Source organism: Mycobacterium sp. IDUB_9 (genome assembly GCF_055419505.1).
In genome coordinates, this window is the sequence record NZ_JBVAXU010000003.1 from 598,488 (window position 1) to 653,920 (window position 55,433).

At 66.5% G+C, this 55,433-nt stretch carries 58 protein-coding genes (1 of these 58 only partly in view); 20 read left to right on the forward strand and 38 right to left on the reverse strand.

The features are described from left to right. Window positions 1-104: 104 nt before the first annotated feature. The 4 genes from ACZY08_RS17295 to map all read right to left on the reverse strand — a co-directional run bounded on the left by ACZY08_RS17295 (window position 105) and on the right by map (window position 3,882). Window positions 105-668: an alpha/beta fold hydrolase gene (locus ACZY08_RS17295; protein ID WP_463745454.1), complete on the reverse strand. Its 564-nt coding sequence runs from the start codon at window positions 666-668 to the stop codon at window positions 105-107. 63 nt (window positions 669-731) lie between these two features. Then, a complete protein-coding gene (locus ACZY08_RS17300; RefSeq protein WP_463745453.1) occupies window positions 732-1,406 on the reverse strand; it encodes a hypothetical protein in 675 nt (224 codons plus the stop codon). Window positions 1,407-1,415: 9 nt separating this feature from the next. After that, window positions 1,416-2,921, reverse strand: coding sequence for a cobyric acid synthase (locus tag ACZY08_RS17305; RefSeq protein ID WP_463745452.1), 1,506 nt, complete (start codon window positions 2,919-2,921; stop codon window positions 1,416-1,418). Window positions 2,922-3,024: 103 nt separating this feature from the next. Continuing rightward, a complete protein-coding gene (gene map / locus ACZY08_RS17310; RefSeq protein ID WP_463745451.1) occupies window positions 3,025-3,882 on the reverse strand; it encodes a type I methionyl aminopeptidase in 858 nt (285 codons plus the stop codon). A 134-nt stretch (window positions 3,883-4,016) separates the two neighbouring features. Here map and ACZY08_RS17315 point away from each other — a divergent pair, with 134 nt between their 5' ends. Further along, a complete protein-coding gene (locus ACZY08_RS17315; protein WP_463745450.1) occupies window positions 4,017-4,397 on the forward strand; it encodes a PaaI family thioesterase in 381 nt (126 codons plus the stop codon). 2 nt (window positions 4,398-4,399) lie between these two features. Here ACZY08_RS17315 and ACZY08_RS17320 read toward each other — a convergent pair whose 3' ends face one another. The 3 genes from ACZY08_RS17320 to ACZY08_RS17330 all read right to left on the reverse strand — a co-directional run bounded on the left by ACZY08_RS17320 (window position 4,400) and on the right by ACZY08_RS17330 (window position 7,534). Then, window positions 4,400-4,987, reverse strand: a complete 588-nt coding sequence (locus ACZY08_RS17320; RefSeq protein ID WP_463745449.1) for a DUF1707 SHOCT-like domain-containing protein — start codon at window positions 4,985-4,987, stop codon at window positions 4,400-4,402. Between the two features lie 23 nt (window positions 4,988-5,010). Beyond that, window positions 5,011-6,834, reverse strand: coding sequence for a penicillin-binding transpeptidase domain-containing protein (locus ACZY08_RS17325; protein ID WP_463745448.1), 1,824 nt, complete (start codon window positions 6,832-6,834; stop codon window positions 5,011-5,013). A gap of 91 nt (window positions 6,835-6,925) precedes the next feature. Further along, window positions 6,926-7,534, reverse strand: a complete 609-nt coding sequence (locus ACZY08_RS17330) for a TetR/AcrR family transcriptional regulator (RefSeq protein ID WP_463745447.1) — start codon at window positions 7,532-7,534, stop codon at window positions 6,926-6,928. A 74-nt stretch (window positions 7,535-7,608) separates the two neighbouring features. Between ACZY08_RS17330 and ACZY08_RS17335 the strand changes: the two genes are divergently transcribed. Next, entirely contained in the window at window positions 7,609-8,166 is a 558-nt protein-coding gene (locus ACZY08_RS17335) for a peroxiredoxin-like family protein (RefSeq protein WP_463745446.1), read from the forward strand. Window positions 8,167-8,184: 18 nt separating this feature from the next. On the opposite strand, the gene ACZY08_RS17340 is transcribed toward ACZY08_RS17335, so the two are convergent. From ACZY08_RS17340 to sigI, 5 genes are read right to left on the reverse strand one after another with little or no spacing between them, the layout of a single operon-like run. Continuing rightward, entirely contained in the window at window positions 8,185-9,039 is an 855-nt protein-coding gene (locus ACZY08_RS17340) for a GNAT family N-acetyltransferase (RefSeq protein ID WP_463745445.1), read from the reverse strand. Window positions 9,040-9,094: 55 nt separating this feature from the next. Further along, window positions 9,095-10,237, reverse strand: coding sequence for a flavodoxin-dependent (E)-4-hydroxy-3-methylbut-2-enyl-diphosphate synthase (gene ispG, locus ACZY08_RS17345; RefSeq protein ID WP_463745964.1), 1,143 nt, complete (start codon window positions 10,235-10,237; stop codon window positions 9,095-9,097). A gap of 29 nt (window positions 10,238-10,266) precedes the next feature. Further along, window positions 10,267-11,487, reverse strand: a complete 1,221-nt coding sequence (locus ACZY08_RS17350; protein WP_463745444.1) for a M50 family metallopeptidase — start codon at window positions 11,485-11,487, stop codon at window positions 10,267-10,269. Next, window positions 11,484-12,677, reverse strand: a complete 1,194-nt coding sequence (gene dxr / locus ACZY08_RS17355; protein WP_463745443.1) for a 1-deoxy-D-xylulose-5-phosphate reductoisomerase — start codon at window positions 12,675-12,677, stop codon at window positions 11,484-11,486. Before dxr ends, ACZY08_RS17350 begins: the two co-directional genes overlap by 4 nt. A 33-nt stretch (window positions 12,678-12,710) precedes the next feature. Continuing rightward, window positions 12,711-13,556, reverse strand: a complete 846-nt coding sequence (gene sigI / locus ACZY08_RS17360; protein ID WP_463745442.1) for an RNA polymerase sigma factor SigI — start codon at window positions 13,554-13,556, stop codon at window positions 12,711-12,713. 93 nt (window positions 13,557-13,649) lie between these two features. Between sigI and ACZY08_RS17365 the strand changes: the two genes are divergently transcribed. Together ACZY08_RS17365 and ACZY08_RS17370 are read left to right on the forward strand one after the other, a co-directional pair. Continuing rightward, window positions 13,650-14,492, forward strand: a complete 843-nt coding sequence (locus tag ACZY08_RS17365) for an NmrA family NAD(P)-binding protein (RefSeq protein ID WP_463745441.1) — start codon at window positions 13,650-13,652, stop codon at window positions 14,490-14,492. Window positions 14,493-14,504: 12 nt separating this feature from the next. Further along, on the forward strand, window positions 14,505-14,957 hold the full coding sequence (locus tag ACZY08_RS17370) for a nitroreductase family deazaflavin-dependent oxidoreductase (protein WP_463745440.1): 453 nt from the start codon (window positions 14,505-14,507) through the stop codon (window positions 14,955-14,957). On the opposite strand, the gene ACZY08_RS17375 is transcribed toward ACZY08_RS17370, so the two are convergent. The 5 genes from ACZY08_RS17375 to ACZY08_RS17395 form a co-directional block, all read right to left on the reverse strand. Continuing rightward, the gene (locus ACZY08_RS17375; RefSeq protein ID WP_463745439.1) at window positions 14,954-15,763 is read right to left on the reverse strand and encodes a DUF4097 family beta strand repeat-containing protein; all 810 of its coding nucleotides are present in this window, start codon (window positions 15,761-15,763) and stop codon (window positions 14,954-14,956) included. The two genes, ACZY08_RS17370 and ACZY08_RS17375, sit on opposite strands and share 4 nt — an antisense overlap. A gap of 22 nt (window positions 15,764-15,785) precedes the next feature. Continuing rightward, on the reverse strand, window positions 15,786-16,259 hold the full coding sequence (locus tag ACZY08_RS17380) for a histidine kinase (protein WP_463745438.1): 474 nt from the start codon (window positions 16,257-16,259) through the stop codon (window positions 15,786-15,788). Window positions 16,260-16,357: 98 nt separating this feature from the next. Further along, window positions 16,358-17,710 carry an APC family permease gene (locus ACZY08_RS17385; RefSeq protein ID WP_463745437.1) on the reverse strand — a complete coding sequence of 451 codons (1,353 nt, stop codon included), beginning with the start codon at window positions 17,708-17,710 and terminating at the stop codon, window positions 16,358-16,360. Then, window positions 17,710-18,591, reverse strand: a complete 882-nt coding sequence (locus ACZY08_RS17390; RefSeq protein WP_463745436.1) for a carbon-nitrogen hydrolase family protein — start codon at window positions 18,589-18,591, stop codon at window positions 17,710-17,712. Before ACZY08_RS17390 ends, ACZY08_RS17385 begins: the two co-directional genes overlap by 1 nt. Before the next feature lie 28 nt (window positions 18,592-18,619). Beyond that, complete coding sequence (locus tag ACZY08_RS17395; RefSeq protein WP_463745435.1) at window positions 18,620-19,501, reverse strand: TIGR03619 family F420-dependent LLM class oxidoreductase; 882 nt, start codon at window positions 19,499-19,501, stop codon at window positions 18,620-18,622. Between the two features lie 49 nt (window positions 19,502-19,550). Here ACZY08_RS17395 and ACZY08_RS17400 point away from each other — a divergent pair, with 49 nt between their 5' ends. Together ACZY08_RS17400 and ACZY08_RS17405 are read left to right on the forward strand one after the other, a co-directional pair. Then, window positions 19,551-20,885 carry a cryptochrome/photolyase family protein gene (locus tag ACZY08_RS17400; protein WP_463745434.1) on the forward strand — a complete coding sequence of 445 codons (1,335 nt, stop codon included), beginning with the start codon at window positions 19,551-19,553 and terminating at the stop codon, window positions 20,883-20,885. Between the two features lie 82 nt (window positions 20,886-20,967). Further along, entirely contained in the window at window positions 20,968-21,222 is a 255-nt protein-coding gene (locus ACZY08_RS17405; protein WP_463745433.1) for a DUF2631 domain-containing protein, read from the forward strand. Between the two features lie 22 nt (window positions 21,223-21,244). Here ACZY08_RS17405 and ACZY08_RS17410 read toward each other — a convergent pair whose 3' ends face one another. Beyond that, on the reverse strand, window positions 21,245-22,111 hold the full coding sequence (locus ACZY08_RS17410) for an acyl-CoA thioesterase (protein WP_463745432.1): 867 nt from the start codon (window positions 22,109-22,111) through the stop codon (window positions 21,245-21,247). Further along, the gene (locus tag ACZY08_RS17415) at window positions 22,111-22,701 is read right to left on the reverse strand and encodes a hypothetical protein (protein WP_463745431.1); all 591 of its coding nucleotides are present in this window, start codon (window positions 22,699-22,701) and stop codon (window positions 22,111-22,113) included. Before ACZY08_RS17415 ends, ACZY08_RS17410 begins: the two co-directional genes overlap by 1 nt. A gap of 226 nt (window positions 22,702-22,927) precedes the next feature. Here ACZY08_RS17415 and ACZY08_RS17420 point away from each other — a divergent pair, with 226 nt between their 5' ends. Further along, complete coding sequence (locus tag ACZY08_RS17420) at window positions 22,928-23,635, forward strand: DUF427 domain-containing protein (protein WP_463745430.1); 708 nt, start codon at window positions 22,928-22,930, stop codon at window positions 23,633-23,635. Between the two features lie 111 nt (window positions 23,636-23,746). Here ACZY08_RS17420 and ACZY08_RS17425 read toward each other — a convergent pair whose 3' ends face one another. The 8 genes from ACZY08_RS17425 to ACZY08_RS17460 form a co-directional block, all read right to left on the reverse strand. Continuing rightward, complete coding sequence (locus ACZY08_RS17425) at window positions 23,747-24,985, reverse strand: MinD/ParA family ATP-binding protein (protein WP_463745429.1); 1,239 nt, start codon at window positions 24,983-24,985, stop codon at window positions 23,747-23,749. 176 nt (window positions 24,986-25,161) lie between these two features. Next, window positions 25,162-26,085, reverse strand: a complete 924-nt coding sequence (locus tag ACZY08_RS17430) for an alpha/beta hydrolase (protein WP_463745428.1) — start codon at window positions 26,083-26,085, stop codon at window positions 25,162-25,164. Window positions 26,086-26,088: 3 nt separating this feature from the next. Then, the gene (locus ACZY08_RS17435; protein ID WP_463745427.1) at window positions 26,089-27,621 is read right to left on the reverse strand and encodes a flavin-containing monooxygenase; all 1,533 of its coding nucleotides are present in this window, start codon (window positions 27,619-27,621) and stop codon (window positions 26,089-26,091) included. Next, entirely contained in the window at window positions 27,603-28,307 is a 705-nt protein-coding gene (locus tag ACZY08_RS17440; protein ID WP_463745426.1) for an SDR family NAD(P)-dependent oxidoreductase, read from the reverse strand. Before ACZY08_RS17440 ends, ACZY08_RS17435 begins: the two co-directional genes overlap by 19 nt. A gap of 35 nt (window positions 28,308-28,342) precedes the next feature. Beyond that, window positions 28,343-29,155 (reverse strand): HpcH/HpaI aldolase family protein, encoded by an 813-nt coding sequence (locus ACZY08_RS17445; RefSeq protein WP_463745425.1) that lies wholly within the window; start codon window positions 29,153-29,155, stop codon window positions 28,343-28,345. Next, window positions 29,152-30,120: a zinc-binding dehydrogenase gene (locus ACZY08_RS17450; RefSeq protein WP_463745424.1), complete on the reverse strand. Its 969-nt coding sequence runs from the start codon at window positions 30,118-30,120 to the stop codon at window positions 29,152-29,154. The genes ACZY08_RS17445 and ACZY08_RS17450 overlap by 4 nt, the downstream gene beginning before the upstream one ends. Window position 30,121: 1 nt before the next feature. Further along, window positions 30,122-31,351 carry a cytochrome P450 gene (locus tag ACZY08_RS17455; RefSeq protein ID WP_463745423.1) on the reverse strand — a complete coding sequence of 410 codons (1,230 nt, stop codon included), beginning with the start codon at window positions 31,349-31,351 and terminating at the stop codon, window positions 30,122-30,124. A 7-nt stretch (window positions 31,352-31,358) separates the two neighbouring features. Then, window positions 31,359-32,063, reverse strand: coding sequence for an NIPSNAP family protein (locus tag ACZY08_RS17460; RefSeq protein ID WP_463745422.1), 705 nt, complete (start codon window positions 32,061-32,063; stop codon window positions 31,359-31,361). 76 nt (window positions 32,064-32,139) lie between these two features. On the opposite strand from ACZY08_RS17460, the gene ACZY08_RS17465 reads away from it, so the two are divergent. Further along, window positions 32,140-33,006, forward strand: coding sequence for an SMP-30/gluconolactonase/LRE family protein (locus tag ACZY08_RS17465; protein WP_463745421.1), 867 nt, complete (start codon window positions 32,140-32,142; stop codon window positions 33,004-33,006). Between the two features lie 9 nt (window positions 33,007-33,015). Then, window positions 33,016-33,852 (forward strand): thioesterase family protein, encoded by an 837-nt coding sequence (locus tag ACZY08_RS17470; protein WP_463745420.1) that lies wholly within the window; start codon window positions 33,016-33,018, stop codon window positions 33,850-33,852. Window positions 33,853-33,864: 12 nt separating this feature from the next. Here ACZY08_RS17470 and ACZY08_RS17475 read toward each other — a convergent pair whose 3' ends face one another. Both ACZY08_RS17475 and ACZY08_RS17480 read right to left on the reverse strand, forming a co-directional pair. Continuing rightward, window positions 33,865-35,061 (reverse strand): alpha-hydroxy acid oxidase, encoded by a 1,197-nt coding sequence (locus ACZY08_RS17475; protein WP_463745419.1) that lies wholly within the window; start codon window positions 35,059-35,061, stop codon window positions 33,865-33,867. Then, the gene (locus ACZY08_RS17480; RefSeq protein ID WP_463745418.1) at window positions 35,058-35,966 is read right to left on the reverse strand and encodes a cyclase family protein; all 909 of its coding nucleotides are present in this window, start codon (window positions 35,964-35,966) and stop codon (window positions 35,058-35,060) included. The genes ACZY08_RS17475 and ACZY08_RS17480 overlap by 4 nt, the downstream gene beginning before the upstream one ends. A 29-nt stretch (window positions 35,967-35,995) precedes the next feature. On the opposite strand from ACZY08_RS17480, the gene ACZY08_RS17485 reads away from it, so the two are divergent. From ACZY08_RS17485 to ACZY08_RS17495, 3 genes are all read left to right on the forward strand, one after another. Beyond that, window positions 35,996-37,225, forward strand: coding sequence for a cytochrome P450 (locus tag ACZY08_RS17485; RefSeq protein ID WP_463745417.1), 1,230 nt, complete (start codon window positions 35,996-35,998; stop codon window positions 37,223-37,225). 722 nt (window positions 37,226-37,947) lie between these two features. Next, window positions 37,948-38,949, forward strand: a complete 1,002-nt coding sequence (locus ACZY08_RS17490; protein WP_463745416.1) for a hypothetical protein — start codon at window positions 37,948-37,950, stop codon at window positions 38,947-38,949. A 121-nt stretch (window positions 38,950-39,070) separates the two neighbouring features. Continuing rightward, window positions 39,071-39,643: a DUF2510 domain-containing protein gene (locus ACZY08_RS17495; RefSeq protein ID WP_463745415.1), complete on the forward strand. Its 573-nt coding sequence runs from the start codon at window positions 39,071-39,073 to the stop codon at window positions 39,641-39,643. On the opposite strand, the gene ACZY08_RS17500 is transcribed toward ACZY08_RS17495, so the two are convergent. Further along, the gene (locus ACZY08_RS17500; RefSeq protein ID WP_463745414.1) at window positions 39,640-39,831 is read right to left on the reverse strand and encodes a ferredoxin; all 192 of its coding nucleotides are present in this window, start codon (window positions 39,829-39,831) and stop codon (window positions 39,640-39,642) included. The genes ACZY08_RS17495 and ACZY08_RS17500 overlap by 4 nt on opposite strands. 11 nt (window positions 39,832-39,842) lie before the next feature. Continuing rightward, a complete protein-coding gene (locus tag ACZY08_RS17505; RefSeq protein WP_463745413.1) occupies window positions 39,843-41,099 on the reverse strand; it encodes a cytochrome P450 in 1,257 nt (418 codons plus the stop codon). 86 nt (window positions 41,100-41,185) lie between these two features. On the opposite strand from ACZY08_RS17505, the gene ACZY08_RS17510 reads away from it, so the two are divergent. Then, window positions 41,186-41,722, forward strand: a complete 537-nt coding sequence (locus ACZY08_RS17510; RefSeq protein ID WP_463745412.1) for a TetR/AcrR family transcriptional regulator — start codon at window positions 41,186-41,188, stop codon at window positions 41,720-41,722. Between the two features lie 36 nt (window positions 41,723-41,758). Then, a complete protein-coding gene (locus ACZY08_RS17515) occupies window positions 41,759-43,981 on the forward strand; it encodes a glycoside hydrolase family 3 C-terminal domain-containing protein (protein ID WP_463745411.1) in 2,223 nt (740 codons plus the stop codon). Here the strand turns inward: ACZY08_RS17515 and ACZY08_RS17520 are convergent. Beyond that, window positions 43,969-45,150 carry a CaiB/BaiF CoA transferase family protein gene (locus ACZY08_RS17520; protein ID WP_463745410.1) on the reverse strand — a complete coding sequence of 394 codons (1,182 nt, stop codon included), beginning with the start codon at window positions 45,148-45,150 and terminating at the stop codon, window positions 43,969-43,971. The two genes, ACZY08_RS17515 and ACZY08_RS17520, sit on opposite strands and share 13 nt — an antisense overlap. Before the next feature lie 56 nt (window positions 45,151-45,206). Here ACZY08_RS17520 and ACZY08_RS17525 point away from each other — a divergent pair, with 56 nt between their 5' ends. From ACZY08_RS17525 to ACZY08_RS17540, 4 genes are all read left to right on the forward strand, one after another. Beyond that, the gene (locus ACZY08_RS17525) at window positions 45,207-46,343 is read left to right on the forward strand and encodes a phosphotransferase (RefSeq protein ID WP_463745409.1); all 1,137 of its coding nucleotides are present in this window, start codon (window positions 45,207-45,209) and stop codon (window positions 46,341-46,343) included. A 43-nt stretch (window positions 46,344-46,386) separates the two neighbouring features. Then, the gene (locus tag ACZY08_RS17530; RefSeq protein WP_463745408.1) at window positions 46,387-46,944 is read left to right on the forward strand and encodes a TetR/AcrR family transcriptional regulator; all 558 of its coding nucleotides are present in this window, start codon (window positions 46,387-46,389) and stop codon (window positions 46,942-46,944) included. 139 nt (window positions 46,945-47,083) lie between these two features. Continuing rightward, complete coding sequence (locus tag ACZY08_RS17535) at window positions 47,084-48,568, forward strand: aldehyde dehydrogenase family protein (protein ID WP_463745407.1); 1,485 nt, start codon at window positions 47,084-47,086, stop codon at window positions 48,566-48,568. Between the two features lie 68 nt (window positions 48,569-48,636). Next, window positions 48,637-49,056, forward strand: coding sequence for a nuclear transport factor 2 family protein (locus ACZY08_RS17540; protein WP_463745406.1), 420 nt, complete (start codon window positions 48,637-48,639; stop codon window positions 49,054-49,056). A gap of 66 nt (window positions 49,057-49,122) precedes the next feature. On the opposite strand, the gene rlmN is transcribed toward ACZY08_RS17540, so the two are convergent. Next, window positions 49,123-50,214: a dual-specificity RNA methyltransferase RlmN gene (gene rlmN, locus ACZY08_RS17545; protein WP_463745405.1), complete on the reverse strand. Its 1,092-nt coding sequence runs from the start codon at window positions 50,212-50,214 to the stop codon at window positions 49,123-49,125. A gap of 13 nt (window positions 50,215-50,227) precedes the next feature. Continuing rightward, window positions 50,228-51,079, reverse strand: a complete 852-nt coding sequence (locus ACZY08_RS17550; RefSeq protein WP_463745404.1) for a LysR family transcriptional regulator — start codon at window positions 51,077-51,079, stop codon at window positions 50,228-50,230. A 196-nt stretch (window positions 51,080-51,275) separates the two neighbouring features. Here ACZY08_RS17550 and ACZY08_RS17555 point away from each other — a divergent pair, with 196 nt between their 5' ends. Then, entirely contained in the window at window positions 51,276-52,229 is a 954-nt protein-coding gene (locus tag ACZY08_RS17555) for a DMT family transporter (protein WP_463745403.1), read from the forward strand. Here ACZY08_RS17555 and ACZY08_RS17560 read toward each other — a convergent pair. From ACZY08_RS17560 to ACZY08_RS17575, 4 genes are all read right to left on the reverse strand, one after another. After that, complete coding sequence (locus ACZY08_RS17560) at window positions 52,137-52,982, reverse strand: phosphatidate cytidylyltransferase (protein WP_463745402.1); 846 nt, start codon at window positions 52,980-52,982, stop codon at window positions 52,137-52,139. The genes ACZY08_RS17555 and ACZY08_RS17560 overlap by 93 nt on opposite strands. A 23-nt stretch (window positions 52,983-53,005) precedes the next feature. Continuing rightward, a complete protein-coding gene (frr, locus tag ACZY08_RS17565; RefSeq protein WP_463745401.1) occupies window positions 53,006-53,563 on the reverse strand; it encodes a ribosome recycling factor in 558 nt (185 codons plus the stop codon). A gap of 42 nt (window positions 53,564-53,605) precedes the next feature. Continuing rightward, entirely contained in the window at window positions 53,606-54,358 is a 753-nt protein-coding gene (gene pyrH, locus ACZY08_RS17570) for a UMP kinase (RefSeq protein ID WP_463745400.1), read from the reverse strand. 146 nt (window positions 54,359-54,504) lie between these two features. Next, a complete protein-coding gene (locus ACZY08_RS17575; RefSeq protein WP_463745399.1) occupies window positions 54,505-55,197 on the reverse strand; it encodes a class I SAM-dependent methyltransferase in 693 nt (230 codons plus the stop codon). A gap of 45 nt (window positions 55,198-55,242) precedes the next feature. Here ACZY08_RS17575 and ACZY08_RS17580 point away from each other — a divergent pair, with 45 nt between their 5' ends. Beyond that, window positions 55,243-55,433 carry the 5' end (the start) of a MarR family winged helix-turn-helix transcriptional regulator gene (locus ACZY08_RS17580; RefSeq protein ID WP_463745398.1) on the forward strand. 241 nt of this gene lie beyond the right edge of the window, so 191 of the gene's 432 nt are visible here — the first part of the coding sequence; it begins with the start codon at window positions 55,243-55,245; its stop codon lies off the right edge, out of view.

Sequence of the window (55,433 nt, forward strand, 5' to 3'; positions counted from 1 at the left end):
AGAAGGCAGGCCGCCGACCCTAGAACACCGTGGCGGCTGACTGAGCGCTTGCGCGAAGGCAGGCCGCCGACCCTAGAACACCGTGGCGGCTGACTGAGCGCCCGTCACCAGCTACTGGTGCGGAGCACGATCTCGGCAGCCAGCTGCGCGGTCGAATCGCCGGCGTTGCGGCGGCCCGCAATCTCAACCAGCCGGAAGTCGCCGTACACATAGCGCTGGCTGGCCTTGGCCACCGCGCGAGCCGCGGGAGTGCTGACCAGCACGGTGGTGTTCATCTCCACCGGCGGGCATTCGTCGTCGCGGATGACGCCGGTGGCGTCGGCGACACGAGGGTGACCGCGATCCACCACCACCAGGCCGATGAACTTGTCCAACCGCGTCGCGGCCAATTCCCAGGCGAGTTCTCCCCCGAGTCGGTCGCCGACCAGGAGCGCCCATTTGATGTCCAAGGAATCGAGGATGCCCACCACCGACTTGGCGGTCAGGCGAGGGTCGGGGCCGATGATCACAGTGCGCAGTGACGCGGTGTGCAGGCGCCGGCAGATCGGCTCGTAGGCAGCGGGGCCGTGATGGCCGGCGCTCAGCACCACCACGGTGGAACCCTTCTCGGGTCCCGAGACGTCGACGGGTGTGGTGTATCCGTCGATCGTCGCGACGGTCGTAAGCATTCGGACAAACTACCGTCCAGTAGCGGCGAGCGGGCCGGAATCACCATTGTCTTGACGCCTGCGTCAGCGGGTGGCCAGACGGTCGGCCTGGTGGCTGAAAACGTCCAGAAACGTCTGGGGCAATACACCTTTGGCGACAATCGACGGATCCGGGGTAGGGAACGCAATGCCCAAAACCGCCCAGTTGCCGACATTTTCGAAAGCGAAGAAGATGCTCTGCTCACTCGCTCCCAGCCGCATGGTCTGCTGATATGCCAGCGCCGAAGCGTGCGGTGCGGCCAGCTTGGTGGTGGTCATCGGAATGCCGCTCTCCGACGGATCGAAGTAGGTGGAGAACTCTGCGCATCGCTGCGCGGTGGCGGCCAGCCGGTCCAACGGCAGCGGTGAGGTCAGCACGGTCAGCACGATGCGCGCTCCGTCGTAGGCCGCGATGAGCTGCGCAGCACTGCCCGGGCCCCGCTCGGCGGATTCGGCGATCACCCGGGTGAGCCCGTCACTGCATCCCTCCGGGGTGGACAACATCGGTGGCGGTCCACCCGAGCCCCCCGGACCGGCGCCGTCATCGGTGACCCGATCGACCTGCACGCCGGGCGGGAAGTCGGCGCGTGTCAGCAACACCTTCTCCAGCGTGGCGCCGGGCCAGGTGGGCGATCCGTCGACCACGGGCGCACAGCCGGCCACCATCGCCAGGGCGGCCAGCCCGACTGAAGTTGCCACCCATCGGTGGCACCGAATCATCTGCCCAGGTTACCGAGGTGGACCGAGGAGCGCAGTGCTCATGGTGGGCCGTGGCGGAGCCCCGTGCCGCACCAGGTCCATCACGGCCTCGGTGTCGAGATGGGCGGCTAGCAGGTCGGCCATCAGGTCCAGCTGCGCATCGCGCCGACCCCGTACGTCGATGTCGTCAGCAACCACGAACCCGGTGCGGCCGGCACTATGGGCGATCTCGGTGAGCCAGGCGCGGCGCAAATGATCGTTGTCGAGCAGGCCGTGCCAGTGGGTGCCGTAGACCGCGCCATCGCGCAGCCCGACGCCGAGCCAGTCCTCTGCGGCTGCGCGGGTCACCTGCCCATGATGAATCTCATAGCCCCACAAGGGTTTTTCCCAGTGCCGCAGGGTCTTCTCGGGCGCGAACTCGATGTCGGCGTCGAGTAGTCCCAACCCCTCGACGGACACGGCTCCGGCTGCGCCGGCCTCGACGGCGTCGTCGATGCGACCGCACAGCATCTGGAACCCGCCACACACCCCGAGCACGGGCCGTCCCTGCGCGGCGTGCGCCAGGATGGCTTCCGCCAGGCCGCGTTGCCGCAACCAGGCCAGGTCGCTGACGGTGGCCTTGCTGCCGGGGATCACCACGAGGTCGGCCCCGGTGAGTTCGGCGGCATCGGCGACCCAGCGCACCACGACGCCCGGTTCGCAGGCCAGGGCCTCGATATCGGTGGAGTTGGAGATGCGGGGCAGCCTGATCGCGGCGACGGTGAGTGTCTGCGCCCCACGGGGTGGTTGGGGTGTGCCCACCATGCCGCCGGGCCGGACCGACAACGAATCCTCGGTGTCGAGCCAGATTCCGTCATCGAACGGGATCACGCCGTAGGTCGGGCGACCGGTCAGCTCGCGCAGCTGATGCAGGCCAGGTTCGAGTAGGGCCGGGTCACCGCGGAACTTGTTGACGACGAATCCCGCGATGAGCGCTTGGTCCTCGGGTTCCAGGACGGCCACCGTGCCGTGCAGGTGGGCCAGCAGACCGCCGCGGTCGATGTCGCCCACCACGATGACCGGCAGGTCCGCCGCGCGGGCGAGCCCCATGTTGGCCAAGTCGGTGGCGCGCAGGTTGATCTCGGCCGGTGAGCCGGCCCCTTCACAGATCACCACGTCGAATTCGGATCTCAGTGAGGCCAATTCGTCAGCGACGACCGCGCCGAGCCGGTCCCGGTGGGTGAAGTAGTCGCCTGCGGCCACGGTTCCGGCCACCTGGCCGCGGATCACCAGCTGCGACGTACGGTCCCCGCCGGGCTTGAGCAGGATGGGGTTGAACCGGGTACTGGGTGCCAGCCCCGCAGCCCTGGCCTGCATAGCCTGAGCGCGGCCGATCTCGCCGCCGTCGACGGTGACCGCCGAGTTGTTCGACATGTTCTGTGCTTTGAACGGCGCCACCGACAGACCTTTGCGGGCCAACAGCCGGCACAGCCCCGCCACGACCATCGACTTGCCGGCATCGGAGGTGGTGCCGGCGACCAGGAGCGCGCCGCTCATCTTCCCTGCGCGAGCAGACACAAAACTGCCCTATTTCCGCCCGAATGGGGCGGTTTTATTGGGGGCCCCTCCCGCTTGCGGGGGACTGCTCGCGGAGAGAGTGTCACGGCAGGGTGAGGATCTCGGCACCGTCCTCGGTGACCACCAGAGTGTGCTCGAACTGAGCGGTCCACTTGCCGTCCTTGGTCACCACAGTCCAGTCGTCGTCCCAGATCTCGTAGTCCAACGACCCGAGGTTGATCATCGGTTCGATGGTGAAGGTCATGCCCGGTTCCAGCACGGTCTCGACGGCGGGCTGATCGTAGTGCAGCACCACCAGGCCGTTGTGGAAGGTCGTGCCGATGCCGTGGCCGGTGAAATCGCGAACAACGTTGTAGCCGAACCGGTTTGCGTAGGCCTCGATCACCCGGCCGACGATTGACAGGGCACGCCCGGGCTTGACCGCCTTGATGGCGCGCATGGTCGCCTCGTGGGTGCGCTCGACGAGCAGCCGGTGTTCCTCGGAGACGTCGCCGGCCAGGAAGGTGGCATTGGTATCGCCGTGTACGCCGTCGATATAGGCGGTCACGTCGATGTTGACGATGTCACCGTCCTCGATCACGGTCGAGTCCGGGATGCCGTGGCAGATCACCTCATTCAGCGACGTGCAGCAGGATTTGGGAAATGCCTTGTAGCCCAACGTGGATGGATAGGCGCCGTGATCGACCATGTAATCGTGGGCGATGCGGTCCAGCTCATCGGTGGTGACGCCGGGCGCCACGGCCTTGCCGGCCTCGGCCAGGGCGGCAGCCGCGATCCGTCCCGCGACGCGCATCTTCTCGATCACCTCGGGTGCCTGCACCCACGGTTCGCTGCCCTCCTGCACCGTCGACTTCCACGCGTACTCGGGCCGCGGGATCGACTTGGGAACCGGCAGGGTCGGTGACTGGACGCCGGGGCGCAGGGCGGTACGAACGGGCATGTGGACAGCTTAATCGTCGGCCCACCCGCACGGTCTCCAGTGCTGTGCGGATCGGCGGCGGTGACACCGTAGGAGAGCGGTCCTCTCGGCAACCGGTAATGGTGTTACCGTACGGGGATGATTGAGGCACGGCGATGACCGAAACCGTTCATGTGCTGCAACTACTGGACTACCGCGAGGTTGAGTCGACCGCGGACCGCCTGGTGCTGGAGATGGACAACCGGCCCGACCTCGCCAATGTCCGCGGCGCCCTGCAGGGCGGGCTGGTGGCCACCCTGATCGATATCGCCGCGGGCATGCTGGCCGGCAATGCCAGCGGTGTCGGTTATGACGTGACGACCGCCGATCTCAACATCCACTTCCTGGCCCCGATCATGGGCACGGCCCGCGCGGAGGCGAAGGTGGTGCGGGCCGGCAAACGGCTGATCGTGACGTCGGTCGATGTCACCGACGTCACCCGCGATCGGCTCGCCGCTCGGGCGACCCTGACGTTCGCGGTGCTCGAGCCGCGTTGACATCAGGTCCGGCGCAGCATCAGCTTCCAGTTCCGGCGCGGCCCACGGACATCCACCGAACCGCACACCACCTTGCCGGTGAGAATGATGTGCGGGGTGCCGTCGGCGGGTGCGTCGCGGCGGTGATCGTCGGCGCTGCCCACGATCACCTCGACATCGTCGATCGACGCGCTGGCCCCTTCGGGCAGCCGGATCTCCAGGGACCCGAATTTCATATCCAGCTCGATGACCACCATCGGCCCGGCGAACCGGGCCCGGGTCAGGTCCAGCTCGACCGAACCCATCCGGCGCACCAATGCCAGCCGGGTCGGAACCGTCCATTCACCCTGGCGTTTCAGCGAACCGAGCACACCACGCAACTCGACGCGGTCGGTGGCGGTGGTGACGATCGCTCCGGGCCCGGGCAGGTCCCCCACCAACGCATCGAGGTCCGAATGCAGCCGGGCGTGCGACACCATCGCCGAACGCTCCTCGAACTCGGCGATGTCGATCAGGCCGAGTGCGACAGCGTTGTGCAGCCGTCGCAACGTGCCGTTGCGATCGGCATCGGAGATGCGCAGCTCCACGGATTGTTCATTGATCCCGGTCATGACAGGTTCAACGGTACCGCCGTTCAGGCCAGGTAGGCCGGGGGCAGGCCATCGAACATGGTCTTGCACATCCGCACCGCGTACTCCGAACTGCCGCCGCCGACGATCAACGCCGCAAACGCCATGTCCCCGCGGTAACCGGCGAACCAGGAGTGCGAACCGCCCATGAACTCGGCCTCACCGGTCTTGCCGCGCACATCGCCGAGTCCGTTGAGGTCCTTGGCCGTCCCGTTGGTCACCACCAGCCGCATCATCGGCCGCAATCCGTCGATCATCTTCGGGCTGATCGGACTACCCGCGCGGTCGACCATGGTCTGGCGACCCTCGATGAGTTGCGGCACCGGCGTCCGGCCCGCTGCGACCGTCGCGGCCGCCAGCGCCATGCCGAACGGGCTGACCAGCACCTTGCCCTGGCCGAAACCATCCTCGGTGCGCTCGGCCAGGTCGACCGTCGGTGGCACCGAACCGGTCAGCGTGCTGATCCCGTCCACTTGATAGTCGGTGCCGATGCCGTACCGGGCGGCGGCCTGGGTGAGACCGCGCGGAGGCATCCGGCTGGCCAGTTCACCGAAGGTGGTGTTGCACGAATTGGCGAATGCCCGTGACATCGGCACCGTGCCGAGATCGAATGCGTCGTAGTTGGTGACGGTCCGGTGCCCGATGTCGAGCGTGCCAGGACACCCCAAAAGAGTGTTGGGCGTTGCCATGTCACGCTCGATGGCCGCCCCCGCGGTGATCATCTTGAACGTCGAACCGGGCGGGAACTGCCCCATGGTGGCAAGCGGTCCGACGGCGTCGGCGGCCCCGTTCTGCGCGACCGCCAGGATCTCGCCGGTGGACGGCTTGATCGCGACGATCATCGCCTGCTTGCCCGTGGTGTTGACCGCGTTCTGCGCCGCGTCCTGCACAGCGCGGTCCAGGCTGATGGTGATCGACGGTGCCGGGTCGCCCGACACCTCGTTGAGCACGTCGACGTCGACGCCGTTCTGATTGACCGTGACCACCCGCCAGCCCGGCTGCCCGTCGAGCTGGTCGGCCACCGACTTCTTGACCTCGTTGACGATCGCCGGGGCGAAAGTTTCGTCGGTGGGCAACATTTCGGGCTGCGGGGTGATGACGACGCCGGGCAGCCGGCCGATGGCGGGCGCGATCCGGTCGTTATCAGCCTGCCTCAGCGTGATCAGGCTCATCGGCTGCGCAGATGCGCTGGCCTGCTCGGCGAGCCGCTGCGGATCCCCCAGGGCGGGGTCGAATCCCCGCAGCGCGTCGGCGACCGCCCGGGACGTGGGCATCAGCGCCGCACCGGCCGCTCTGGCGTCGAGTGCATAGGAGTAGATGTAGCCGGGGACCAGCACATCGGTACCACCACGCTCGTTCACCGATGCCCGTCGTGGTGCGTCGGCCCGCAACGCGAAAGTCTGGTGCTCACCCAGCCTCGGATGCAGTCCGGTGGCGCTCCAGCGCACCTGCCACTGGCCCTCGTCGCGGATCATGTTGAGCTGTCCGTCGTAGGTCCAAGTGCGGTTCTTCGGCAGGTGCCACGTGTAGCGGTAGGCGACGCTGCCGGTGTCTCCGGCGTACTTCGAACCCAGGATCTGCGCATCGAGTCCGGTGGCCTGCAAACCGTTCCACGCTTCGCCGAGGGCAGTCTTGGCATCGTCGGGCCGGTCGGCCATCACCGCGGCGGCCGCAGTGTCACCAGTGGCCAGTGCCGCGAAGAACTGTTCGGCGGCGGGCTCGGGCCCGTCGGGCCGCGGGGTGCAGGCACTGAGCGCCGTCGCCCCGAGGACCGCGATGACCGTCAGCAGGCCCGCGGTCCGTGTGACTGATGATGTTTGAGTTGCCATTGAGGCTGATGTTAGAAACGTGCGCGCCGGTTTCGTCGGAGGCGCACCGATACCGAACCGAGACTGTGGTGAGACCGACCGGTGGCCCGCTTCATACGTCCAGTGCGCTCAACAGGATTTCGAGGCCGCGCCGGAACTCCTCGTCGGGTCGCATGCCGCAGGCCTCCGCCGCGGTTTGCGACAACAACGGATATTCGCTCGTGGGCAAACTCGCCAGTGCCTGAGTGCCTGCCCCGGTCAGGCTGCCCAGCATCTCGATCTCGAGCGCTCCGAAAATGTAGGCGAGCAGCGCCCGGAACGCATGGACCCGTCGTCTGCCGTCATATCCGGCGGCGGTGAGCACGCCGAGCACCGATTCCCCCCAGCACAACGACGCCGGCGAGCGGTGCCGGTGTGTGAGTATCAGCGGTGCCACTGCGGGATGCCGTGCGGTCGCATTGCGCACACGCTCAGCGAGTTCGGCGAGCTGGTGTCGCACCGATCCGCGAGGCAACCCGGGATCGACCCCGTCGAGCACGAGGTCCACCACCATGGCTTCGAGCGCGTCGCGATCGGCGACGTACCGGTACAGCGACATGGTGCCGATGCCCAGCCGACGAGCGACCGCACGCATCGACAACCCCGCAAGACCGTCGGCGTCGACGACCTCCAGCGCGGCGGCGGCAACCTGACCTTGGGTGAGTGAACGTGGACGAGGCATGGCATTGACAGCGTACACCGTACGCTTATAGGCTCGTAGCGTAGGCGTACATCGCACGCCAACAAGGAGGAGTCATGACCGCATCCACCTCGCCCAACACACCCAAGACCATCGATCGACAGCAATTCCTCAGTGTCACAGGCGAACACATCCCGGTACCCGATCCGCGGGGTCTGGTCCACCTGCAGTTCCGGCGCTTCGCGGGTTGCCCGATCTGCAATCTGCACCTGCAGTCCTTCGTTGCCCGGCATGCGGAGATCGACGCCGCGGGTATCCGTGAGGTGGCCTTCTTCCACTCCCCCGCCGCCGAATTGGCCGAGCACACAGCGGATCTGCCGTTCGCCACGGTCGCCGATCCAGACAGAGACGTCTATCGCCAGTTCGGCGTCGAATCCAGCCCTCGCGCCCTGCTCGACCCCCGCAGCTGGCCGGCGATCATCCGGGGCGGCGCCCTGACAGTGCGCGGCCGGTTCCGCGCCCCGGCCGCCAGGCCGGCCGGTGGACGGCTCGGGCTGCCCGCAGATTTCCTGATCGCGCCGGACGGTGTGGTGCTCGCGGCCAAACACGGCACTCATGCCGACGATCAATGGTCGGTCGATGACGTGCTGGAACTAGCCGCCGCATACCGCTGACACCAGCGCGGAACGCGCTCAGTCCAGCAAGATAGTGGCGAACGTGCCGACCTGCTCGAATCCGATGCGGGCGTATGTTGCCCTGGCCACTGTGTTGTAGCTGTTGACGTAGAGGCTCGCGACGCGGCCCGAGGCCACCACGGCGGCCGCCAGCGCCGCTGTCCCGGAGGTGCCGAGGCCGTGGCCGCGCCACTCCGGATGCACCCACACCCCCTGGATCTGGCCGACCGAGGGCGACTGCGACCCCACCTCGGCCTTGAACACCACCTCGCCGCGCTCGAATCGGGCCCACGCCCGTCCCGCGGCGATCAGGCTCGCAATGCGGCGACGGTAACCACGGCCGCCGTCCCCGAGCCGCGGGTCGACACCGACCTCGCCGATGAACATGTCGATCGCCGCCACCAGGTAGGTGTCGAGCTCCTCCATACGCACCGGGCGGACCGCCGGGTCGATCATGCAATACGGCATCGAGTTCAGCGCCATCAACGGCTGTTGCTCACGGACGTCACGGGCGGTACCCCACACCGATTCCAGCCGCCGCCACATCGGCATCACCAACTCGGCGCGGCCGACCAGGGATGAGCACCGACGAGCGCTGCTCATCGCCTTGTCCGAGAACGCCTTGAGGTCCTCGGCGTCACCGCGCAACGGGATCAGATTGGGCCCGGCGTAGCACAGCGATTCGGTGACACCGCGCCGCGTCCACAGCTCCCCGCCGATCGCGCCGTGTTCGACACCGAACTCGGCGACGCGCGCGGCAACCATGCAGGACCCCACCGGGTCCTCGTCGAACACCTGCAGGCAGGGAGTGGCGTCGCGCACCACGGAAACCCGTCGCTCATCGACGAGTCGGAACAGCGGCGGTGCCGACATTGGCGATTCCCTCTGCTCAAGCCAAGGCTGGGTGACCCCGCTCACAGGGTCGCTATCAGCTTACGGTCACCACTGGCGAACCGCTGGAAGGATCGGCTCCGGCCTCACCCATTTCGGACGCCAGGCGCATGGCCTCTTCGATCAGGGTCTCGACGATCTGCGCCTCGGGCACGGTTTTGATGACCTCACCTTTGACGAAGATCTGGCCCTTGCCGTTGCCGGAGGCAACCCCGAGATCGGCCTCGCGGGCCTCGCCCGGCCCGTTGACCACGCAGCCCATCACGGCGACCCGCAGCGGGACGTCGAGCCCGTCCAGGCCTGCACTCACCGCGTTGGCCAGCGTGTAAACGTCGACCTGCGCCCGCCCACAGGACGGGCAGGACACGATCTCCAGACCACGCGGCCGCAGGTTCAGCGACTCCAGGATCTGATTGCCGACCTTGACCTCTTCGGCCGGCGGCGCCGACAGGGACACCCGGATGGTGTCGCCGATACCCTGCGACAGCAATGCGCCGAACGCCACCGCGGACTTGATGGTGCCCTGGAACGCCGGCCCGGCTTCGGTGACACCGAGATGCAGCGGGTAGTCGCACTGGGCGGCCAGCTGGCGGTATGCCTCGACCATGATCACGGGATCGTTGTGCTTGACGCTGATCTTGATATCGCCGTAGCCGTGCTCCTCGAACAGCGACGCCTCCCACAGCGCGGATTCGACCAGCGCCTCGGGGGTGGCCTTGCCGTACTTCTGCATCAACCGTGGATCCAGCGAGCCGGCATTGACGCCGATCCGGATCGGGATGCCCGCGGCACCCGCGGCCTTGGCCACCTCTTTGACCCGGCCGTCGAACTCTTTGATGTTGCCGGGGTTGACGCGGACCGCTGCACAGCCGGCGTCGATCGCGGCGAAGATGTACTTGGGCTGGAAGTGGATGTCGGCGATCACCGGTATCTGGCTGTGGCGGGCGATCTCGGCGAGCGCATCGGCGTCTTCCTGCCGGGGGCAGGCCACCCGCACGATGTCGCAGCCGGACGCGGTGAGCTCCGCGATCTGCTGCAGCGTGGCGTTGACGTCGTGCGTCTTGGTGGTGCACATGGACTGCACCGCGATGGGGTGCTCGCTGCCGATGCCGACACCACCCACGTCGAGCTGACGGGTCTTGCGCCGCGGCGCCAGTGTCGGAGCCGGGGGCGCGGGCATTCCCAAACCGATGGACGTCACGAGTTCTCCTACTGGAAGATGCTGAGTGGGTTGACCAGGTCTGCGGTCACTGTGAGCAGCATGTAACTGACCACGACCAGCAACACCACATAGGTGGCAGGCATGAGTTTGAGGTAGTTCACCGGGCCTGCGGCGCCTTTGCCGAGGGCCGCCCGGAACATGTCGCGGATCTTCTCGTATGTGGCCACCGCCATATGGCCGCCGTCGAACGGCAGCAGCGGAACCAGGTTGACCGCGCCGAGCACGAAGTTCAACTGAGCCAGGAAGAACCAGAACGCCACCCACAGCCCGGCCTCGACCGTCTCGCCGCCGATGATGCTCGCGCCGACGACGCTGATCGGAGTTTCCTTGTCGCGCTCGCCGCCGCCGATCGCGTCGACGAGGGCGCCGATCTTGGTGGGGATCTTGGCCAGTGACTTGGCCAGCTGGACGCTCATATCGCCGGTGAACGATATGGTCGCGGGCACCGCGGTGATCGGGTTGTACTGCGTGGGCGGTTCACCCCTGGCCTCGCTGACGCCGATCGCGCCGACGGTGGTCGCCGCTTTGGCCTCCGTGCTGGTGAACCGCTGGGTCTGGGTCACATCGACGACGGTCGTCACGGTCTGACCGTCGCGCTTGAGCTCGATCGATACCGGACCGTTGAGTTTGCGGATCTCGGTGGCCATCTGCTTGAAATCCGAGACCGGGGTGTCGCCGACCTTGACGATCTCGTCGCCGGCCCGGATACCCGCCTTCGCCGCGGGGCCCGCACCCTGGCACTCACCCATCTTTTCGAGGCTCAGTTGCGGTGCGACACAACCGGTTTCACCCACGATTGCGGTGGTGGGCTGATTGATGTTGGGCAGGCCCCACATGAGGGCGACGGCGTAGAGCAGCACCAGGCCGATGATGAAGTTCATCGCCGGGCCGGCGAACAGCACCGCGACGCGTTTCCAGACTTTCTGCTTGTACATCGCATACGGCCGGTCTTCTGGTGCGATCTCGTCGACCGAGGTCATTCCCGCGATATCGCAGAATCCGCCGAGCGGAATCGCCTTGATGCCGTATTCGGTCTCACCAAGCCGGTTGGGGCGCCGGGTCGACCACAACGTCGGCCCGAAGCCCACGAAGTAGCGGCGCACCTTCATCCCGGTGGCGCGCGCCACCCACATGTGCCCGCATTCGTGCAGGGCCACCGATACCAGGATGGCCAGCGCGAACAGCGCGATGCCGACAACGAACATCATTTGGTGACGAGCCCTTTTCTCGTGGATTTCTCCTCGACCCTTTGCTCAACGGCACGCCGGGCTCGATCCCTGGCCCACCGCTGCGCGTCGAGTACTTCTTCCACGGTAGCGGGTTCGGCCGCCCACTGGTCAGCAGCGTGCAGCACGTCACCGACGGTGTCGACGATCGCGGGGAACGAGATGCGCCCCTGAAGGAAGGCTTCCGCTGACTCTTCGTTGGCCGCGTTGTACACCGCGGTCAGGCAGCCGCCGCGCGTTCCGGCCTCGCGGGCCAGATTCACCGCGGGAAACACCTGGTTGTCCAACGGGAGGAATTCCCAGGTCGAAGCGGTGGTGAAGTCGCAGGCCAGGGCTGCCCCCGCAACGCGCTCCGGCCAGCCCAGCGCCAGCGCGATCGGCAGTTTCATGTCCGGTGGGCTGGCCTGAGCCAGTGTCGAGCCGTCGGTGAAGGTGGCCATCGAGTGCACGATCGACTGCGGATGGACCACGACCTCGATGCGGTCGTAGTCGATGCCGAACAGGAGATGGGTTTCGATCAACTCCAGGCCCTTGTTGATCAGAGTCGCCGAGTTCAGTGTGTTCATGGGGCCCATCGACCAGGTCGGATGCTTGCCGGCCTGCTCCGGGGTGACCGATTCCAGGTCAGCGGCCGACCATCCCAGGAACGGCCCGCCGGACGCGGTGAGCACGATCTTGGCGACCTCGTCGGCCGTGCCGCCGCGCAGGCACTGGGCCATGGCGGAATGTTCGGAATCCACCGGGACGATCTGCCCCGGTGCGGCGGCCTTGAGCACCAGCGGACCCCCGGCGACCAGAGACTCCTTGTTGGCCAGGGCCAGGCGTGCACCGGTGGCCAAGGCAGCCAGGGTGGGCTCCAGCCCCAATGCCCCGACCAGCGCGTTGAGCACCACATCGGCCTCGGTGTTCTCGACCAGACGGGTGGCCGCGTCAGCCCCGGCATAGGTGACGTCGCCGACCTTCTCCGCGGCGGCCGCGTCGGCTACCGCGATGTTGGTGACGCCGGTCGCGGCACGCTGGGCGGCGAGCAGGTCGGGGTTGCCCCCACCGGCAGCCAGACCGACGACCTCGAACCGGTCCGGGTTGGCTGCGATGACGTCGAGTGCCTGCGTGCCGATGGATCCGGTACTTCCGAGGATCAGCACGCGCTGCCGTGCCGGGGAATCGCTCACCTGTCCATTGTGCCGCGCTGTGACCGGCGTCCCCTAATGTGTCCGGGCCGACGGGTCGGCGGTGGCCTCGATCTGGAACACCAGCCCGTCGCGGATGGTCAGCACCACGACGGCGAACAGCCGGCGTCGGTCGTACGCCAGCAGCACAGGCTCGGCCGCGCACACCACCGTCGCCCCCGGCCCGAGGTAGCGGAGCAGGTTTGTCGCGACGTCCTGGCGGCCGTGGTTGACCTGACGCAGATCCGGGTCGGTGAGCACTGTCCCGACACCCCAGACAGCCGGGTCGAGCACCGAGGCCAACGCCTCCACGTCACCGTTGGCGCACGCCGTGATGAACGCATCGGTGACGTGCCGGTGCTCGTCGGTGCTGACCTCGCCCAGTGCCGGCGCGGCGCCGGTCACCTTCGTCCGGGCCCGACGCGCCAGCTGGCGACACGTTCCGACCGGGCGTCCCACCGTGTCGGCGACGTCGTCGAACGGGATGCGGAAGATGTCGTGCAGTACGAACGCGACGCGTTCGCCGGGACTGAGCCGGGTGAGCACCGCCAGAAGCGCCGAGCCGACCTGATCGTCGAGAGTGACGCGATCCGCCGGGTCGGCGCCGACAGCCGCGGCGGTGCCCAACGCCGCCGAGCCGTCGGGGCGCTCGAATCGGGCCCGCGCGGACCGCAACACATCCAGGGACAGCCGACCGGCCACCACGGTCAGCCACGCCCGAACATCGTCGAGGTGGTCCTGGTCGGTGCGGGCCAGCCGCAGGAACGCCTCCTGTGCGATGTCCTCTGCGTCGCCGATGTCGCCCAGCATCCGGTAGGCGAGGTTGACCAGATATGGATGGTGGGCGCGCCACGCCGCCTCGAGACCGGCAGATCTGTTCATGTGTTTACGACGGATCCGGAGCCCGGAAAGTTACCGGATCTCCGATCCGGCTTCCGTTGTAACTTTTTGGACGGCCGCCCCGTCCTTGATCGCATGAACACAATTCTCGTCACAGGCGCAACCGGCAATGTCGGCCGCCCGCTTGTCACCGAACTCGTCCGTGCCGGCGCCCGCGTGCGCGCCGTCACCCGCAATCCTGAAGCCGCCGGGTTCCCGTCCGGTGTCGAACTGGTCCCGTCCGCCGCCGACGGCGTGACCGGCGCATCGGCGGTATTCCTCAATTCGCGGGCGCTGGGGCAGGAACTGGCCGCGACGGTCGAACTGGCCCGCGCCGCCGGGGTGCAACGCCTTGTCGCGTTGTCGGCGATCAACGCCGATGACGACGACTCCCGACAACCGTCACGTGTGCGCGGGGACCGCAACCGCGAAGCGGAGCAGCTGGCCGTGGCCTCCGGCCTGGAGTGGGTCAGCCTGCGCCCCACGGTGTTCGCCTCCAACTTCGCCGGCATGTGGTCGGCGCAGATCCGGGCCGGCGATGTGGTGAGCGGACCGTATGCCGGCGCATCCACTGCGGTGATTGTCGACGCCGACGTCTCCGCCGTCGCCACGGTCGCGCTGCTCACCGACGACCTTGTCGGACAACGCATCCCGCTGACCGGGCCACAGGCGCTGACCAACACCGAACTGGTGGCCACGATCGGGCGGGTGCTGGACCGGCCGCTGCAGTACCGCGAGGTACCCACCGACGTGGTGCGGCAGCGGTTCGTCAGCCTGGGCTTTCCGGCCGCGTTCGCCGATGCCTACATGGGCCTGTTGGCCGACACGGTCGACCGGCCCGCACTGGTCACCCACGAGGTGGACAAGATTCTCGGTCGGCCGGCCACGCCGTTCGCCGAGTGGGTAGGCGACCACGGCGAACTTTTCGCCAATAGCTGAGGAGGACAAGACATGTCAGAACACGCAACCGAACCGCGCCCCCCACGCTGGCTCAAGCCGATGAACAAATTCATGATGGCGGTGCAGCGCCTCGGCATCCCGACCGGGCCGGCGATGGTGCTGACCGTTCCCGGCCGCAAGACGGGCAAACCCCGTAGCACTCCGATGACGCCGTTCGACCACGACAGCGGGCTCTACACGGTGGCGGGGTACCCCGGCTCCGACTGGGCGGCCAATGCCCGTGCCGCCCGTACCGGAACCCTGACCCGGGGCCGACGGTCCCGGACGGTCAGGATTGTCGAACTCACGCCGGACCAGTCGCGTCCGGTGCTGCGAGCGTTCGCAGTCAAGGTTCCGGTCGGCGTCGGCTTCGCCAAGCGCAGCGGCCTGGTGGTCGACGGCACACCCGACGAGTTCGAGGCACTGGCAGGGCGTTTGACGGTGTTCCGGCTCGACCCGGCCTAGGAGGTGGCCGCCGACGCGACGGCACGGCGGATCGAGATGTCGCCGGAGCCGGTGCGGGCCTGCAACCTGAATGTCTCGTCGCCGTCGCCCGGGCCGTCGGAGGACTGCAATCCGTTGTCGACGGTGCCGGAGTGGGTCTTCAGTTCGAGCTGCGCCGCGGTGCCCTCCGGAATGCCGACTTCCACCTCACCGCTGCCGGTTTGGGCGCTCAGCGCACCGCTGACCGCGGTCGCGACCGTGACAGAGCCCGACGCGGTCTGATGCTTGACGTGACCTCGCATCGTCCCGACGGCGAGGCTGCCACTGGCTGCCTGGAACTTCACGTCTCCGTCGACGCGGTCGATGGTCGCGTCACCGGAGGCCGTGGCGATCCGTGCATTACCCGCGACATCGCCGATCACGATGTCTCCAGATGCGGTGTCCGCCTTGAGGTTCCCGGTGATGGTCGCCACCCGCATCGCACCGCTGGCAGAAGCGCAGCGGCAGTCCGAGTAGACGCCGTCCGCATCGATGTCGGCCGACGCCGAGGACAGGTTCAGCCGGGAACCCGCGGGCAGCGCGATGTCGACGCGAACCGCTCCCCCTCGTCCAAGGGACAAGACCTTTCTGCCTACGGTCACGACAAGGGTGCCATCGTGGAAATCGATGCGCGCCTGTTCGGCCGCGCGCACATCGGAGGCGCGTTCGGGATCCCGCGGCCTGATGTCGACGACGGTGTCGTCACGGTCGGCGGCTGCCAGGTGTACTGCACCTGCCACCACCTCGACGACGGCGGTGATCGGTTGGGGTGTGTGGAACGTGGTCATCGGTTTCTCCTATCGGTCAGGTTCAGCGGACCCAGCCGCTGAAGGTCTTGCCCGCGGACCGGGTCTGGCGACCCGCCCCACCGAGTGCCGCCGCGGCCGCACGCACGAGCCAGGCGTTCACGGACACACCGTCGCGGCGGGCGGCTCCCTCCACGCCGGGGCGAAGGTTTTCGGGAAGGCGTAGCGAGACCCGCCAGGTACCGCCGTCGCCGTCATCGGGAACGTCCACCGAGTACGGCGCGGGGACGTCGCCCTCGGCGGTCTCGACGCTGAACTCGGGGTCGCGGCCGTTGAGCCGGACATGGACGGATCCGGGGGCGAGTTCACGCGTGATCTGCTCGGCGCTCTCGGCCAATGCCTCCAGCAGAGCCAGACGCAGTGCGGATTCCAGCGGCGCGGTAAGTCGCTGGGCCAACGCCTCGGCCTCGGGCCCTCCCGCCGCCGCAGCCACACCGAGTTCGTGCCGGACACCGTCGATGTACGGTTGCAAATCCATGGTGTCATGGTGACATCATTCTGATGTCATATCAAGCGTCATGTTGACGCGATTGCTCTACGGCGCTGCGTGGTCTCAATGACGGCCGGTGAGCCGCGTCATTTTGGTTCTTGTGCCGTCGTGTCTTCTTCGGTGAGGCCAGACATCTCCGGCGGTTGCCGCGTAAACCCGCGAGTCAACACCAGGAGGTACACGACACCGATCGACAGCCACGACAACCCGAGGATCAGCGCGTGGGGGTCCAGTTTCGTCAGCAGGTAGACGTCGACGACCGCGCCGACGACGGGCAGCAGGACGTAACGCCATGGATTGAGCCGCTTTCCGCGGTGCCGCAGGAAATAGGCGATGACCGCGAGGTTCACCAGGGTGAACGCGGTGAAGGCGCCGAAATTGATGAACGAGGTCGAGGTGGAGATATCCAGGAATATCGCTGCCAGCCCGATCCCACCCGCCAGTCCAATGTTGAACACAGGGGTGTGGAACCGCTCCGACACCCAGCCGAACGCTCGCTTCGGCAACACACCGTCGCGTCCCATGGCGTAGAGCAGTCGGGAGACCGCCGCCTGGGCCGCCAGACCGGAGGTGAACTGGCCGATGATCAGCGCGGCGAGGAACACCGCGCCGAACACACTGCCGCCGATGGTTCTTGCGATATCGGATGCCAATGAATCGGCGTTCTCAAAGGATCTGCCCGGGGAAACAAGGCTGACGACATAGGACACCAGCACGTAGATGCCGCCACCGATCAGCGCCACCAGCACGATCGCCCGCGGGATATTGCGTTGAGCATCGCGGGTTTCCTCGGTCAGCGTGCTGACCGCGTCAAAGCCCAGGAAGGAATATGCCGCTATCGCCGCACCTGCGGCTATCGCCGAAAACCCGACTTCACCGGTAAAGGGCGTGACCGACACCAACGGTTGCGTGTCTCCGACCAGGTGGATGATCGTCAGCACCACGAACAACCCAAGGATCAACAGCTGAAACGACATGAGGACAAAGTTCGCTCGGTCGGCCACCTTGAGTCCGACGACGTTGAGCGCTGACGTGATGAGGATGAACCCGACGATCCAAACCCAGAACGGCACACCCGGAAACTGTCCGTTGAGGTACGCACCGCCGATCAGCCAGATCACCAACGGCAAGAACAGATAGTCGAGGAGAATCGCCCAGCCGACGAGAAATCCGAGCCGCGAGTCCAGCGCCTTGCGGACGTAGGTGTAGGCGGACCCGGCGACCGGATAGTGCCGTGCCATCGCCCCGTAGCTGAGCGCGGTGAACAACATCGCAACGGTGGCAAGGAGATACGACCCCGCGCTGCCGCCGCCGGAGGTCTCGGCGATCACTCCGAAAATCCCGAGAACGATGATCGGCGTCATGTAGGCCAAGCCGAACAACACGACCGAGCGCAGGCCGATGGTCTTCTCAAGCGTTCCGTGGTGTTCGGTCGTCATCAAATGCCTCTCTCGGTGCCCGGCGTCCAGTGCGCAGGGTCGATGCGCCCCTGATAGATCGGCAGATCGATGAGTGGGTCGTCGGGTGCCATCTGCGACCACATCCGGTTGAATCCCTCGGTGCCCACCTGCCGAACCCGGCTGACCTCGTCAAGATCCAGGTGCATGGTCAGCACGCCTGGTTCGGCACCGGGGAGGTCGGCGATCACCTCGCCCTCGGGGTCGCTGACGACCGATCCACCGGCGCCGACGGGTCCGGCCGCGTTCACACTGAGCATGAACACCTGGTTCACAATGGCATTGGCGCGCGCCAGGATTCGTTCTTGCTTGCGGTCCGGTCCGATCGTCTTGACGACGTTGACGACGAACTCCGCACCCATCCACGCCATGCTGCGGGTCGACTCGGGAAACCAGGCATCGTAGCAGATCGACAACCCGCCCCGGCCGATTCCGGGCATCTCGAACACCACGAATTCGTTTCCGCACGACCATGTTTCGTAGGGCCGCCAGGGAAAGACCTTGCGGTAGCCGGCGGCCAACTCACCGGCCGGGTTGAAAACCACCGCGGTGTTGTACACCCTGCCATCGGCACCGAGTTCGGGGACCGAGCCCGGGATCAACCAGACGTCGAGGTCGGCGGCGATCCGCGCCAGTTGCGTCACCCGGGGCCCATCCAGCGGTTCCGCTGCGGCATTCAGCCAGGCGTTGCTGTCGGCGGCGTTATCGGCGTCGCCGCACAGATGAATCTCGGGGAACACGATCATCGACGGGGCCGGCATGCCCTTGCGGATCGACGTCGCCTGGCTGCGCAACTGACCGACGGGATCGGGCCCGGTGATCGGCGGGTACTGCGCCAGCGCTACCTCGAGCGAACGTCCCACCCGTTCACGTTAATTCAGCAGCTGCGCGCTATTTCACCTTTTCCATGATCGCCTCGGCGAACTGCTCGATTGGGCCCCTGAAGTAGTCAGGCGACCGGTCGACGCCGGTGGCACCGTTGGGCATCGAGAGCCAGGGCGCACACATCACCGCGGTGATGCCGAGATCCTCGGCCCGCTTGTACAGATCCGGCGACGGCGGATCCAGCAGCGCCAATATGACATCGAACGGCTCGTGTTCGCGCCCGTATTCACGGCGAAGTTCGGCCAAGCGGACGGTGTAATGAGAAGCCTGCTCGAGTGTGTACGCGTAGCCGATCCAGCCGTCGCACGTGCGGGCCGCGCGCCGCAGCGCCGCCTCCGATTCACCGCCGCACAGGATCGGCACCGGTGCCGGCGGGTGCGGCTCGATCATCATCTCGGGAACCGAGTAGTAGCGCCCCTCGTACGACACCCAGCCGCCGCGCCACAGTTCACGCAAGGCCGGGATCATCTCGTCGAGGCGCTTTCCGCGGGTATCGAAATCCTGGCCCAGAAGCTCGAACTCCTCCCGCATCCAGCCGACGCCCACACCGAGGGATACCCGCCCACCGGAGATCACCGCGGCCGTCGCCACCTGCTTGGCAACCTCAAGCAACGGGCGCGCCGGCGCCACGTAGATGGCGTTGGAGAAGCGCAACCGGCGGGTGAGGGCGGCCATCGCACCGATCAGGACCCACGAGTCCGGCCAGCCGGTCTCCGGCGCCCACGGGGGCTTACCGGTCGGCGAGTCCGGGTAGGGCGAAGACAGTTCACGCGGGTAGATCATGTGATCGGAGCAGACCATGCCGTGGTAGCCGGCCTCATCGAGCAACGGCGCCACCGTCAGCGCGTCGGCGGTGTCCATGAATGCCGTACCGCTCCAAAACTGCATGTTCAACCTTCCGTGTGTATTCCGGTTCGCTCACGGGCAGCATGTACGCGTGCCCACGCTGCTCTGGTTCCGCCGAGATCTGCGCTGCCACGACCATCCCGCCCTGCTGGAGGCCGCACAACCGGACGGCGAGGTCCTGGCCTGCTACGTGCTCGATCCGCGGCTGGAGTCGTCGGCGGGCGCGCGTCGCCTGCGATATCTGTACCGGGCTCTGCGGGCGTTGTCCGAGACCCTCGACGGAAATCTGCTGGTGACCCGCGGCCGGCCGGAAGAACGGATTCCCGCGTTGGCCCAGGCAATCAGCGCTACCTCGGTGCACATCTCGCAGGATTACACGCCGTTCGGGCGGCGCCGCGACGACACGGTTCAGGCCGCCCTCGGCGAGATCGCTCTGTGCGCAACGGGATCGGGCTACCTCGTGTCGCCCGGCCGGGTTACCAAATCGGACGGTACGCCCTATCAGGTCTTCACACCCTTCTACCGCGCCTGGCGCCGGCACGGCTGGCGTGCCCCGGCGCAGTCCGGATCCGACTCGGCGCGCTGGATCGATCCCACGGACACGTCGGTCGGTATCGGCAATCGCATCGAGATCCCGTCTGTCACCGACGGCCTGATCTTCGATGCGGGTGAACACGCGGCTACGTCGCAGTGGCGGGAGTTCGTGGAGCAAAGATTGGCCGATTACCCGGTGCACCGTGACCGTCCCGACCTCGAAGCCACCAGTCAGATGTCGGCTCACCTCAAGTTCGGCACCATCCACCCCCGGACCATGGCCGTTGACCTCGAATCCGGCAATGACGCCTACCTGCGAGAGCTGGCCTTCCGAGATTTCTACGCGGCGGTGCTGCATCACTGGCCCGACAGTGCGTGGCGCAACTGGAACCGCGATTTCGACGCCATCGAACTCGATGACGACCAGTCGGCCCGGCAGGCGTTCGAGGCGTGGAAGGAGGGCCGGACCGGATTCCCGATCGTCGATGCCGGGATGCGCCAACTGGCCGCCACCGGGTTCATGCACAACCGGGTGCGCATGATCACGGCCTCCTTCCTGGTCAAGGACCTGCACCTGCCGTGGCAATGGGGAGCGCGCTGGTTCCTCGACCAGTTGATCGACGGCGATATGGCCAACAACCAACACGGCTGGCAATGGGCAGCCGGCTGTGGCACCGATGCCGCGCCCTACTTCCGCGTTTTCAATCCCGGCCTGCAGGGCGCGAAGTTCGACCCAGAGGGCGACTACATCCGACGCTGGGTCCCGGAGTTGGCCGATGTCGGCGACGTGCACAAATTGGGCGCGGGCCGGCCGGTGTCCTATCCGGAACCGATCGTCGACCACACGGAGGAGCGCCTCGAGGCGCTCCGGAGATACCGACGTCTGGGTTGACCCCCCAGGGCCGGCATACGACACAGCGTCGTATGCCAGAATGTGCGCAAGCCAGAAGCCAGTTCGATCCGGAGGAGCAACCGTGGCCAGCACCGAAGTGGAGCGCAACAACGGCGTCGACGTCGAGGACGTGCCGTCCGCAGCGTGGGGCTGGTCGGATCTGAACATCAAGGTGATCCACCTCGGCGGCATCCTGTCCGCAATCTTCCTGCTGGTCATGATGCACGGCAACCACATCGGACACGTCGAGAACGCGTTCCTCATCACGTTCGCGGCGCTCATCTTCCTGGCAGTCGTCCGCAACATCTGGCTGCGTCGCCGCGGCTGGATCCGCTAGCCGCACATCCCACGCGTCGGCCCTACAGCCGGGCCGACGTCTCGATGGCCGAATCCACCGCTCGCATCGGACGGATCAGCCCCTCCTGGGCGAATGACGCCAGCAGTTCACCGTCCTCGGTGTGCACCTGACCGCGGACATATGACATCCCCCGTCCGGCCGCGGTGCTCTCGTGGCTGTACAGCAGCCAGCCATCCCACTCCACAGGTTCGTGGAAGCTGACCGACGTCGACATCACCGCTGTGGACACCGTGGTGTGAGCCTGTGCGGTACCGACCCCGAGATGTGGCCGCATGGTGGTCGAGATGCCGAGTTGCCCGGTGAAGTACGCCAGCAGCGCCTTGGCGAGGTCGTCACGTTCGGGGATGGGGTCGTAACGCAGCCAGGCATAGAGTTCGGGCGGCCCCACCTCCGCGGGGCTGTTCACGTCGACCACGTCGACGAGGCGCAACTCGTGGCCGGCCATGACCGGCCCAGCCGGGTGCGCATCATCGGGCGTTTCGACATCGGGCCGCAGTGTGTGGTGACAGACGACGTCGCCCGTCGGCACATCGGTCAGGACGGTCACGGTCGCGCACAGCCGTGAATCCTGTGCGACGGCCACCACCGCTGTCGCCGTCGAACGGCCCTCGTGCACCGCGTTGACCGACAGCTCGACGGTGGAGTCGATCTCGACCGGTCTGGCGAAGACCGCATGCGCCGAACGAATCATCTTGTCCGGGAACCGCTTTGCCACCGCGACGATCGCCTGGCCCAGCGTTTGCGCGCCCTTGACCACCTGCCTGCCGTCTGTTCCGGCCGGCCCGGTGACGCCGACGAATCGATCCGGCCCGACGGGCGTCACATCGAACACCTCGAGCAGACCGGCGATCGACGCCTGTTCGGTCATCAACACACCGGCACCAGGTCGGCGTCGAGCAGATCCGCAGACCGCCCGCTCCGGAACAACGTCTCCGCCCGCCCCGCCGACCCCGGATCCGCCCCGGCCACCGCCAGCGCGTGGGCTTTGAACGCCACTGCCGCCGCGCTCGGCCGGTACTGGACGCGGCCCCCGCCCCCGCCGAGCCCATCGGGACCGGATGCCCCGAAAAAGATCACGTCGGCACCCGAGGTGTGCACGGTGAGCCCGTGGTCACCGGATTCGAAGCGATCCGTGTCGATCGCCGTCATCGCGACTGCGTCCGCCCCGGCCGAGCGCCACAGGCTGTTGAGGCCGACGGATTTCAGCCCGAGGATCCGCAGTGCACGCTCGCCCGTGGAGTCGTCGGCGGCGACACTGACGCGCCAGCCCGCCATGGCCCGGTCGAACAACCATCCGCCGATGTGCGACACCATGCCGGCGACGTCGGCCGCCACCACGTTGAGTTCGTACTGCAGGGCTTTCTCGGTATGCACCCGCGGGCGGGAGAGGAGGGCCGGGAGCGAAACCGTGCCGAGCGCATTGCCGCCGTCGCGCGCTCCGGACAACTGTGCGGACATTCCTGACTGTAGGGACATAGGGCATCCAATCCGGGTCCGAAGGGCTGATAGGCCGGCACTCTCGACGGGGTGTTGCGGTGTGGCCCGCCTCATCCAACAGCGTGACATTCTCAAGAGAATCTGTAAAGCTTCTATCTGGACGCGACGATCGGCCGCACGATCGGACACCGCTGCGTCCAGGAGACGCGCCCGCAACCAGTGGGTCAGCCAAAATGGAGGTACCGCAATGAGTCTCGTCGCAGGGCGGGGTCCGTTGAGTACACAACCGGCCGGTTGGTTCACGCCCCCGCTCGCCGATGGCACGGTCTACGTCGAACCGCATCCCCGTCGCATACAAGCTTTCCGTGGCGAAGTCGCCGTGCTCGACACCGAACACGCCCTGATGGTGCACCGCGCCGGCCACCCACTCGGTTATGCCTTCCCCGGCGACGAAGTCGGCGGCCTTCCGCACGCGCCGGTAGCCGAGGCACCGGGATACGTGGCGGTGCCCTGGGATGCTGTCGATGCGTGGTTCGAAGAGGGTCGCAAACTCGTGCACTACCCGCCGAACCCCTACCACCGGATCGACTGCCGGCCGACCCGCCGCGGGCTGCGGGTGAGCGCCGCCGATACCGTTCTGGTCGACACGGACGACACCGTGATCGTCTTCGAGACAGCCTTGGAACCGCGGCTGTATGTGGACCCCGCCCGGGTCCACACCGATCTCCTGCAACCCAGCCCGACCACGTCGTACTGCAACTACAAGGGCACGGCCACCTACTGGTCAGCGGTCGTCGGCGACACCGTCATCGCCGACGTGGCATGGAGCTACCCCGAAACCCCACCGGAGTCCCGGCCCATCCAGGGCTACCTCAGCTTCGATGCGACCCGCGTGGACGTGCTCGCCGAACTCCCGTCCTCCGGGACGTCGGCCACGTGTGGTTGCGAAGTCTGACCTGGCAACTGCACAACCGAGTAGAGCGGCGGATCAAACCACCGCGGCTGAGCCGCGAATCAAACCACCGCGGCTGAGCCGCGAATCAAACCACCGCGGCTGAGCCGCGAATCAAACTAGCGCGGCACTGCCGTCGAAATCGTCGGACAGCGCCGCCGCCAGCTGAAGCGTGCGTCGCCGGAACACTGGCCGTAGCAGGTCGAAATGGATCTCGGTACCCGCGGCGATGTGCTTGTCCCACGGCAACACGAACACGCGGCCCGGGGCCACATGCTTCTGGAACTGATGCACCAGGTCACCGGTGTTCACGTTGGGTTTGCGTGGCCCGACATGGTTGACCACCACGCAGGAGCGGTTCAGCAGATCCTGGTAGCCGTTGTGCCGCAGCCAGTCCATGGTCACCGCCGCCTGTCGGGCACCATCGATCGAGGCGCTGGCCACGATGACGGCGCTCGAAACCGTCGACAGCACACCGCGGCCCGCCGGGGCGAACATGTCGGCGGCGCAGTCGGCCAGCACCAGGTTGTAGTGCTTGGAGACCGCGGCGGTCGCTGCGTTCCAGTCCGCGTCGTTGAAGGCCCGGGCGGCGCCGCTGTACTCGTCGCTGGACAGCACTTCGAGCTTCGACTCGTTCATGCTGGTGTAGGCCCGGACATCGTTGTAACGCGACAGGTCCTTGGCGGCCAGGAGATCGCTCACCGTCGCCGCGGACTGCCGTCCGGCGCGGTCGGCCAGGTTGCCGCCGGCCGGGTCGGCGTCGACAGCCAGGATCCGATCGCCCCGAACCGCGCTGAGCACCGATCCGAGCGCCACGGTGACGGCGGTCTTACCCACGCCACCCTTGAGGCCGAAGACACCGATCTGGTGGGACTCGCGCGCCGTCCGGCGCACCCTGGCGTAGAGGTCCAGTTCGTACAGTTCGTCACGGGAAAGGCCGAGATTGAGGCGGGTGGTGACGTAGACGGCCCGCCGCCAGCCGCTTCGTGGCTGCATCTTGACCGAGGAGCGCACGCCGACACGGGAGAGATTGTCGATGGCGCGCGGCTCGCCGGGTGCGGCCGCCGGGATCGGCTGTTCCAGGATCCAGCTCCCGGCGGAGGACGACCCGCTGATCGGGCGGCCCGGAACCGGCGGGAGCTTGGTGGTGATCTCCGCTTCACGGGGAGCGGCGAAATTCGAGGTCAAAACAACAGGAGGGGTCGATACCCTGGCGTCGCCGTGCCGGGACCGTCCGTTCGGCAGCGCCGCGACCGGTCCGCCCAGCAGGGCGTCAAGTCCGCCGTACGCCAGTGGTTCTCTGGCGTGTTTGGCGTCTCCGGAGTACATGAGCCGGTCGTCGTCGGCCGACATAGTTACCTCTCAATCGCTCACTCGCTCCCGACGTACCCGGGTTGACCCGTTGGGCGTGCCGCGGCCATCGTCGCACCGGGCGCACCGACTTGTCCGTGCGAGATCCGGATAGAACAGACCTGCATTATTGCCCACAACGTCGATCACAACCACCGCCGAGCTGACCAGCTACCGGATCATCCGTGCAGGGCACGGCGCAACGCCGCGCCTTGTAATGCGAAAAGTTGCTGGCTGACGTCCCACTCCGGAAGCAACGAATCGAATCCATGGCACGTCCCGGGAAACAGATGCAGTTCGGTGGCAACGCCCTCGGTCAACAGCCTGCGCGCATAGTCGAGTGCCTCGTCGCGGAGCGGATCGAGTTCCGAACACGTGATCAGTGCCGGCACCACACCGGTCAGGGTCGCAGCCCGCGCGGGTACGGCCGCCTCCGGAACGTCCCGTCCACCGGCGTAGTGCCGCCACATCGCTACGGTCGCCGGGCCGTCGAAGCCCGGGGTGTCGGAGAACTCCTGCTTGGACCGGGTCGGACGGTCATCGAGTACCGGCTGGTGGAGTGCCTGGAACACGACCGTGGGCGCCGAGCCGGCCGCGGCGTGCTGGGCCAGCAGCGCGGCCAGCGCGCCGCCTGCGCTGCTGCCGGCCACGGCGATCCGACCCGCGTCGATGCCGAGCTCGCCGGCTAGCGTGGCCGCCCAGTTGAGCACCACCATCGCGTCGTCGAACCCGGCCGGATACGGATACTCGGGGGCCAACCGGTAGTCCATGGCTATCACCGTGCACCGCGCCCGCCGCGCCAACTCCACGCATTGGATCTGGTCGGTGTCGAGGTTGCCCAGGACAAACGCACCGGAATGGCAGTAGACCACCGCGGGTGACGGCGACGGCCCGCCCCGATAGATGCGCACCGGGATCGTGCGCCGTCCGAGTCCGACGCCGGCCCCGACGATTTCGACACCCGGGGTGTCCAGGACCTGTGCAGCATCGCGGCGACGCTGATCCAGCGAGGCACGCACCGCCCCCAGCTGATCAGTGGTCAGATCGGTCCGGGCCTCGGCAAATCCGCGCAACGCGGGGTCGAGGCGCTCCAGCCAGGCCATGGCTCAGCCGTCCGTCCGATCGGCGGCCGCGGTGACCGGGGCCGGGTAATTGGTGGGCGGTTCGAAAGTGTAGTCCGCGGACCGGAACCGGCGGGTCATCGACCAGAAGACTCGGGCGCTGCGCGGCCATTGGGTGACCACCCGGCCGCTGGGGGCGCGGAAATAACTGCTGCACCGGGTCAGCCACACCGTGCCCTGCATCCACCGGTCGATGTCGGCGAGAAACGCGGCCATCGCGCTGGGACGCACCGCCATATATGACTTGCGTTTGCGCCGAAGGTGTTTCAACGCCCGCACCACGTAGCGGGCCTGCGCCTCCAGGATGAAGATGACGCTGTTGGAGCCGACATTGGTGTTGGGCCCGTAGAGCATGAAGAAATTCGGGAAGCCGGGCACCGTCATTCCGAGGTAGGCGAATGCCCCATCACTCCACGTGTCGTGCAGCGACGCCCCACCTTCGCCGGTCACGTCGATCTGCCCGAGGTAGTCGGCGGCCGCATAGCCGGTGGCGCACACCACCACGTCGACGTCGAGTTCCCGACCGTCCTCGGTGACCAGCGACCGAGCCCGTAGCGCACGGGCGGGACTGGACACCACCTCGACGTCAGGCCTCGTCAGGGTCGCGATGAAATCGGGCGAGAACACCAGCCGCTTGCACCCCAGCGGATGGTCCGGGGTCAGTTGGGCGCGCAATTCCGGGTCGGCCACAGTCGAGTCGAGGACGCTGAGCGCCAGCGCCTTGAACTCCTGGGTCTTGTCGCTGCCGTTTTCGATGACCGCGATGTTGGACTCACTGCGCAGCCACAGCCGCGTCCGGTAGATCTTCTTTGCGAACGGCACATGGGCAAAGAGCCAGCGTTCCCGCTCGGTGTACGGACGGTCGGGTTTCGGCAGCACCCAGGTGGGCGAGCGTTGCACCGAGTACACCTTCTCGGCAACTTTCGCCATTTCCGGAACTACTTGGGACGCAGTCGATCCGGTGCCGAGCACAGCCACCTTGGCACCGTCGAGTGCGATGCTGTGATCCCAGTTCGCGGTGTGCATGACGGTGCCGGTGAACGGCTCTTCCTCTACCAGGTCCGGTTGCAGCGGTTGGGTGAACAGGCCGATCGCCGACACCACGATGTCGAAGCGGTGCTGCGCACCGGTCTCCGTGGTCAGCACCCAGCTGTTGGCGTCGGCGTCCCACCGCGCCGAGGCGATCTCGGTGTTCAGGTGTAGATGCGGACCCAACCGGTACCGCTCGGCACACCGCTCGAAGTACTCCAGGATCTCTGGTTGTCCCGCCCACAGCCGGCTCCAGTCGGCGTTGAGTTCGAACGAATACGAGTACAGGTGCGACTTCACGTCACAGGCCAGGCCCGGGTAGGTGTTGATCCGCCATGTCCCGCCGACCCCGTCTTCGCGGTCGAAGATCGTGAAATCGTCGAAACCGGCCTTTTTCAGGAAGATTCCGAGTGCCAGTCCACCCGGACCGGCCCCGATGATCCCCACCGAGGGCGCAGGCGACATTCGACCTATCCGATCTGCAGACATTGGCCGCCGTCGACGAGGAGCTCGGAACCGGTGATGAACGCCGCCTGGTCCGACAACAGGAACGCCACGGCGTCGGCCATCTCGGTCGGCTTGCCCAGCCGCCCCAACGTAGCCCGCTCTGCCAGCCTGGCCTGGGTGGACGCGTCGAGCATCGGCGTCTCGACGGGTCCGGGAAAGATCGCGTTGACCCGGATCCCGTCACGGCCCAGTTCGGCGGCCGCCAGCTGGGTGAGCCCGCGCAGCGCCCACTTGGACGAACCGTAGGCCGCGTGGTGCGGAAACGGTCGGATCGCGCCGGTGCTGCAGGTGTTGACCACAGCGGCGCCTTCTGCGTGGCGCAGCGGTTCAAGAGCTGCCTGCAATCCGAGGAACGGTCCCAGACAGTTGACGCGCCACAAACTTTCGAACCCGGCCGGCGTTTCCTCTGCGATCGGGGCGCGGTGCAATACGCCGGCGTTGTTGACGAGTGCGTTGAGCCCGCCGAATCGGGCCACAGTGGCTGCCACCGCGGCCTGCCAGTGCTCTGGCGATGTCACGTCCAGTTCGACCGCCAACACATTGTCGCCGAACTCTGTTGTGGTGGGGGTCAGTTCGTCGATCAGATGATCCCCGGCGGTAACCCGGTAGCCGTCGGACACCAGTCTGCGCACGATGGCCGCGCCCTGGCCACGGGCGGCACCGGTCACCAGTGCGACACGGCTCCCCGACCCAGTTCCTGCGTTCAGTTGTAGCCTCCTCGTTCGGTGCCGGTCGCGGCCACTCCTGTTGCGGACGGGCCGCCGGCGTTTCCTGTTGCTTCGTTGAGGTGCTCGGTGGCACCGCGGCGCAGTGCCTGAGATTCCGAGGCCAGGGTGATCATCTGAAAGCCCAGCTCTGCCGCGGTCTTTCCCAGTTTGCCCGCCCCGGCATGGATTCCGGCGACGAGGCCGGCCGCGTGGGCGGCGGTTCGAATCGCGGCCATCGCCGTGCGCACCTCGGGATTTGTCCAGGCCTCAGGCAGCCGGTATCCCATCGAGATTGCCAGGTCCGCCGGGCCGACGTAGATCCCGGTAAGTCCCGGCACCGCGCAGATCTCCTCGGCCGCGGCCAGGCCCCGTGCCGTCTCGATCATCGCGAACACACTCACCCGGGCCTCCAGTTCGGCGGTGTCGTGTCCCAGGGCGGCCCGCAACGGCCCGAAGCTGCGCACCCCGGCCGGCGCATATCGGGTAGCCGCCACCGCTGAGGCAGCCTGGTCAGCCGATTCCACCATGGCGATGATCACCGCGTCGGCACCCGCGTCGAGCACCCGGCCGATCGGTGCCGGATCGGCCGAGGGCAACCGCACCGCGGTGGCGATCGGCACATGCTCGAGCCGACGCAACAGCAGGGCCACGTCGGCGTCGTCGAGATATCCGTGCTGCACGTCGAATCCGACGTAGTGGTAACCGGCCGCGGCGAACTCCTCGGGACCCAGCATCGTGGGCCCGACCACCCAGCCGCCCCAGACCTGGGCATGAGCAGCCAGCGCGTCCTGCAGTCGGCGGGGGCTCATCGGGTGATCGCGATCTTGACGCGTTCGGGCACCGGGCGGCACGCGAAGTCGAATGCCGCCTGGACGTTGTCGGCGCCGAAGGTGTGGGTCACATAGCGTTCCAAAAGGTCGGGATGCTCGCGCGCGAACTCGTCGGCCCGGCGTAGCACGCGCTGACGGTCCAGGGTGACACCGGATTTCAGTGTGAGGTTGTTACGGAGCATGGTGCGCATGCTGATCGGGTAGCTGTCGTCATCGGGTACGCCGAAGTAGAACACCGTGCCTCCGAACGCGGCGGCTTCCAAAGCGTGGTTGAGCGTGGCGACCTGATGCCCCACGGTCTCGATGACGATCTCAGGCTTGCCGGTGCCCGCCAGATGCCTGACCCACCGATCGCTCGTGGCCCGGACCGGGGTGTCGACGCCGAACCGTGCGCTCACCGAGGAGCGGTCCACCGGATCGACACCGGTCACCCGTGCAGCGCCGAAAGCCTTTGCCACATAGGAAAAAAGCAACCCGATAGAACCCTGCCCGATGACCGCGACGTGACGGCCCGCGACGTCGGGTAACTGTTCCATGGCGTAGAGCACACAGGCCAGCGGTTGCAGGCCGACGGCCAGCTGCGGGGACAGCGCAGGGTTGTAGGACACCAGCCCGGCACCGTCGGCGACGACGCGTCCCATCAGACCGTCGAAGCCCGACGCCCAACCGACCACCCGGTCCCCCGTTCCGTGATCTGGATGACGACTGGCCAGTACCTCACCGACGATCTCGTGGATCGGGAAGCCGGTCATCTCCGCGGCGCAGGGACCGGTATCACCGGGCAACTTGCCCTGGGTGCCCCGGAATCCGGGAAGATCACTTCCGCAGATCCCGGCGGCCAGGAAGTCCAGCAGTACCTGCCCGTCGGCCAGCGATTCTGCCGATGACTCTGAGATCTCTTGCCGCTCAAACGTATACGGAGCGACGAGCCGGTATGACCACACGTCACACCTCCACGGGAATATTGTTCCAGCCCCACTGGAAGCTCGACGGTGGCCGGGAGGCCGCAGCCTCGTCGATGCGGTAGTCGGGCACGCGTTTGAGGAACTCCTGGATCATGATGGTGATCTCCAGCCGGGCGACGTGGACGCCGAGGCAGAAATGCTGGCCGTGGCCGAACGACAACAGCCGGTCGATGGGCCGGTTCCACACGAAGTCGTCCGGATTGTCGTACTCCCGTTCGTCGCGGGCAGCCGAGGCCAGCAGGGTGATGATGCGCTGGCCGGGATTGATCGTGGTGCCGTGAACGGTGTAGGCCCGCCGCACCGTTCGGGCGAACCACTGCGCGGGTGCGCTGTGCCGGATGATCTCTTCCCGGGCCACCGGCACGTTCCCGTCGAGATCGGAACGGACCGCGGACAATTGGTCGGGATGCCGCAGCAGCTGCCACAGCCCGGTCGCCGTGATCTTCGGGACGGTCTCGGTACCGCCGATGAACACGCCGAGCATCTGCACGGCGGCCTCCATGTCCCCGAGGGCCGATCCGTCGGGCAGCCGGAAGTCGATCAGGGCATCGGCGATCGGGACGCTGCCGTCATGACCGTCGGTGCGCCGGCGCTCGATGATCGGGGTGAGGTAGGACAGGTAGCCGGGGCGGGCGTTGCCGACCTCGACGCCTTCCCCGGGTTGCGCGAGGCTGCCCGCATTGACCGTCGCCAGCACTTCCGGCGCGAGATCCACCGACAGTCCGACGAATTCGCACACCATCGCGGCGGCCACGATGCCACCGTAATCCTGCGTCAAGTCGAAGGTGCCGAGCGGCAGCAACTCGTCGAGTCGCTCGTTGGCCAGCGTTCGGATCCGATCGGCCAGCCTGGCCGCCGACCGCGGCCGGAACTGCGCCGAGGTGCAGCGCCGCACGTTCTCGTACAGCGGCGAATCGAAGTTCGCATGAAAAGGCATGGGGTGCAGCGCCGGGTCGGGCACGGGACCGTCGTTGCGGTGCGCCAGCACGGTCGCTGCGGGCAGCGTCCCCTCGGAGGCGACGAAGGTTCCGTCGTTGACCCCCAGCATGTTCCAGATATCGTCGAACCGGGACAGCGCATACGTGTCCCACTTGTCGATGTAGTACACCGGATACTCGTCGCGCAGGATCCGGTAGTACGGCAGCGGGTCGGCCATCACGTCCGGATCGAACGGGTCGTAGGTGAAATCCTGCAGCACAGTCTGGTCCATGACAGACCTACTTGAGCGGCGACGGGGGCAAGGCCGAAAGGATGGAATCCTCCCAGCCGTCACGGAGCGCGGGGGCCACGCTCATCCAGGTGACGATCTCCGCGGGCGGAGCTCCCTTCCATGACGGGTAGTGGTTCTCGAAGCAGTCCCAGCCGCCATCGAGCGCCCAGTAGTGGATCACCTCGTTGAACCGGAAGGTGGTGATGAACGAGCCCAGCCAGCGCTTGCCGGTGCTCTCCGACCACGGTACGTACAGCCGCTCCAGTTCCCGGATGTAATCGTCCTGACGTCCGGGCTTGGTCTCCATGATCTCCTGGATCACCAACCCCGCACCGAAGTTCGCCTCTCGAAGCTGTGCAAGCGTCCGGTTGTACTTGCCGGCGTACATAATTCGACCCTCACCGCGGGCCCCGAGCTCGGACAGGTATGCCGCCCACTGCAGTGCGGGCTTCTCATGACTGCCGCCGACCGCCTGTGCCTTGCCGATGCGGGCATAGTCGGCGAATGCGTCGATCTCCCAGATGATCGTCACCTGGGGCCAGTGCCCGTTATAGGGCGTGGTTTCCCAGATCGCGAACAGCCGGGCACCCAGCTCCTCCATCATCGGTCGGTAGACCTCGCCGAAAGTCTCCGTGAACTGGTCCGTCCGACCCGACCCGAGATCGATGGTCTCGTGCAGATATAGCAGCGTGTGGCCGTAGAACTTCTTCATCTACCGCACTCCGGTGGTTGACAGTGACACCCTGCGAGCGTGACACTTGGGGCGTGTTTTGTAAAGGCGCGAGGACATGACAGCGGGAACCGAACAAACCGGGACAACTGAACTGGCGCATGGTTTCTGTTTCGGCGAGGGCCCACGCTGGTTCGAAGGCCTGCTGTGGTTTTCCGACATGCTGGGCGAGGCGGTGCACACGGTCACGTTGTCAGGCGCCATGACCACCCTGCCCCTCCCCGGCCATGCCCCGTCCGGTCTGGGTTTTCGGCCCGACGGCACCCTGCTGATCGCGTCCACCGAGCGCCGCCAGGTACTGCGTTACGACGGTGACACGGTCGAACTGCTGGCCGATCTCAGCGACCTGGTCCCCGCCGCCCTGGGCGACATGGTGATCGACGCGCACGGCCGGGCCTATGTCGGATCGCAAGCCCGCGCCAACGGGGTGATCGTGTGCATCGATCCCGATCCCACAGAGCCCGTCAGGGTCGTGGCCGATGATCTCGACTTCCCCAACGGCATGGTGATCACCCCGGACGGCACCACCTTGATCGTCGCGGAGTCCACCGCGCGGCGACTGAGCGCCTTCACGATCCGCAACGACGGCAGCCTCACCGACCGGCGGGTGTTCGCCGACGGTCTCGACGGCCCACCGGACGGTCTCGCCATCGACGCCGAGGGCAGCGTGTGGGCGGCACTGACATTGGCGCAGGAGTTCCAGCGCATCGCGCCCGACGGCTCCGCGGTTACCGATCGGATCGACGCCGACGGACGCACCGCCATCGCATGCGCCCTCGGCGGGGTCGAGGGGCGCACTCTGTTTCTGGTCACCACCACCGACGCCTATCCGGAGCGTCTCGTCGGCACCAAACTGTCGCGGGTCGACGCGCTGCTGGTCGAAACACCCGCACCGGGCGATCACGACACCCATCATCACCACTGAACGGTAGATATGTCTGACTCTTACTACGAGCCGATCGACGAGAGTGATCCGATCGGCGAGAAGTTTCGCGCCACCGACATGGCGCGCGGTACCTGGTCGGCGGCCATCCAGCACGGCGCACCGGTGTCGGCGTTGCTGGTGCGTGCACTGGAACGCTGCGAGCACCGCGCCGACACCCGACTGAGCCGGGTCGCCATCGATCTGATGGGCGGAGTGCCGTCGGAGGGCGATCTGTGGGTGCGTGCACAGTTGGAACGGCCGGGCAAGCAGATCGAACTGGTCAGCGCCGAGATGCTCGCGACGGGGCCCGATGGCGCGCCCCGCGTCGTGGCGCGGGCCAGCGGTTGGCGGATGCTGCAGATGGACACCACGGCGATCGCGCACACGGGCGCCGAACCGCTGGCTTTACTGGAGCAGGCGCGCAGCCGAGACATGGCCAAGAACTGGGAACCGAACTACGTGCACAGCGTGGACTGGCGCTGGCTGACCGTGCCGCAGGCCCCGGGTCCCGGTGAGTCCTGGCTGAAGCCGACGGTCGACGTGGTCAAGGGTGAGACGATGACGCCGTTGCAGCGGTTGTTCGCGGTGGCCGACGACGCCAACGGCATCGGCTCCAAGATCGACATCCGCAAGTGGACGTTCCTCAACACCGACTTGGTGGTTCACATTCACCGGGTGCCCGATGGGGAGTGGATCGGTATCCGTGCCGACACCAACTACGGGCCCGACGGTATCGGCGCCACCGTCGGGACATTGTTCGACCAGAGCGGCGCGGTCGGCGCGATCCAGCAGTCGGTGCTGGTGCGGCCGCGTCCGCCCAAGACTTCCCAGCGCGAACAGACATAAAACTGCTCTTTTTCAAGGGTTTTCGGGCAGTTTTGTGTCTGCTCGGCGGAGATGCGCGGGGCTCAGGTCGGCCACACTCGCCACTCCCATCAGGGTGAGGGTCGAGCGGATCTCGACGGCCAGTATGTCGAGCACGGCTTGGACACCGGCGCCGCCGGCCACGGCCAACCCGTAGATGTAGGGCCGGCCGATCATCACCGCGTCGGCGCCCAGCGCCAGTGCCGTGACGACGTCGCTGCCGGTCCGCACGCCGCTGTCGAGAAGGACGGTGGCACGGTCGCCGATCGCATCGGCGATATCGGGCAGTGCATCGAGCGACGCGATGACGCCATTGAGTTGGCGCCCACCGTGATTGGACACCACTACGCCGGTGGCCCCCACCTCGTCGACCGCTCGCACCGCATCCTCGGGCTCCAGCACGCCCTTGACCACGAACGGCCCGTCCCAGCGCTCACGCAGTGCCGCCACGTCACGCCAGCTCAGGTCGGGGCGGATCCGGCGGTTCTGGATACCGACGGATTCCACCGCTCCCTTGGCGCCGGCAATGTGGGTCAGGCTGCGCATCGTCATTCGCTGGTGCCGCAGCAGCCCGTACCACCAGTGCGGGCGGATCGCGGCGTCGGCGACGCGCCGCGGCGTCAGGATCGGCGGGTGCCCCATGCCGGTTCGCCGCTCCCCGGTTCTGTTGCCCTGCAGCGGAACATCAACGGTCACCACCAGGGTGCGGTATCCCGCGTCGGACGCCCGGCTCAGCATGGAATCCGAGAACGTGCCGTCGCCCCAGGGATACAGCTGGAACCAGTGGGCTTCCGAGGTCCCTGCCGCGACCTCTTCGATGGAGTATGACGACGCCGTCGACAGCGTGAGCCGCGTACCGGCACGTTCGGCGGCTCTCGCGGCAGCCAGCTCACCTGACCAGTGGGCAAGCCCAGTCAGCCCGGTCGGCGCCAGCAGTACGGGTAGTTCGAGCTGTTGGCCGTCGATCGTCACGCCGATTTCGGCGCCGGGATTTCCGGCCAGAACACGTTGGCGCAGATTCCAATTCGCGAATGCACTGCGGTTGGTCCGCATGGTGCGCTCGTCGTCGGCGCCGCCGTCCAGATAAGCCCACACCATGGTGGGCAGGGCCCGGCGCGCACTCCGACGATAGTCGTCGACGGTGACCAACGCGGCGGGGGTGCGCAACCGATACTGGAAGGCCGGGCTCATTTGATCGCGATGGGCGTGACCGGCGACCCGACGGCATTGCTGATGTGCAGCGGCGGTGCGACGAACAGGAAACTCCACACACCGTCACCGGCGCAGTCGGCGGCCAGCGCGTCAAGGTCGAGAATCTCGGCCAACGGCATACCCATGTCGCGGATCAGAATGCAGTGCAGCGGCAGGGTCTCCCCCGTTTCACTGGGGATCACCTCGATGGCCCAGTTGTCACTGCCCACTGCCGCGACACCGCGGTCATGCAGCCAGCGGGCGCAATCGATGCCGAGCCCCGGTTCCGTGGACATCCAGCCGTCACGGCCCTGCGCGAGGAGTCGACCACGCCAGCCGGTGCGTACCAGCAGAAAATCCGCCTCCCCGACGCTGACACTCTGCGCTGCTTCGGCGGCCTCAAGGTCGGCCGGGGTGATCGGGGTACCCCCGTCGAGCCAGTCCACCCCGTGCAATCGGGCGATATCGAGCAGCACCCCTCGCCCGGCGATCCGGTCGGTGAAGGCGTCGACGGCCAGCGTGCGGGCTCCGGCCCGAGCCCCTACCTCGTCGGCCGAGTGTCCGTTGTAGAGCTTGCCGTCGTAACCGACGTGGGACAACGCATCCCACTGCGTGCCCGATTGCAGCGGCATGATGATCCAGTCGTCGGCGACCTGCAGGCCGTGCTGCTCGAAATCGCTGTGCTGCATCGACATCAGGTGCACCGGGTTGTTCCGGCCGCCCACACCGCTCTGCGGACCGTCCTTGCCCACCGGAATGCTCAGCTGGAACACTTTGCCCGAGCGGACTTCACCGGCAGCGGCCTGCACGTGCCGCGGCTCGACGAGATTGAGGGTGCCGATCTGGTCTTCGGGCCCCCACCGGCCCCAGTTGGACAGTTCGCGGCCGAGGTCTTTGAAACTCATGCTTTACAGAATTGCATAAAATTGTCAACATGACAGCCATGGTGTCGCCCCATTTCCCGCTGATGTCCTTCGACACCACCGACCCGGCGTTCGTGGCCGATCCGTGGGCCCGCTACCGCGAGATCCAGAAACTCGGCGGAGTGGTCTTCAACGAGCGCATCAACCGTTGGATGGTCGCCGATTTCGATCTGATCAAACAGATCCTCAGCACACCTGCGCGGTTCGGCTCCGAACGCGGCCAGGTCGAACATGCGGCGGTGTTCGGCGGGCCGACGATGGAGTTCTACGACGGCCCTCATCACGATCGGATCCGGTCGATCTGGTCGGTTGATTTCCGGCCGAGGACGCTGGCACGGTTGCGCCCCGTCATCACGGACATCGTGCGAGCGCGCCTGGAACCCGTCGCAGCCCGGCTGCGCGACGGCGATACCGTTGAGGTGGTCTCCGAACTCACCCGAGGCATCCCGACCGAGGTGATCGCGCACATGCTCGGCGTACCGCCGGAGATGGTCGACCAGTTCACCGCATGGAGCGATGCAATGGGCGCCTCCGCGGAGGGCTACAGCATGCCGGGAGAGCACGGTGCCGAGCTGATCGCAGCCGGCAAACAGGCTACGGCACAACTGAATTCCTACATTCGCGAACAACTCCCCCGCCGGAGCTGCCCGGCTGACGGCGACTGGGATCTGATCGGGACCATGGTCGGCCACGACTATGCCCGTGAGCACATGACCGAACAGGAGATCGTCGCCGGCAACACCCAATTGGTGTTCGCCGGCAATGAGACCACCGCCAAGCTGCTCGCGCAGATCGTCGCGACGCTGGCGACGCATCCGGATCAGCGCCGCACCCTGCAGGCCGATCGCACCTTGGCGCTCGACGCTGCCGAGGAGGTACACCGCCTGGAAACGGTGTCGCACTCCATCTTCCGCGACGTGGTGGGCGATGGCGCCGCCGTCGGCCAGGTGGCGGTCGCCGACGGCGAGCGAATCACTCTGCTGCTGGGAGCGGCCAACCGCGATCCGCGGCGCTGGGAGCGGCCCGACGACTTCGACATCACCCGCCGCAAGCTGTCACACCTGGGCTTCGCCTTCGGCCTGCACTCTTGCCTGGGCATGAATCTGGCCCGCCTGGAGGCCCAGATCTTCCTCGAGGAGATGATCGATACCGTGGGTGACTGGCAGCTGGTCGGCCCCCTGGAGTACGGCACCAACTACACCGTGCGCGGGCCGAGTAGGGTGCTGGTGGCCGCCGCCTGATCCGGCGCCAAAACGAGTAGCGCACTACTCACGACACCGGCACCGAGCGGCGCGATGCTACTGAGGTGACACCAGACGGCCGACGAGTCGAGCACCGCCGGATGTGGCATGCCGGGGCAATTGCGTTCGCGTCGATATGCGGGCTGTTGCCGGCAACGATGTGGGGTAACCCCGCACTCGCCGATCCGAGCCCATCGTCCTCGACGTCTGCACCAACGACTTCGACGAGCCCAACCGAGTCGACGACGAGTACCCCCGAGTCCACGACGAGCGTCAGCCCCACCACAACCGAACCGTCGAGGGAACCCGATAGAACGGGACGGGTCGGCTTCTGGCTCAGCTCCGAACAAGGTTACCCAGCAACACATTTCACAGGAACTTTGACGGGCATCAGGGCATGCGTCGACACAGGCGACGAGCAGCTGACCGCACCGTCGTCACAGCCAGACCTTTTCCGGTGGGATGAGGGAGGCGATGGTCGCCTGGAAGGGCAGATCGTCGGGCACTCGGGCGAGGATAGAAACAGTGCCACGATCGATTTCACCGTACCCGCGACAGCTGGCCCCGGTCCGCACACGGTGACGGTGTTGTGCCCGAGCGGGCCGGTCAGTGCGAGCTTTACCGTCTTGGCGCCCACCCTCGCAGTCCAACCCGAACAGGGTTACGCGGGATCGCCATTCGACGCGACGGTGAGCGGATTCGACAGGTGTACCCCCGCCGACATGTCATTTCGATGGGACGACCAGCAGCTGACCCCAACAGATCGAGGCACCGACGGTAGGTTCGCGTTCACGGTGCCGGAGGATGCAACGGCCACCTCATACTCCGTCACCGCATCCTGCGGGAGTACGGCGGCGCCACCGGCCACCTTCACGGTGCTCGCAGCCTCGAAACCCACGCTGACCCTCACACCGGGATACGGACAACCCGGCGTCGGGGTGACTGCTGAGGGCACTGGATTCGCCTGCGATGGAGATGTCGAACTGTACTGGGACGACACACTATTGGCCGAGCGCCTCCCAGGCACGTTCGCGTCGTCGTTCCAGGTTCCGTCGGCGGAACCCTCACTCGTCCACACTGTGACGGCATCGTGTCGCCTGGACTCGAGCATCGCGGACACTCAGACCTTCACGGTGACGAGCCAGCTCAAGCCGATACCTGAACAGCCCGATCCGACATTCACGCTTCAACCTACGAGCGGACACACCGACGACGAGATCGTGGCCACCGGCGACCGCTTCCCGTGCGCAGACCGCTCCGGGTCCGTCAGTTTGGTCTGGGACGACGGTACGACACTGACGGGGGCATCGCTCGATCAATCAGGCCATTTCACCACGTCCCTCCTGGCCCCGGCAAAGACCGACGGTGGCCGTGTGACGTTGCGCGCCACATGTTCGGACGGAGTCGTACTGGCCGCCGACTTCACGGTCTTGAGCAGCCCACTACCGCCGCCCAAACACGATTACTGGTGGGTGCTGTGGCTGTTCGTCGGCGTCACCGCCATCGCGGCCCTCGTCCATGCCCTTCGTCAGCATCGGCCGGTCAAGCCGCCGCCTCCCCCGCACATACATGCCGTCGGACGTGCCGATGGCGCCCCGACCGTCATCGCACGGGAAACACCCGATGCCGGGGAAACGACGCACACCCTCCGAATGGAAACGCACTCAGACCTAGGAAGCCAAACCCTCAGAGAGGTGGACGATGACTACTCCAACACGCGTTGAGACACCCATCGGGAACGCGACCGTGCGCGACCTCCTTTTCGGAGATGCGGCCCAGTCATCCACCGATGTGCTAGAGGCATCACTACACGACCACGGCACGGTCCGAGCCCTGGTCCCTCCCATGCACGCCGCAGAGGCAGAGCGTCAAATAGCAGACGCCACAGACGGACTGCTCTCACTGAATCTCGCCGACGTGGCCGCCGAGGGTTGGAAGAAGTACGCCGCGCTCCGTAAAGCGGCACGCAGCACTCGCGGCAGCCCGTCGGCCACCGAGGTCGTCACGTTGGTGACACACAAAATCGAGTCGAGTCACCACCCCACCGTCGACGTGACCCTGGACGGCACGCCGCTCGCCACCATCAACATCGATCTCCAACTCTGCTTCACCATGGCCGGAGTGAGCGCTGTGATTCAACGTGGCCGGCTGATGGAAATTCGAACGGGTACGTGCACGGTCACCGGTTCACTGACAGTGCAGCAGATCTCGGTAGCGAAGAAGGAGCGCAAATTCGCCCTTCCCGGTGCGATCCGATTGCCCGAAGGCATCCCACTGCTCGACCTCGGCGCGTCCTCATCAGAACCGACGGCACAGGCCTGGTACTCCGATCCCACCGGGCGATACGAATTCCGGTGGTGGGACGGAGAGCAATGGACCCGGCGCGTCTGGCAACACGGACAGGCCATGTCGGATTAGCCCTGCAGCCTCAAAGCCCCGGCCGGGCACTGAGTTACCGCCATCTGCACCTTTTCTCGATTAGTCTCCGGCTGATCGTCGCCGTGGATGTGCACCATGCCCTCGTCGGAAACCTCGAACACGTCCTCGGCGATCGATTCGCAGATGCCATGCCCGGTGCACTTGCCCAGGTCGACTTCGACGCGCATCGTGTCCCGGCCTATGCGATGTGCGCGGGAACGCGCTTGATGCCGTGCACGAAGCTGCTGTACAGCAATTCCGGCTCACCGAACTCGATGGTCTTGAGCCGGGTCAGCAACTCGCGGAACAGATGTCGCAACTCAGTCTTGGCCAGCTGATTACCCAGGCAGAAGTGCGGACCGCCACCGCCGAACCCCACCTGCGGGTTGGGTGAACGGCTCAGGTCGAAGCGGCCGGGCTCGGTGAACACCGATTCGTCACGGTTACCCGAACAGTAGAACAGGCCCACCTTGTCGCCGGCCCTGATCTGCTGGCCGGCCAGCTCGACGTCCTCGGTGGCATGCCGAGCGAACTGGATCACCGGAGTCGCCCACCGCACGAATTCCTCGGTGGCCAGGCCGATCCGGTTGTCGAAATCCTCCAGCAGCCAATCTTTTTGGCCAGGATTGGCGGCCAGGGCCATCATCGCGTGGGTGGTGGTCTGCTTGGTGGTGTCATTGCCGGCCGAGGCCAGCAGGATCAGGAATGCCCCGATCTCCTCGTCGGTGAGCCGGTGGCCGTCGACCTCGGCATTGACGATGCTGGTCATCAGGTCATCACCGGGATTGGCTCGACGGAACTTGGCCAGCTCCACGCCCGTGTTCGAGATCAGCATGATCTCGTTGATGGTGGCCATGGCGCGTTCTTCAAGCGACGAGTACTCGTCATCGCTCATGCTGAAAAGCTTCTCGGCGGCCTTGGCCAGGGCGGGCTGATCGGCAGTGGGCACGCCGAGCATGTCGGAGATCGTCCGCATCGGCAGCTGTGCCGAGCACGCCGCGACGAAGTCGACATCGCCGGCACCGATCAGGTCGTCGACGACGGCGACGGCGTTGCGGTGGATCTGCTCTTCGATCTTGCGCACGTTGCGCGGGGTGAACGCCGAGCTGATCAGGCGGCGGTACGTGGTGTGCTCCGGCGGATCCATCATCAGGAAGAAGGTGGCGAACTTCTGCACGTCTGACGGCATCGGGTCCAGCGCGACACCCTGGGTCGAGGTGAACAGCTCCGGATGCTGGCTGACGAACTGGATGTCGGCACGGCGGGTGATGGCCCAGAAGCCTGGCTCTTCCACGTCGAACAGTGACGACAGCGGCTGATGCCAGCTCAGCCCGTCAGCGGCACGCAACTGCGCGAACGTCTCGTCACGTTCGGCAAAGGGCCGGCTCCAGAAATCGTGTGACGTGATGTCGAATGGGCTGTATTCGCGTGCCTGCGGTGAGCTGGCAACTGTCACGGTATCCCCTCCTGCGCGTCGCCCGACGCCAGTGTCGCGGCACGAATTAGCGTGACAGTTCGACGATAGTTTGTAAAGCTGTGGGTATGGCGGAAACATCGTCCACCGATGACGACAGCAGCACCCGAGGACGGATCCTGGCTGCCACCGCCGAGGTTCTCGGGGCCAACGGGATGACGAAACTCAGCCTGTCCGAGGTGGCCCTGCAGGCCGGGGTGTCCCGGCCCACGCTCTACCGCTGGTTCGCCTCCAAACAGGAGTTGCTCGACGCGTTCGTGGTGTGGGAGCGAAAGACCTACGAACGGTCCGTGGCGCAGGCCTCTGCCGATCTGCCGGAGGACGAGCACCTGGATGCCGCTCTGCGAACGGTCGTCGAATACCAGCAGTCCTATCCGGGCCTGCGGATGGTCGACATCGAACCCGAACACGTCATCAAACGACTCACCCAGGTGATCCCGCTGATGCGGGAACGCCTGCAACGCCTGACCACCGGGCCGGATGCCGACGTCGCCGCGGCCACCGCGGTACGGGTGGCGGTATGTCACTACCTGGTACGCAGCGATGACGCGGACGATTTCCTCGCGCAGTTGCGCCATGCTGCCGGGGTGAAGCCGCAGCGTTGACCAGGCAAAAGCGCACCCGGCGCTACGCTGGCGGCGGTGACGCACTTTCCTGACCTCATCGCCGGGCTCGACCTGACCGACCAGGCCGCGCTGGGCAGCGGCGCGAGCTTCTGGACCACCAAGCCGATCGGCCCGGTGCCGGCCATCATGCTGACCGACGGGCCACACGGGGTGCGTCGTCAATCCGGCAGTGCGACAGATCATCTGGGCATTTCAGACAGCGAACCGGCGACCTGCTTTCCTCCCGCGGTCGGGCTCAGCCAGACCTGGGATCCCGAGCTGGTGGAACGGGTCGGTCAGGCGCTCGGCGACGAAAGCCGAGCACTGGGCGTACACGTGCTCCTCGGCCCCGGAGTCAACATCAAGCGCGACCCTCGCTGCGGGCGAAACTTCGAGTACTACTCGGAAGATCCGCTCTTGTCCGGTGCGCTCGGGGCGGCATGGGTACGCGGCGTGCAGAGCCGCGGCGTCGGCGCGTCGCTGAAACATTTCGCGGCCAACAACGCCGAACACGATCGGATGCGCGCCAGTTCCGACGTCGACCTACGAACGTTGCGTGAGATCTATCTGCGTAGTTTCGAGATCGTGGTGCGCCAAGGCCGCCCGTGGACGGTGATGTGCTCCTACAACCGGATCAACGGGATCTACGCGGCCGAGAACGCCTGGCTGCTGACCACGGTGCTGCGTGACGAATGGGGTTTCGACGGCGTGGTGGTCAGCGACTGGGGCGCGGTGGCCGACCGACCGGCGGCCATAGCGGCGGGCCTGGATCTCGAGATGCCGACGACCGGCGGGATCTCCGACGCCGAGGTGGTGGGCGCGGTGGACGCCGGAACGCTGGAGGCGGCTGCCGTCGCGCGATCCGCTGGACGGGTGGCCGCTCTGGCACAGCGGGTCACCCAAACAGACTACGCCGGAGCATCATTCAGTGCCGTTGAAATCAATGGCCATCACGAGCTGGCCCGCGAGGCAGCCCACCGAGCCATCGTGCTGTTGAAGAATGACCAGGATCTGCTGCCGTTGGCGCCGTCACCGCTGGCGGTCATCGGCGGGTTCGCCCGAGAGCCCCGATACCAGGGCGGCGGCAGTTCCCATGTGAACCCGACCCGCGTCGACATTCCGCTGGACGAGATCCGTAGGCTCGCCGGCGATCACCCGGTCAGCTATTGCCCCGGAACCGACAGTGCGGCTGCGGCAGCGGCAGCTGAATCTGCGGAAACCGCAATCGTATTCCTCGGCCTCACCGCCGAAGAGGAATCCGAGGGGTACGACCGCGAGCACATCGACCTGCCTGCCGCCCAGCTCGACCTGCTGCGTGCCGTGGTCGAAGTCCAGCCGCGCACCGTGGTGGTGCTGGCCCACGGCGGCGTGGTGCGGCTCGACACCGTCGCCGGTCTGGCCCAGGCGGTCGTGGACGGGGCGCTGCTCGGCCAGGCCGGGGGCGGGGCGCTCGCCGATGTGCTGTTCGGCGTGGTGAACCCCTCGGGCCGGCTGGCCGAGACGGTGCCGCTGCGGCTGCAGGATTCCCCGGCCTATCTGAATTTTCCGTCCGATTCGGGCCATACCGTCTACGGCGAGCGGATGTTCATCGGCTACCGCTGGTATGACTCCCGCGATATGCCGGTGACGTTCCCGTTCGGCCACGGCCTGTCCTACACCCGGTTCGACTACTCGGACCTCGAGCTCACCACCACCGGTGCAGGTGTGGCCGTGCGCGTGACGGTCACCAACACCGGCGGTCGCGCGGGCCGGGAAGTGGTGCAGGCCTACGCCGGGCTACCCGGCTCCGGCGTCAGCCGACCGACGCGAGGGTTGGCCGGATTCAGTGCCGTCATGCTCGAGCCAGGCCAGGGCCAGAGTGTCGAAATCCTCATCGACCGAACCGATCTCGCCTACTGGAGCACGGACGCCGAGCGCTGGGTCGTGGAGGCCGGCGACTATCGGGTTTCGGTCGGCGCCTCGAGCCGCGACCTTCGGCTGTCTGCGACGGTGACGGTGGCGGGCGACGAACCGACGTGCCCATTTACCCGTGAGTCGACGCTGGGCGAGCTGCTCGCCGACCCGCAGGCGGCTCAGACCATTCTGGGGGTGCTGGGCAGCGCTTCCCCGTTCGGCGCCGCCGATTCCGCGCTCGGTAGCAACCTGCTGCGGATGCTGGAATCGGTGCCGATCGGGCGGATGGCCGCATTCTCGGCAGGCAAGGTCACCCGCGAGCAGCTCGATGAACTGCTCGCCGGCATCAACGCTCAGCGGTCCTGAACGCCACGCAGCTCGGCCAGGATCTCGTCGGTGTGCGCGCCGAGCGCCGGGGCCACCATCCGCGGCTGCCATGGGGTGGCCGAGAAATCAGCCGGGCTGGCCACCATCGGCACCGTCGAAATTCCGTCGGGCACTTCGACAATTCCTCCGGCGGCGTGAAACTGCTCATCGGCGATGACGTCGTCGAGGCTGTTGATCGGTGACCAGAAGAAGTCGGGCTCGCTGTCGAACAACGGGGCCCAGTGGTCCAACGGATGCCCGGCGAATATCACATCCAACGCGGCGATCAGTTCGCGCGCATTGACGTATCGGTCACGGGCAGTGGCGAACCGCTTGTCGCTCAGCCAATCCTCACGGGCCACCACCCGGCACAGTGCGGGCCAGTGCCGGTCTCCTTGCAGCCCGACGATCCAGAAGCGTTTGCCGTCGCCGGCGGTGTAGTTGTTCATACACGGGTTGGCCATCGCCTCACGCCGGCCGATTGCGATCTGCTCACCGCTCATCAGCACGGTGTTGAGATCGAAGCTGACGGTGTAAGCACCCTGCCGGTACAGCGAGGTGCTGACCAACTGTCCTGTCCCCGTGCGATTTCGGGCCAGCAGGGCGGCACACACCGCGGCCGCCAGCGTCATTCCCGCGGAGTGGTCCCCCATTCCGCCGCGCTGAAACGGCGGGGTGTCCCCCGGGCGGGTGAGCAGGTCAGCCAGTCCGGCACGGGCCCAGAACGCGGCAACATCGTAGGCCGCTCGATCTGCATCCGGTCCGGTCAGGCCGTATCCGGTGACCAACCCATACACCAAGCGTGGATTCCTGGTCGCGACGGTGTCGAAGTCGAGTTCCAGCCGACGCAGCGCGGCAGGACGCACATTCGTGAGGAAAACGTCTGCGGTGGAAAGCAATTCCATGGCGGTGTCCCGTCCCTCAGGCGCGCCGAGGTCGAGGACGATGCTGCGTTTGGATCGGTTGTCCATCTCGAAGGGCGGGTTGGCCGCCACTCCCAGATCCGGATCCAGGCCGAGCATCCGACCGAAGGTTCTCGCCGGGTCACCCGTCGGCGGTTCGATCTTGATGACGTCCGCGCCCCAGTCAGCCAGGAGCGCGCCCGCTGCCGGCGCGGCAACCCAAACACCCAACTCGACGACCCGAAACCCCTCCAACGGACCCGCCATCGCCGTTCCTTTCTGAAACCGCTTTACAATCTGCCGCACATTTGTAAACTTGGCGAATGCTCACACCGGCCCGCCGCCTCGTCCCTGTCGCCGGCCTGGCCGGACATATCGGCCACGGCGTGCAACGTATCGCAACCGATGCGGTCATCGGGCGCCTGCGGGCACTGCCCCGCCGGATCGCAGACCTCGATCCGGCGTACCTGTCCCGTCTCACCGGCCGCGCGGTCGAATCGGTGGCGGTGATCGGCGGCGATGCGGGTACGTCGTCACGCGCTCGGCTCGCCCTGTCGGGGCCCAGCGTGCCTGAGTCAGTCTTCGTCAAGATGCCGGCCGAAACCGCGGCCACCCGGATGATGGGCGAGTTGGGCCGGCTAGGACACACCGAGGTGCGCTTCTACCAACAGCTGGCCGACGGCCTGCCCGGGGTTCCCCGCTCCTACGGCGCTGCGTTCGATCCACTGACCGGGCGGTATGTGCTGGTACTGGAAGACCTCACGCTCAGCCCCTGCGAGTTCACCGACACCCTGCACCCGCTGGGCCGGGACCGGGCCGCCGCGACAGTGGAGCTGCTCGCCCGCGTCCACGCCGCGTTCTGGGGGCGGTTACCGGCACACAGCGGTGGACCGCTGGGCTGGCTGTACTCGGCATCGGGCGACCACACCTCACTGATGACCGGCTCACTTCTCAAGCTGTCGACCAGACGACTGGCCGAAACCACCGACATTCCGGTGGCCGACGGACGGTTCATCGACGAGAACTACCGAGCGGCAGCGCAGCTACTCGATCGGCCACCACACACCGTGATGCACGGTGACGCCCACCCGGGCAACCTGTTCTTCCGCAACGGCGAGGCGGGCCTCCTCGACTGGCAGGCCGTCCGCCGGGGCCATCCCGGCCGGGAGCTGGCGTACACCCTGGTGACCTGCATGACCACGGCCGACCGACAGGCCGCCGAACGTGAACTGCTCGACGAATACCGGCGCGCACTGGCCGCGGCCGGCGGCCCGGCGCTGGATCACGACGAGTTGTGGGAGCGTTACCGCCTGGGCGCGATCTATGCCTACGCGGCGCCTGTCATCACCGCCGGACTCGGCGGTATGCAGGACGAAGGCATCGCGCTGGAGGGCGCCAGACGGGGCGTGGCAGCCTTGGCGGACCTGGAGACTGTGGCAATACTCAAGAAGTTGCTCTGATGGTCCTACCATTTGGTGAACCACGAACAACCAAAGGCTGGACGTGAACGAACCTGTATCCGCGCAGCGGGACATATCCGTCGAAGACACCTCGACGCGCCACCGAATCCTGGTCGCGACCGCCGAGGTGCTGGCCCGCAGCGGTCAGACCAAGTTGAGCCTCTCCGAGGTGGCACTGCAGGCCGGCGTGTCCCGGCCCACGCTGTACCGCTGGTTCGCCGACAAGCAGGAGCTTCTCGACGGCTTCGGCACCTATGAGCGCGAGATGTTCGACCACGGCATCAGCCGAGCGACCGTGGGCTTGCGTGGCAACGAGAAGCTCGACGCCGCATTGCGTTTCATCGTGCAATACCAGCAGTCGTACTCGGGGGTGCGGCTGGTCGACATCGAGCCCGAAGTCGTGATCGCACAACTGGCCAACGTCATACCCCTCATGCGGGCGCGATTGCTCAAACTGCTCTCGGGCTCCAACGCGCCAGTCAAGGCGGCCACCGCGATCCGGGTGGCGGTCTCGCACTACATCGTGCGCAGTGATGACGGCGATCAGTTTCTGGCGCAGCTGCGCCATGCCGTCGGCATCAAACAGCCCGACTCGAACTGACCTGCCCTGTTCCGGCTTTTACCCGTCCGCACCTCCTGCCCACTCGCGATTGACACTCTACGATTGCAGAGACTTGCCAATCGGTCAATCCTTCTCGCAAAGGGGTGACACGACCGGCAATTTTTGTAAAGCTGTGCATATGACTCAGGTGCAGAGCGACACCGGCGTGCTCGCCGGTGACGAGCGGATGCTCATCGACGGGGAACTCCAATACACCGGCAGCGGTGCGAAATTCGACGTCATCCACCCCGCCAGCGAACACGTGGCCGGCCAGGCCACCGATGGCACGGTGGCCGACATCGAGCGTGCCGTCGGCGCCGCGAGGCGCGCCTTCGACGAAACGGACTGGAGCCGCGACGTCGACTTCCGCCACCACTGCCTGATGCAGCTGCACGACGCGCTGGACGCCGAGAAGGAACGGCTGCGCCGGGTGCTGGTCACCGAAGTCGGCTGTCCGGTGACCGTCACGGGCTCACAGATCGAGGACCCGATCGGCGAGGTCAAGCACTGGGCCGAGCACGGCAGGAATTTCGAGTACGTCGTCGACAACGGCGTCCACCAGACCCAGCTCGGCCCGGCGCGGCGCAAGATCGCCTACGAGCCGGTCGGCGTCGTCGGCGCCATCACTCCGTGGAACGTCCCGTTCTATCTGAACATCGCCGAGACGGTTCCGGCCCTGATGGCAGGCAACACCGTGGTGCTCAAGCCCGCGCAGCTGACCCCCTGGTCGGGCACTGAGCTGGGCCGCATCGTCGCCGAGCACACCGACATTCCGGCCGGCGTCTTCAATGTCGTGGTATCCAACGCCAACGAGGTGGGCGCCGCGCTGTCGGCGGACCCACGGGTCGACATGATCACCTTCACCGGATCGACCGCCACCGGGCGCGCCATCCTGGCGGCCGGAGCCTCGACGGTCAAGAGGACGATGCTCGAACTTGGCGGCAAGTCCGCACACATCGTGCTCGACGACGCCGACTTCAACTCGGCGCTGCCGATCGCGGCGATGATGGCCTGTGTCATGAGTGGCCAGTCCTGCATCCTGCCCAGCCGGATCCTGCTCCCCCGCAGCCGCTACGACGAGGGCATCGAGCTGCTCAAGGGTGCGATGGAGAACTTCCCGGTGGGCGATCCCTGGACCCCGGGCATCATGCAGGGCCCGCAGATCAGCGCCACTCAGCGCGAGAAGGTGCTCGGGCTCATCAAATCCGGGATCGATTCGGGTGCAAGGCTGGTCACCGGTGGCGGCATTCCGGAGAACCTGCCCACGGGTTACTACACACAGCCCACCCTGCTTGCCGACGTCGATCCCGACTCACAGGTGGCCCAGGAGGAGATCTTCGGGCCGGTGCTGACAGTGACCCCCTATGACTCCGACGACGAAGCTGTCGCCATCGCCAACAACTCCATTTACGGCCTCTCCGGGGAGGTTTCGTCCGGCGACGTGGACCGCGCGTTCGCGATCGCGCGGCGGATCCGGACCGGCAACGTCACCATCAACAGCCGCAGCCACTTCGGCATCAACAGCCCGTTCGGCGGTTCCAAGCAGAGCGGTCTGGGCCGGCGCAACGGTGAAGAAGGCTTCAAGGAGTACTTCGAGTCCAAGACCATCGGCATGCCCGAGTAACAGCGCCGACGGTGCGCGCAGATCGCGATTCCGCGTCGGAACGCGATCTGTGTGCACGCTCGGGAAGGATGACTATGGACGAATTGCAGATCCAGGCCTTGCTGTACCGGTACGCCCGGGCAGTCGATAGCAAGGACTGGGAGCTGTACCGATCGGTGTTCACCGAGGACGCGGTGATCGACTACTCGTCGGCGGGCGCGGTGGTGGGCAGCCGCGATGACGTCGTCGACTGGTTCGCCGCGAACTTCGGGGTGATCCCGTGGAGCATGCACTACATCACCAACGTCGAGGTCCTCGAAAGTGACGGCGATACCGCGACCGTGCGCGCGATGTTCTACAACCCCATGCAGTTGCCGGGGACGGCGGAGCAGAGTGCGTGCGGCGGGTATTACCACCACGAGCTGGTGCGAACGCCTGACGGCTGGCGCAGCCGCAGCCTGCGCGAGGAGAACCTCTGGTTCACCAACCCTCCGGCACAACCCAATTGACCCTGCAGCTATGGCGACAAAACGCGAGTAGATAGCGCCGTACCCGCAGAGTCAACGCAGGGAAAACTAGCCCTCGGCGGCCAACTGGCCGCAGGCGGCGGCAATCTCACGCCCGCGGGTATCACGCACCGTGCACGACACTCCCTTGGCCTGAACACGTTTGACGAATTCCCGTTCGACGGGCTTGGGACTGGCGTCCCATTTACTGCCCGGAGTCGGGTTGAGCGGGATCAGGTTGACATGGACGAGTGCGCCCAGCTTGCTGTGGAGCTTCTTGCCGAGAAGGTCTGCGCGCCAAGGCTGGTCGTTGACATCGCGGATCAACGCGTACTCGATGGACACCCGACGACCGGTGACGTCGGCGTAGTAGCGGGCGGCGTCGAGAACCTCGTCGACGCTCCACCGGTTGTTCACCGGCACCAGCGTGTCGCGTAGTTCGTCGTCGGGGGTGTGCAGCGACATCGCGAGCGTGACACCGAGGCGCTCGTCGGCAAGCTTCCGGATCGCCGGCGCCAGTCCCACTGTCGACACCGTCACCGATCGCGCACTGATCCCGAAACCGTTCGGCGGCGGCGCGATGATGCGCTTCACGGCGGCCAGCACCCGGTTGTAGTTGGCCAGCGGCTCGCCCATGCCCATGAACACGATGTTCGACAGCCGCCCGTCATGTTCCAAACGCATGGCCGACGACGCCGCCCGGACCTGCTCGAGGATCTCGGCGGTGGACAGGTTGCGTTGCAGGCCGCCCTGGCCGGTCGCGCAGAACGGGCAGGCCATGCCGCAGCCGGCCTGCGACGAGATGCACACCGTGTTGCGCTGCGGATAGCGCATCAGCACGGACTCGAAGGTCGTGCCGTCGCCCGCGCGCCACAGCGTCTTGCGGGTCTCCCCCGCGTCGCACTGGATCTGCTTCACCGGATCGATCAGTGTCGGGAACAGGGCCCCGGCCACTTGGTCGCGCACCGCGGCGGGCAGATCGGTCATCTGCTGCGGGTCGGCGATCAGGCGGCCGTAATACTGGTTAGCCAGCTGTTTGGCGCGAAATTTCGGCAGACCCAGCTCGGTGACGGCAGCGATACGGCCGTCCTCGTCGAGGTCGGCAAGGTGCTGCGGCGGCATACCGCGTCGGGGGGCTTCGAAGACCAATTCCTGCTTCATGTCTTTTCCAGTATCAGGCTTGTTCGGCGAGAACGTCGTGAACGGTCCGTTCAACGGTGTCCAGGACGGCGGCGTCCACCCCGGCGCGGCCGCGGACGAACACCGATGCACGGCTGGCAGGCGGCAGCCCCTCGGCCAGACACAGCCCGTCGGGCAGCCGGCCGATCATCGGCAGCAGCGCCACGCCCAGACCAGAGCGCACGGCTGCGAACAGGCCCGCCAGGTTCGCCGATTCGGCGGCGATGCGGTAGTCCGTCGCGCACCGGTCCAGGGTGGCAAAGGTGGGTTCGCGCAATGTGCACGGCTCGGAGAACATCACCACCGGCAACGGCTGATTCGCCGCTGTGGTGAAGCTGCGGCCCGAGATCCACTTGAGCGCAAGCGTTCCGGAGGCATGGGCGGGATCCATTCCGGAACCGTCGAGCATTACGGCGAGGTCTACCAGACCGTGTTCGAGGGCGTCGGCGAGCGTGACGTTGCGGTCGAGACGAAACCGCAGCCGCCAGTTGGGCAACCGCTCGCCCAGCGCCGCCGTGAGGGCGGGCAACATGACGTCGGCGCCGTGCTCGGTGGCACCGATCAGCAGTACCTGTTCCTCGGCCGCACCGAGATCGATCAGCGCCGCATCGTGCGCGGCGAGAATGCCACGGGCGTGACCGAGGACGCGATGTCCCAGTTCGGTGAAGGCGACACCACGGCCGGACCGTTCGACCACGGGACCGCCCACGACGGCTTCGATACGACGCACGTGCTGGCTGACGGCGGACTGCGTCATGTGCAACACCGCGGCGGCGCGGTGAAACCCGCCACAGTCCGCCACCGCAGCCAGGCTGCGCAGCGGTGCGATGTCCAGCACCTGTCCCATGCGATCAAGGTACTCCGATCAGTACTTACGATCAAAGAGCAGGCATTTCCTTCCATTCGCTGAGTTATTCCGCCTTACTGATTAGCATCAACGATCGATCGCGATTGCCGATAATCGTTGGACCGCGCGTACGGGCGTCGCTCACGATGGGACCATGCCGCCCACTCCACTGCGCACGCGAGGAGCAATCCAGCCGATGCCGACGCGCACGGCCGCGACCGTGACGTTCTTCTACGCCCTGGGGTATCCGATCGGGAACCTGGCCGTGCACGCCCTCTCCCCGATGGCGGTGCTGGCTGTTCGTTTCGGGCTGGCGGGGCTGGTCCTCGGCGCCTGGGCAGGGCTGGCCCGGGTCCGCTTCCCCACCGGCCGCAAGCTGTTCCACGTCGCAGTGGCGGGCCTGCTGATGCAGGCTGTGCAGTTCTGCGCGCTCTACGTCGCGATTCAGCATGGTGCGCCGGCGGTGCTGTGCGCGGTGGTCATTGCGATGAACCCGGTGGCGACTGCATTGCTCGCCGCGATGTTCTTGGGTGACCGGTTGACGCCGCGCCGGGTAGCCGCGTTGGTGCTCGGTATCGCCGCAGTGCTGGCCGCATGCGCGACCCGACTGGTCACCTCAGGTGGGATCGACCCGGCAGTGGGGTTGCTGCTGGTGGCGCTGCTCGGCCTGGCCGCAGGCGGGGTCTATCAACAGCGGTTCTGCTCGGATGTCGACTTCCGGGCCTCAACCTCGGTACAGAACGCCGTCGCGTTCATCCCCGCATCGGCGCTCGCGCTCAGCACGCCGATCGAGGTGCACGACGCCACCAAAGCCGCGTTGGCGGTGGCCGGCGTGGTGCTGCTCAACGCCATACTCGGGGTGTCGCTGTACGTGCGGGCCATCAACCTGCACGGCGCCTCAGCGGTCGCGATGCTGTTCTGCGTGATTCCCGCAGTCGCAGGGGTGTTGTCCTGGCTCATGCTCGGCGAGCGGGTGAACATCGGTATCGCCGCGGGACTCGTCCTCGGTGCGATCGCCTGCTGGCTGAACGCATCTGGCGCGCGCAACGAGCGCGGGCTACGCCAGCAGGGTCAGCACGATCCAGCCGACGACGGCGGACGGCAGCATCGCGTCGATCCGGTCCATGATGCCGCCGTGGCCGGGCAGTAGCGTGCCCATGTCCTTGATGCCCAGGTCGCGTTTGACCTGCGATTCCACCAGATCACCGAGCACACCGGTGATCACCAGCAACAGGCCCAGCGGCACGCCCACCCAGGCCGGCTTGTCCAGCAGGAATGCGACCGATAGAACGGCCGCGGCGATGCCGAACACCAGCGAACCGCCGAGACCCTCCCAGGACTTCTTGGGGCTGATCGCCGGGGCCAGCAGATGCTTGCCGAACAGGACCCCTGCGACATAACCGCCGATGTCGGCGAAGACGACCGTCACGATGATGGTGAAAACGCGGGCACCGCCGTGGTCGGCGAAGATGAGCAGCGCGGTGAAGGCCGCGAACATCGGCACCCACGTGGCCAGCAGCACCGTGGCGGCGATATCGCGCAGATAGTTGACCGGTTGCTGATCCAGCCCCTGGCCGACCAGGCGCCACACCATGCAGACGACGATGGTGCCGCCGTAGGCGCCCAGTAGGCCCGCGGCCCCGAACGGCCAGGTCAGCCAGATCATGGCCTGCCCGCCGAGCAACAGCGGCACAGTGGGCAGCGCATAGCCGTGTTCGCGCATTCGCCGGATCACCTCGTGGGTGGCGATGGCGATGGCGACTGCCAGCAGCGGCAGCCACCAGATGGGCGCGAAGAGCAGGGTGCCTATCGCAAGGGCACCGAGCACCACGCCGACGGCGATAGCGGCCGGCAGGTCGCGGCCGGCGCGCGAGGTCTTCTGTGGTGGCTCAGTCTGTGCCACGGGACTTGGGTGCTGAAGGTCGCCTAGACCTCCAGCAACTCGCCTTCCTTGTGCTTGACCAACTCGTCGATCTGGGCGGTGTAGGTGTGGGTGGATTTGTCGAGGTCCTTTTCCGCGCGCCCGACTTCATCCTCGCCGGCCTCGCCGTCCTTCTTGATCCGGCTGAGCTCCTCCATCGCCTTGCGACGGATGTTGCGCACGGACACCTTGGCGTCCTCGCCCTTGGATTTCGCCTGTTTGACCAGGTCGCGGCGGCGCTCCTCGGTGAGCTGCGGGATGGAGATCCGGATGATGTTGCCGTCGTTCGTCGGGTTGACCCCGAGGTCGGAGTTGCGGATGGCATCCTCGATCGGCCTCAGCTGGGATGCCTCGTAAGGCTTGATGACGACGAGGCGCGCTTCGGGAACGTTGATGCTCGCCATCTGCGTGATCGGCGTCATGGACCCGTAGTACTCGATGTTGATCCGGGAGAACATGCCCGGATTGGCGCGGCCGGTCCGAATTGTGGACAGGTCGTCGCGGGCCACACTCACGGCCTTTTCCATCTTCTCTTCGGCGTCGAAGAGAGTTTCGTCGATCACTTCGGGTTCTCCATCGATCTTGCTCCTCGCTTGCGCGGCGGGTCAGGTGGTGGTGACCAGTGTTCCGATCTTCTCACCCGCCACTGCACGGGCGATATTGCCTTCGGTGAGGAGGTTGAACACCAGCATCGGCATCCGGTTGTCCATGCACAAACTGAAGGCGGTGGCATCGGCTACCCGCAGGCCGCGGTCGATGGCCTCGCGATGGCTGACTTCGGTGAGCAGCTCGGCGTTCGGGTCCTCCCGTGGGTCGGCGGTGTAGACGCCGTCGACAGCCTTGGCCATGAGCACCACATCGGCCCCGATTTCCAGGGCGCGCTGCGCAGCCGTGGTGTCGGTGGAGAAGTACGGAAGGCCCATGCCTGCGCCGAAGATTACGACGCGCCCCTTCTCCAGGTGCCGCACGGCCCGCAACGGGATGTACGGCTCGGCGACCTGACCCATGGTGATGGCAGTCTGCACGCGGGTGTCGATGCCTTCCTTCTCCAGGAAGTCCTGCAGCGCAAGGCTGTTCATCACGGTGCCGAGCATGCCCATGTAGTCACTGCGGGTGCGTTCCATGCCACGCTGTTGCAGTTGGGCTCCGCGGAAGAAGTTGCCGCCGCCGATGACGACCGCGACCTGGACTCCGCTTCGCACCACGGCGGCGATCTGGCGGGCCACCTGATGCACGACGTCGGGGTCGAGGCCGACCTGGCCACCGCCGAACATCTCTCCGCCGAGCTTCAGCAGAACCCTTGTATAGAAGGGACGAATGGGTGCTGCGCCCTCGCCGGCGACATTCGGATCCGCCATCGGTCTCCTCGGCACTCCTCGCATGTAGAGAGCCACCCGGGTTACCCCTGGACGGCCTCTCCATCCTGCCCTATGGCGGACGGCACACCTAGTTTGGGTGAACTCCGGAGGACCGAGTGTCGCCGGCGGCACAGGTCAGCCGGTGACTATCCCAGGTGCGCCTGAAGCAACCAGGCCGCCATGGACTTGCGGTCGGCACCTTCGTCGCGGAGGTCCATCCGGGCGAAATCGGCGAAGTTGGCGAATTCCGCTGGCACATGCGCATGGATGCGGGCCGGTCGCACGTCGTCGATCACCCAGTACTTGCCGACGACCTCGCGCAATTCCTCCTCGCTGACCGGATTGGCCGGTCCGGAATCGCCCATCGTCCCCTTGTCGAACACCAGCACGAAGTAGGAGGCGCCGGGTGCGGCCGCCTGCACGATCGACTGCTGGTAGCCCTCGCGAAGTTCGACCGGCATCGAGTGGAACAGAGTCGAATCGACGATCGTCCCGAATCGACCGTCGTAGCCGGTGAACGCGCTGATGTCGGCGACCTCGAAGCTGGCGTTGGTCAGCCCGCGTTTGGCGGCCTCGGCCCGGGCCAATTCGATGGCGGTCGCCGACTGGTCCAATCCGACCGTGGTGAAGCCCCGCTCGGCCAGGTCGAGCGCGGTCGCGGCCTCGCCGCAGCCGGCGTCGAGCACCTCCCCGTGGAACTTTCCCTCGGCGATCAGTGCCGCGATCTCGGGTTGCGGTTCGCCGATGCTCCACGGCGGACGGACCCCGGCAAATTCCGGAGCCTCACCGCGGTAAGCGGATTCGAACATTGCGTCTGACATTTCGCTTGGCGTGGTCATACGTCCGGTATATCAACCTGCTTGATATGTGTCAATATGCTTGATATGAACTCCGATGTGGGCGGCATCCTGGAGGACCAGCCGCTCGGATATTTGATGTATCGCGTGGTCGCGGTGCTGCAGCCACGGGTCGCCGCACAGCTGCAACCGCTGGGCCTCAAACTGCCCGAGTTCGTCTGCCTCCGCATCCTGTCGATGTCCCCAGGCCAGTCCAACGCCGAACTCGCCCGCCACAC

Coding starts and splice junctions, on each gene's coding strand:
- ACZY08_RS17315 (WP_463745450.1), top strand. CDS start 4,017: ATGACCGAAACCGTTCATGTGCTGCAACTACTGGACTACCGCGAGGTT.
- ACZY08_RS17410 (WP_463745432.1), bottom strand. CDS start 22,111: ATGACCGAACAGGCGTCGATCGCCGGTCTGCTCGAGGTGTTCGATGTG.
- sigI (WP_463745442.1), bottom strand. CDS start 13,556: ATGAACAGATCTGCCGGTCTCGAGGCGGCGTGGCGCGCCCACCATCCA.
- ACZY08_RS17465 (WP_463745421.1), top strand. CDS start 32,140: ATGACAGCGGGAACCGAACAAACCGGGACAACTGAACTGGCGCATGGT.
- ACZY08_RS17350 (WP_463745444.1), bottom strand. CDS start 11,487: ATGATGTTCGTTGTCGGCATCGCGCTGTTCGCGCTGGCCATCCTGGTA.
- ACZY08_RS17300 (WP_463745453.1), bottom strand. CDS start 1,406: ATGATTCGGTGCCACCGATGGGTGGCAACTTCAGTCGGGCTGGCCGCC.
- ACZY08_RS17460 (WP_463745422.1), bottom strand. CDS start 32,063: ATGAAGAAGTTCTACGGCCACACGCTGCTATATCTGCACGAGACCATC.
- ACZY08_RS17425 (WP_463745429.1), bottom strand. CDS start 24,985: ATGTCGGCCGACGACGACCGGCTCATGTACTCCGGAGACGCCAAACAC.
- ACZY08_RS17525 (WP_463745409.1), top strand. CDS start 45,207: ATGCTCACACCGGCCCGCCGCCTCGTCCCTGTCGCCGGCCTGGCCGGA.
- ACZY08_RS17385 (WP_463745437.1), bottom strand. CDS start 17,710: ATGACGACCGAACACCACGGAACGCTTGAGAAGACCATCGGCCTGCGC.
- ispG (WP_463745964.1), bottom strand. CDS start 10,237: ATGCCCGCGCCCCCGGCTCCGACACTGGCGCCGCGGCGCAAGACCCGT.
- ACZY08_RS17550 (WP_463745404.1), bottom strand. CDS start 51,079: ATGGGACAGGTGCTGGACATCGCACCGCTGCGCAGCCTGGCTGCGGTG.
- ACZY08_RS17445 (WP_463745425.1), bottom strand. CDS start 29,155: ATGAGCCCCCGCCGACTGCAGGACGCGCTGGCTGCTCATGCCCAGGTC.
- pyrH (WP_463745400.1), bottom strand. CDS start 54,358: ATGGCGGATCCGAATGTCGCCGGCGAGGGCGCAGCACCCATTCGTCCC.
- ACZY08_RS17535 (WP_463745407.1), top strand. CDS start 47,084: ATGACTCAGGTGCAGAGCGACACCGGCGTGCTCGCCGGTGACGAGCGG.
- ACZY08_RS17485 (WP_463745417.1), top strand. CDS start 35,996: ATGACAGCCATGGTGTCGCCCCATTTCCCGCTGATGTCCTTCGACACC.
- ACZY08_RS17520 (WP_463745410.1), bottom strand. CDS start 45,150: ATGGCGGGTCCGTTGGAGGGGTTTCGGGTCGTCGAGTTGGGTGTTTGG.
- ACZY08_RS17325 (WP_463745448.1), bottom strand. CDS start 6,834: ATGGCAACTCAAACATCATCAGTCACACGGACCGCGGGCCTGCTGACG.
- ACZY08_RS17510 (WP_463745412.1), top strand. CDS start 41,186: ATGGCGGAAACATCGTCCACCGATGACGACAGCAGCACCCGAGGACGG.
- ACZY08_RS17490 (WP_463745416.1), top strand. CDS start 37,948: ATGTCATTTCGATGGGACGACCAGCAGCTGACCCCAACAGATCGAGGC.
- ACZY08_RS17480 (WP_463745418.1), bottom strand. CDS start 35,966: ATGAGTTTCAAAGACCTCGGCCGCGAACTGTCCAACTGGGGCCGGTGG.
- ACZY08_RS17370 (WP_463745440.1), top strand. CDS start 14,505: ATGTCAGAACACGCAACCGAACCGCGCCCCCCACGCTGGCTCAAGCCG.
- ACZY08_RS17335 (WP_463745446.1), top strand. CDS start 7,609: ATGACCGCATCCACCTCGCCCAACACACCCAAGACCATCGATCGACAG.
- ACZY08_RS17540 (WP_463745406.1), top strand. CDS start 48,637: ATGACTATGGACGAATTGCAGATCCAGGCCTTGCTGTACCGGTACGCC.
- ACZY08_RS17395 (WP_463745435.1), bottom strand. CDS start 19,501: ATGCAGTTTTGGAGCGGTACGGCATTCATGGACACCGCCGACGCGCTG.
- ACZY08_RS17470 (WP_463745420.1), top strand. CDS start 33,016: ATGTCTGACTCTTACTACGAGCCGATCGACGAGAGTGATCCGATCGGC.
- map (WP_463745451.1), bottom strand. CDS start 3,882: ATGCCCGTTCGTACCGCCCTGCGCCCCGGCGTCCAGTCACCGACCCTG.
- ACZY08_RS17295 (WP_463745454.1), bottom strand. CDS start 668: ATGCTTACGACCGTCGCGACGATCGACGGATACACCACACCCGTCGAC.
- ACZY08_RS17340 (WP_463745445.1), bottom strand. CDS start 9,039: ATGTCGGCACCGCCGCTGTTCCGACTCGTCGATGAGCGACGGGTTTCC.
- ACZY08_RS17320 (WP_463745449.1), bottom strand. CDS start 4,987: ATGACCGGGATCAATGAACAATCCGTGGAGCTGCGCATCTCCGATGCC.
- ACZY08_RS17495 (WP_463745415.1), top strand. CDS start 39,071: ATGCACGCCGCAGAGGCAGAGCGTCAAATAGCAGACGCCACAGACGGA.
- ACZY08_RS17430 (WP_463745428.1), bottom strand. CDS start 26,085: ATGGCCTGGCTGGAGCGCCTCGACCCCGCGTTGCGCGGATTTGCCGAG.
- rlmN (WP_463745405.1), bottom strand. CDS start 50,214: ATGAAGCAGGAATTGGTCTTCGAAGCCCCCCGACGCGGTATGCCGCCG.
- ACZY08_RS17305 (WP_463745452.1), bottom strand. CDS start 2,921: ATGAGCGGCGCGCTCCTGGTCGCCGGCACCACCTCCGATGCCGGCAAG.
- ACZY08_RS17375 (WP_463745439.1), bottom strand. CDS start 15,763: ATGACCACGTTCCACACACCCCAACCGATCACCGCCGTCGTCGAGGTG.
- ACZY08_RS17555 (WP_463745403.1), top strand. CDS start 51,276: ATGCCGACGCGCACGGCCGCGACCGTGACGTTCTTCTACGCCCTGGGG.
- ACZY08_RS17330 (WP_463745447.1), bottom strand. CDS start 7,534: ATGCCTCGTCCACGTTCACTCACCCAAGGTCAGGTTGCCGCCGCCGCG.
- ACZY08_RS17475 (WP_463745419.1), bottom strand. CDS start 35,061: ATGAGCCCGGCCTTCCAGTATCGGTTGCGCACCCCCGCCGCGTTGGTC.
- ACZY08_RS17415 (WP_463745431.1), bottom strand. CDS start 22,701: ATGTCCGCACAGTTGTCCGGAGCGCGCGACGGCGGCAATGCGCTCGGC.
- ACZY08_RS17365 (WP_463745441.1), top strand. CDS start 13,650: ATGAACACAATTCTCGTCACAGGCGCAACCGGCAATGTCGGCCGCCCG.
- ACZY08_RS17500 (WP_463745414.1), bottom strand. CDS start 39,831: ATGCGCGTCGAAGTCGACCTGGGCAAGTGCACCGGGCATGGCATCTGC.
- ACZY08_RS17435 (WP_463745427.1), bottom strand. CDS start 27,621: ATGTCTGCAGATCGGATAGGTCGAATGTCGCCTGCGCCCTCGGTGGGG.
- ACZY08_RS17455 (WP_463745423.1), bottom strand. CDS start 31,351: ATGGACCAGACTGTGCTGCAGGATTTCACCTACGACCCGTTCGATCCG.
- ACZY08_RS17380 (WP_463745438.1), bottom strand. CDS start 16,259: ATGGATTTGCAACCGTACATCGACGGTGTCCGGCACGAACTCGGTGTG.
- ACZY08_RS17575 (WP_463745399.1), bottom strand. CDS start 55,197: ATGACCACGCCAAGCGAAATGTCAGACGCAATGTTCGAATCCGCTTAC.
- ACZY08_RS17420 (WP_463745430.1), top strand. CDS start 22,928: ATGAGTCTCGTCGCAGGGCGGGGTCCGTTGAGTACACAACCGGCCGGT.